This is a genomic window from Agrobacterium vaccinii, from assembly GCF_021310995.1.
Taxonomy (GTDB): Bacteria; Pseudomonadota; Alphaproteobacteria; order Rhizobiales; family Rhizobiaceae; genus Agrobacterium; species Agrobacterium vaccinii.
Window position 1 is genome coordinate 57,672 of the sequence record NZ_CP054151.1, and the last position, 57,671, is coordinate 115,342.

At 57.2% G+C, this 57,671-nt stretch carries 51 protein-coding genes (2 of these 51 cut by a window edge); 33 read left to right on the plus strand and 18 right to left on the minus strand.

Annotation, left to right across the window (positions count from 1 at the left end; all coding sequences use genetic code 11):
• A protein-coding gene (locus HRR99_RS15435) for an ABC transporter permease (RefSeq protein ID WP_233123607.1) crosses the window boundary here: on the minus strand, window positions 1–1,680 show its 5' portion. The gene continues 729 nt to the left of window position 1, outside the view; only the first 1,680 of its 2,409 coding nucleotides appear in the window; its start codon is at window positions 1,678–1,680; its stop codon lies off the left edge, out of view.
• Entirely contained in the window at window positions 1,677–2,336 is a 660-nt protein-coding gene (locus HRR99_RS15440; protein ID WP_233123608.1) for an ABC transporter ATP-binding protein, read from the minus strand. The genes HRR99_RS15435 and HRR99_RS15440 overlap by 4 nt, the downstream gene beginning before the upstream one ends.
• Window positions 2,337–3,171: 835 nt before the next feature.
• Between HRR99_RS15440 and HRR99_RS15445 the strand changes: the two genes are divergently transcribed.
• Complete coding sequence (locus HRR99_RS15445; protein ID WP_111839625.1) at window positions 3,172–3,906, plus strand: FadR/GntR family transcriptional regulator; 735 nt, start codon at window positions 3,172–3,174, stop codon at window positions 3,904–3,906.
• On the opposite strand, the gene HRR99_RS15450 is transcribed toward HRR99_RS15445, so the two are convergent.
• Window positions 3,903–4,691, minus strand: a complete 789-nt coding sequence (locus tag HRR99_RS15450; protein ID WP_233123609.1) for a DUF7402 domain-containing protein — start codon at window positions 4,689–4,691, stop codon at window positions 3,903–3,905. The genes HRR99_RS15445 and HRR99_RS15450 overlap by 4 nt on opposite strands.
• Window positions 4,692–4,703: 12 nt before the next feature.
• Complete coding sequence (locus tag HRR99_RS15455) at window positions 4,704–6,482, minus strand: heparinase II/III domain-containing protein (protein WP_233124932.1); 1,779 nt, start codon at window positions 6,480–6,482, stop codon at window positions 4,704–4,706.
• A gap of 222 nt (window positions 6,483–6,704) precedes the next feature.
• Here HRR99_RS15455 and HRR99_RS15460 point away from each other — a divergent pair, with 222 nt between their 5' ends.
• The 8 genes from HRR99_RS15460 (at window position 6,705) to HRR99_RS15495 (ending at window position 16,382) form a co-directional block, all read left to right on the plus strand.
• A complete protein-coding gene (locus HRR99_RS15460; protein WP_233123610.1) occupies window positions 6,705–7,649 on the plus strand; it encodes a carbohydrate ABC transporter permease in 945 nt (314 codons plus the stop codon).
• Between the two features lie 4 nt (window positions 7,650–7,653).
• Window positions 7,654–8,490 carry a carbohydrate ABC transporter permease gene (locus HRR99_RS15465; RefSeq protein WP_045231938.1) on the plus strand — a complete coding sequence of 279 codons (837 nt, stop codon included), beginning with the start codon at window positions 7,654–7,656 and terminating at the stop codon, window positions 8,488–8,490.
• Between the two features lie 4 nt (window positions 8,491–8,494).
• Window positions 8,495–9,667, plus strand: a complete 1,173-nt coding sequence (locus HRR99_RS15470) for a glycoside hydrolase family 88 protein (protein ID WP_233123611.1) — start codon at window positions 8,495–8,497, stop codon at window positions 9,665–9,667.
• A 15-nt stretch (window positions 9,668–9,682) separates the two neighbouring features.
• Entirely contained in the window at window positions 9,683–10,792 is a 1,110-nt protein-coding gene (locus HRR99_RS15475) for an ABC transporter ATP-binding protein (RefSeq protein ID WP_233123612.1), read from the plus strand.
• Window positions 10,793–10,810: 18 nt separating this feature from the next.
• On the plus strand, window positions 10,811–11,494 hold the full coding sequence (locus HRR99_RS15480; RefSeq protein WP_422387360.1) for a DUF624 domain-containing protein: 684 nt from the start codon (window positions 10,811–10,813) through the stop codon (window positions 11,492–11,494).
• A 43-nt stretch (window positions 11,495–11,537) separates the two neighbouring features.
• Entirely contained in the window at window positions 11,538–12,818 is a 1,281-nt protein-coding gene (locus tag HRR99_RS15485; protein WP_233123614.1) for an ABC transporter substrate-binding protein, read from the plus strand.
• 64 nt (window positions 12,819–12,882) lie between these two features.
• A complete protein-coding gene (locus HRR99_RS15490) occupies window positions 12,883–14,748 on the plus strand; it encodes a DUF2264 domain-containing protein (RefSeq protein WP_233123615.1) in 1,866 nt (621 codons plus the stop codon).
• A gap of 5 nt (window positions 14,749–14,753) precedes the next feature.
• Complete coding sequence (locus HRR99_RS15495) at window positions 14,754–16,382, plus strand: acyltransferase (protein WP_233123616.1); 1,629 nt, start codon at window positions 14,754–14,756, stop codon at window positions 16,380–16,382.
• On the opposite strand, the gene HRR99_RS15500 is transcribed toward HRR99_RS15495, so the two are convergent.
• Window positions 16,369–17,943, minus strand: coding sequence for an LTA synthase family protein (locus tag HRR99_RS15500; protein WP_233124933.1), 1,575 nt, complete (start codon window positions 17,941–17,943; stop codon window positions 16,369–16,371). The genes HRR99_RS15495 and HRR99_RS15500 overlap by 14 nt on opposite strands.
• A 116-nt stretch (window positions 17,944–18,059) precedes the next feature.
• Between HRR99_RS15500 and HRR99_RS15505 the strand changes: the two genes are divergently transcribed.
• The gene (locus tag HRR99_RS15505; protein ID WP_277877908.1) at window positions 18,060–18,977 is read left to right on the plus strand and encodes a lysylphosphatidylglycerol synthase transmembrane domain-containing protein; all 918 of its coding nucleotides are present in this window, start codon (window positions 18,060–18,062) and stop codon (window positions 18,975–18,977) included.
• A gap of 52 nt (window positions 18,978–19,029) precedes the next feature.
• Here HRR99_RS15505 and HRR99_RS15510 read toward each other — a convergent pair whose 3' ends face one another.
• Together HRR99_RS15510 and ribA are read right to left on the minus strand one after the other, a co-directional pair.
• Complete coding sequence (locus tag HRR99_RS15510; protein ID WP_233123618.1) at window positions 19,030–19,794, minus strand: CDP-alcohol phosphatidyltransferase family protein; 765 nt, start codon at window positions 19,792–19,794, stop codon at window positions 19,030–19,032.
• A gap of 21 nt (window positions 19,795–19,815) precedes the next feature.
• The gene (gene ribA / locus HRR99_RS15515) at window positions 19,816–20,922 is read right to left on the minus strand and encodes a GTP cyclohydrolase II RibA (RefSeq protein WP_233123619.1); all 1,107 of its coding nucleotides are present in this window, start codon (window positions 20,920–20,922) and stop codon (window positions 19,816–19,818) included.
• A gap of 366 nt (window positions 20,923–21,288) precedes the next feature.
• Here ribA and HRR99_RS15520 point away from each other — a divergent pair, with 366 nt between their 5' ends.
• The 4 genes from HRR99_RS15520 to HRR99_RS15535 are packed head-to-tail and all read left to right on the plus strand — an operon-like array spanning window position 21,289 to window position 24,326.
• Window positions 21,289–22,077, plus strand: coding sequence for a zinc-dependent alcohol dehydrogenase (locus HRR99_RS15520; protein ID WP_233123620.1), 789 nt, complete (start codon window positions 21,289–21,291; stop codon window positions 22,075–22,077).
• 13 nt (window positions 22,078–22,090) lie between these two features.
• Window positions 22,091–22,489: a 6-pyruvoyl trahydropterin synthase family protein gene (locus HRR99_RS15525; protein ID WP_233123621.1), complete on the plus strand. Its 399-nt coding sequence runs from the start codon at window positions 22,091–22,093 to the stop codon at window positions 22,487–22,489.
• Window positions 22,486–23,532, plus strand: coding sequence for a glycosyltransferase family 4 protein (locus HRR99_RS15530; protein ID WP_233123622.1), 1,047 nt, complete (start codon window positions 22,486–22,488; stop codon window positions 23,530–23,532). Before HRR99_RS15525 ends, HRR99_RS15530 begins: the two co-directional genes overlap by 4 nt.
• Window positions 23,529–24,326 carry a class I SAM-dependent methyltransferase gene (locus HRR99_RS15535; protein WP_233123623.1) on the plus strand — a complete coding sequence of 266 codons (798 nt, stop codon included), beginning with the start codon at window positions 23,529–23,531 and terminating at the stop codon, window positions 24,324–24,326. Before HRR99_RS15530 ends, HRR99_RS15535 begins: the two co-directional genes overlap by 4 nt.
• Here HRR99_RS15535 and HRR99_RS15540 read toward each other — a convergent pair.
• From HRR99_RS15540 to HRR99_RS15550, 3 genes are all read right to left on the minus strand, one after another.
• Window positions 24,255–25,088 (minus strand): RibD family protein, encoded by an 834-nt coding sequence (locus HRR99_RS15540; RefSeq protein WP_233123624.1) that lies wholly within the window; start codon window positions 25,086–25,088, stop codon window positions 24,255–24,257. The two genes, HRR99_RS15535 and HRR99_RS15540, sit on opposite strands and share 72 nt — an antisense overlap.
• Before the next feature lie 12 nt (window positions 25,089–25,100).
• Window positions 25,101–25,634 (minus strand): cytochrome b, encoded by a 534-nt coding sequence (locus HRR99_RS15545; protein WP_112500207.1) that lies wholly within the window; start codon window positions 25,632–25,634, stop codon window positions 25,101–25,103.
• 182 nt (window positions 25,635–25,816) lie between these two features.
• A complete protein-coding gene (locus HRR99_RS15550) occupies window positions 25,817–26,089 on the minus strand; it encodes a PepSY domain-containing protein (RefSeq protein ID WP_112500206.1) in 273 nt (90 codons plus the stop codon).
• A gap of 142 nt (window positions 26,090–26,231) precedes the next feature.
• Here HRR99_RS15550 and HRR99_RS15555 point away from each other — a divergent pair, with 142 nt between their 5' ends.
• Genes HRR99_RS15555 through HRR99_RS15565 form a run of 3 tightly spaced genes read left to right on the plus strand, consistent with a single transcriptional unit; the run spans window position 26,232 to window position 28,567 of the window.
• A complete protein-coding gene (locus HRR99_RS15555) occupies window positions 26,232–26,543 on the plus strand; it encodes a PepSY domain-containing protein (protein ID WP_112500205.1) in 312 nt (103 codons plus the stop codon).
• 6 nt (window positions 26,544–26,549) lie between these two features.
• Window positions 26,550–27,209: a response regulator transcription factor gene (locus HRR99_RS15560; protein ID WP_112500204.1), complete on the plus strand. Its 660-nt coding sequence runs from the start codon at window positions 26,550–26,552 to the stop codon at window positions 27,207–27,209.
• Window positions 27,206–28,567, plus strand: a complete 1,362-nt coding sequence (locus HRR99_RS15565; RefSeq protein WP_233123625.1) for a sensor histidine kinase — start codon at window positions 27,206–27,208, stop codon at window positions 28,565–28,567. Before HRR99_RS15560 ends, HRR99_RS15565 begins: the two co-directional genes overlap by 4 nt.
• Before the next feature lie 49 nt (window positions 28,568–28,616).
• Here HRR99_RS15565 and HRR99_RS15570 read toward each other — a convergent pair whose 3' ends face one another.
• Both HRR99_RS15570 and HRR99_RS15575 read right to left on the minus strand, forming a co-directional pair.
• Entirely contained in the window at window positions 28,617–30,188 is a 1,572-nt protein-coding gene (locus tag HRR99_RS15570; protein ID WP_112500202.1) for a SulP family inorganic anion transporter, read from the minus strand.
• A 5-nt stretch (window positions 30,189–30,193) separates the two neighbouring features.
• Window positions 30,194–30,898 (minus strand): carbonic anhydrase, encoded by a 705-nt coding sequence (locus HRR99_RS15575; RefSeq protein ID WP_111839295.1) that lies wholly within the window; start codon window positions 30,896–30,898, stop codon window positions 30,194–30,196.
• A 530-nt stretch (window positions 30,899–31,428) separates the two neighbouring features.
• Between HRR99_RS15575 and HRR99_RS15580 the strand changes: the two genes are divergently transcribed.
• Both HRR99_RS15580 and HRR99_RS15585 read left to right on the plus strand, forming a co-directional pair.
• Complete coding sequence (locus HRR99_RS15580; RefSeq protein WP_233123626.1) at window positions 31,429–31,815, plus strand: DUF6180 family protein; 387 nt, start codon at window positions 31,429–31,431, stop codon at window positions 31,813–31,815.
• Between the two features lie 8 nt (window positions 31,816–31,823).
• Entirely contained in the window at window positions 31,824–32,300 is a 477-nt protein-coding gene (locus HRR99_RS15585; RefSeq protein WP_422387333.1) for a heme-degrading domain-containing protein, read from the plus strand.
• A gap of 94 nt (window positions 32,301–32,394) precedes the next feature.
• On the opposite strand, the gene HRR99_RS15590 is transcribed toward HRR99_RS15585, so the two are convergent.
• A complete protein-coding gene (locus HRR99_RS15590) occupies window positions 32,395–35,229 on the minus strand; it encodes a CHAT domain-containing protein (RefSeq protein WP_233123627.1) in 2,835 nt (944 codons plus the stop codon).
• Window positions 35,230–35,840: 611 nt separating this feature from the next.
• Window positions 35,841–36,206: a hypothetical protein gene (locus tag HRR99_RS15595; protein WP_233123628.1), complete on the minus strand. Its 366-nt coding sequence runs from the start codon at window positions 36,204–36,206 to the stop codon at window positions 35,841–35,843.
• Window positions 36,207–36,501: 295 nt separating this feature from the next.
• On the opposite strand from HRR99_RS15595, the gene HRR99_RS15600 reads away from it, so the two are divergent.
• Window positions 36,502–38,538, plus strand: a complete 2,037-nt coding sequence (locus HRR99_RS15600; RefSeq protein ID WP_233123629.1) for an ankyrin repeat domain-containing protein — start codon at window positions 36,502–36,504, stop codon at window positions 38,536–38,538.
• A gap of 228 nt (window positions 38,539–38,766) precedes the next feature.
• Here the strand turns inward: HRR99_RS15600 and HRR99_RS15605 are convergent, their stop codons facing one another.
• A complete protein-coding gene (locus tag HRR99_RS15605) occupies window positions 38,767–39,459 on the minus strand; it encodes a FadR/GntR family transcriptional regulator (protein WP_233123630.1) in 693 nt (230 codons plus the stop codon).
• A 156-nt stretch (window positions 39,460–39,615) separates the two neighbouring features.
• Between HRR99_RS15605 and HRR99_RS15610 the strand changes: the two genes are divergently transcribed.
• The 5 genes from HRR99_RS15610 to hydA all read left to right on the plus strand — a co-directional run bounded on the left by HRR99_RS15610 (window position 39,616) and on the right by hydA (window position 44,646).
• Entirely contained in the window at window positions 39,616–40,413 is a 798-nt protein-coding gene (locus HRR99_RS15610; RefSeq protein ID WP_233123631.1) for an ABC transporter substrate-binding protein, read from the plus strand.
• Window positions 40,414–40,477: 64 nt separating this feature from the next.
• The gene (locus HRR99_RS15615; RefSeq protein WP_233123632.1) at window positions 40,478–41,149 is read left to right on the plus strand and encodes an amino acid ABC transporter permease; all 672 of its coding nucleotides are present in this window, start codon (window positions 40,478–40,480) and stop codon (window positions 41,147–41,149) included.
• On the plus strand, window positions 41,149–41,898 hold the full coding sequence (locus HRR99_RS15620; protein ID WP_233123633.1) for an amino acid ABC transporter ATP-binding protein: 750 nt from the start codon (window positions 41,149–41,151) through the stop codon (window positions 41,896–41,898). Before HRR99_RS15615 ends, HRR99_RS15620 begins: the two co-directional genes overlap by 1 nt.
• Window positions 41,899–41,926: 28 nt before the next feature.
• Window positions 41,927–43,192, plus strand: a complete 1,266-nt coding sequence (locus HRR99_RS15625) for a cysteine desulfurase-like protein (RefSeq protein ID WP_233123634.1) — start codon at window positions 41,927–41,929, stop codon at window positions 43,190–43,192.
• A gap of 29 nt (window positions 43,193–43,221) precedes the next feature.
• Window positions 43,222–44,646, plus strand: a complete 1,425-nt coding sequence (hydA, locus tag HRR99_RS15630) for a dihydropyrimidinase (protein WP_233124934.1) — start codon at window positions 43,222–43,224, stop codon at window positions 44,644–44,646.
• Window positions 44,647–44,677: 31 nt separating this feature from the next.
• On the opposite strand, the gene HRR99_RS15635 is transcribed toward hydA, so the two are convergent.
• Genes HRR99_RS15635 through HRR99_RS15645 form a run of 3 tightly spaced genes read right to left on the minus strand, consistent with a single transcriptional unit; the run spans window position 44,678 to window position 48,200 of the window.
• Window positions 44,678–45,928 carry an amidohydrolase family protein gene (locus HRR99_RS15635; protein ID WP_233123635.1) on the minus strand — a complete coding sequence of 417 codons (1,251 nt, stop codon included), beginning with the start codon at window positions 45,926–45,928 and terminating at the stop codon, window positions 44,678–44,680.
• An 8-nt stretch (window positions 45,929–45,936) separates the two neighbouring features.
• Complete coding sequence (locus tag HRR99_RS15640; protein WP_233123636.1) at window positions 45,937–47,502, minus strand: gamma-glutamyltransferase family protein; 1,566 nt, start codon at window positions 47,500–47,502, stop codon at window positions 45,937–45,939.
• Between the two features lie 8 nt (window positions 47,503–47,510).
• Window positions 47,511–48,200, minus strand: a complete 690-nt coding sequence (locus HRR99_RS15645) for a GntR family transcriptional regulator (protein WP_233123637.1) — start codon at window positions 48,198–48,200, stop codon at window positions 47,511–47,513.
• A gap of 237 nt (window positions 48,201–48,437) precedes the next feature.
• Here HRR99_RS15645 and HRR99_RS15650 point away from each other — a divergent pair, with 237 nt between their 5' ends.
• From HRR99_RS15650 to HRR99_RS15685, 8 genes are all read left to right on the plus strand, one after another.
• On the plus strand, window positions 48,438–49,994 hold the full coding sequence (locus tag HRR99_RS15650) for an ABC transporter substrate-binding protein (protein WP_422387334.1): 1,557 nt from the start codon (window positions 48,438–48,440) through the stop codon (window positions 49,992–49,994).
• Window positions 49,995–50,064: 70 nt separating this feature from the next.
• Entirely contained in the window at window positions 50,065–51,030 is a 966-nt protein-coding gene (locus HRR99_RS15655) for an ABC transporter permease (RefSeq protein WP_233123638.1), read from the plus strand.
• A gap of 13 nt (window positions 51,031–51,043) precedes the next feature.
• Window positions 51,044–51,997, plus strand: a complete 954-nt coding sequence (locus tag HRR99_RS15660) for an ABC transporter permease (RefSeq protein ID WP_233123639.1) — start codon at window positions 51,044–51,046, stop codon at window positions 51,995–51,997.
• A 9-nt stretch (window positions 51,998–52,006) separates the two neighbouring features.
• Window positions 52,007–53,200: an amidohydrolase family protein gene (locus tag HRR99_RS15665; protein WP_233123640.1), complete on the plus strand. Its 1,194-nt coding sequence runs from the start codon at window positions 52,007–52,009 to the stop codon at window positions 53,198–53,200.
• Complete coding sequence (locus tag HRR99_RS15670) at window positions 53,197–54,693, plus strand: amidohydrolase family protein (RefSeq protein ID WP_233123641.1); 1,497 nt, start codon at window positions 53,197–53,199, stop codon at window positions 54,691–54,693. The genes HRR99_RS15665 and HRR99_RS15670 overlap by 4 nt, the downstream gene beginning before the upstream one ends.
• On the plus strand, window positions 54,690–55,676 hold the full coding sequence (locus HRR99_RS15675; RefSeq protein ID WP_233123642.1) for an ABC transporter ATP-binding protein: 987 nt from the start codon (window positions 54,690–54,692) through the stop codon (window positions 55,674–55,676). The genes HRR99_RS15670 and HRR99_RS15675 overlap by 4 nt, the downstream gene beginning before the upstream one ends.
• The gene (locus tag HRR99_RS15680) at window positions 55,673–56,638 is read left to right on the plus strand and encodes an ABC transporter ATP-binding protein (protein ID WP_112500186.1); all 966 of its coding nucleotides are present in this window, start codon (window positions 55,673–55,675) and stop codon (window positions 56,636–56,638) included. Before HRR99_RS15675 ends, HRR99_RS15680 begins: the two co-directional genes overlap by 4 nt.
• Before the next feature lie 59 nt (window positions 56,639–56,697).
• On the plus strand, window positions 56,698–57,671 hold the 5' portion of the coding sequence (locus tag HRR99_RS15685) for an amidohydrolase family protein (RefSeq protein WP_233123643.1). 220 nt of this gene lie beyond the right edge of the window; 974 of the gene's 1,194 nt are visible here — the first part of the coding sequence; it begins with the start codon at window positions 56,698–56,700; its stop codon lies off the right edge, out of view.

Consider the following 57,671-nt stretch of genomic DNA (forward strand, 5'->3'; position numbering starts at 1 on the left):
AGCACCAGTGCCCGCAGCAATCTTGTCCCAGGCATCTGCATCCGCCACGATCAAGGGCCAGTGGGCACGGTAGGTTGGGTCGTCAGCCACACCGAAGATTTGCATTTGCTCTCCCAGCACATCGCGCTCCACGCTCCAGATTGGGAGCACCGCTGCGGCGTGCTGTGAGAGCCATTCGCGGAGGCGTCTGGCTTGCTCCACGTCCTGTGCGGTCACGTAGAGTTCCGCTGCCAGGCGCTGATCCAGCCAACCAAGGAATGTTAGCCGGAAGCTTGAGACCATTGTTCCGACGCCGATATTTGCTGATAGTGCGAGCAGAAGTGCCATCAGCGCGAGCGACAGGCCCGGTAGTTGCAGTCTTGTGTCCGCCCAGAACCATTGCGTCAAAGCCCCGCGGGAAAAGCGTTCTGCCAGAGAAAGGCCGATGGCGAGCATACCGGGGAGCAGAAACGCGCTCCCTAACAACAAGCAGCCCAGCACTGTAAACCCCACGACAAGCCCGGACCCGCCAGCGGCCAAGATGACCCCGAGAGCCAGCAACGCTGCCGCCGCTGTGACCTGATAGGTGAGTGTTCTTGCCGAAGCTCTTGCCCAGGCTCTGGGCTGAGCGGACATCGGAATGGGCAATGTCCAGACCCGCCACAGGCTCTGCGCTGAGGAGATCGTCGTCCCGCCAAACGCTATCGCCAGCCCTGTCGCCCACCACTCTGGTCGTATCGTCAAGGAGCCTGACACGCTTGCGCCGTAGAGACCGCGCAGGGTTGCCGCCACGCCCGGCATCAGAGCGGAGGCGATGAAATAGCCCATGATGACGCCGATCAGGCCGGAGATGAGCGCCAACCCGGCCAGTTCGATGACCAGCATGATTGTGAGCGCTGGCAGCGAGACACCGAGGGACCGTAATGTCCGAAACGTTCCACGCCGCTGTTCAAACGTCAATCCGGTTGCCGAATAGACTATGAAAAGGCCGACGACGAAAGATAGGAAACCGAACGCGGTGAGGTTGAGATGGAAACTGTCCGTGAGGCGAGCGACGTCCGGTTGATCGTTGTTTTCCCGCAGCGTCAGTTCCGGCGCGATGTTTTCAACGGGTGCCAATCCCGGCTTTTGCGCGCCAGCGACGACGAGCCGGGTGATCTTGCCATGAGTCTCCAGCAGACGGTCGGCGACCGAGATATCTACGAAGGCCGCTTCATCCGGCACGCTATCGGAGATATTGATATCCATATCCGTTTTGCCGCGCAGCTTTTCTGCCGTTGCAGCTGAGACGACAAGTTGGCCAGGGGGCGAGAGGAACGTCAGAAGATCGGACCCATCAGAAACCGGCGCCACCTGCCCTTCCTTCGGCATGCTGAGCGGATCGATGCCAATCAACCTGATGCGTGCTTGGCCGAACCGGTGAATACCTTCGATGACGGGAGAAACGTTCCAACCTGTACGGCGCAGATTGCCGTAGGACCGGATCGAAATGCCGGTGCCATCCTTGGATACGACTTGGTCCAAAGCGCCTTGTTCAAGAACGGATGCGGCTCGGGCATAGCTGGCGCTTGCCTCAGCATTGATGGCCTGCACCCCCGACCAAAGCGCTGTTGCCAGCGCTATACCCATCACCAGTGTCAGCAATTGCAGTGGCTTACGCCGCCAGTGGGACAGCAGGGCCATGAATGCAACAAACCTCATCCGGCAATCCGCCCGCTACACAGGACGACTTTCCGATCCAGCCGATCCGCCAATCTGGATGAATGGGTAACGAGGAGAAGCGCAGAGCCTGCGTTGCGTGCAAGCGTAAGCATCAAATCCAGCACGGTATCGCCGGTGGCCTCGTCGAGATTGCCGGTGGGCTCGTCTGCTAGAATAAGAGGAGGCCTGACCGCAAGCGTCCGCCCAATCGCCACACGCTGCTGCTGCCCACCAGACAGTTGCTCTGGATACCGGGCAAGGTAAGCACTCAAGCCCAATTCTTCCGTGAGTGCGGCTTCCCATGCCGGGTCGTGTCGACCCGCAAGTCTCGCGTGAAAGGAAATATTCGCCGCGACATTCAACGACGGGATCAGGTTGAATTGCTGAAACACGAGGCCGACTTGCGTTCTGCGATATCTTGCACGCCCTCCATCGTCAAAAGACGAAATATCCTGCCCGCCTACGACCACCGAGCCACCGTCTGGATGATCGAGCCCTCCCACTAGGTGAAGGAGCGTGCTCTTGCCGCTGCCAGACTCACCCGTCAGCGCCACGCTTTCGCCTGCCAACACATCAAGATCGATACCTTTCAATATCTCGATTGTCCCTTCAGTGGTCGTATAGGATTTGCGAACGCCGGAAAGGGAAAGAATCATAATGGCCTCAAGGCGGTTGATGAATGCCTAAGGTAACATATCTGAACCTCTTTGGAGAAACCTGTTCTTGACGCGAGACTACGCGTGTTACTCGATCACTCCACTATCTCGCCGGACCGATCTGGTAAGAAAGAACAAAGGACTGGTCCCGCGTCAGAATGCTGACTAGCACGCGAAGGCGGATCGGTAAGCGCTGAAGGGCGAAGACTCAACGCGAAACCACGTGCTGGCACATACCAGGAAAACCGGTTTCTATGGGCCACGGGGGCACATTATACGACCAACTGAACAAACCGGTTCAGCGGCTGTTGTTATCCAACGACCCGATACAACATGATTTCCGGTATAAAAAGGACCCATACACTCCGAATGCCGCTTTGCCCGTGTTCATCAAGCGACCTAAAAAAATAGATCGGTTTCACAACGCTTGGTGCGAAGAAAATAACCTCAGCAAAACGAATGATAGAGCCACCGAAGTGGCATCGGGCTTGGTGGACTGGTACGTCTTATCCTCAGCGCACGAAGCTGGATAATCACCTGAGCTACCGGTATCCGAAACGATAGAAACGCTGCCGGGGCGGCTTAGCCGGCTGAGCGCGGCATCTATAGGTTGGGGCTGGGACGACACGTAGCGTCTATTAATGACGTCGAACTTGCCAACTGTAACGGCACCACTCTCCGCTTCCTAGGGATAGCCAACACAGTTTTTGAGATCATATTAAGTTCGTTTCCACAAATATCCAGTAAATTGGTATGATCATTGAACTTTCCTGAAATTCATCATACATATTTGTAGGAGCTTACTCTTCGCTCGATTTTCAATGATGGTGACCGCGTGCCCCAAAAGCAGAAACGTAGCAAATCCTCCGGGTCTCTTGTCACCAAAGTCAGCGTGAGTCTCAGAGACGCCATTGCATCCGGTCAATACGGCCCTGGAGACCGCTTGCCCAGCGAGATTCAAATGACGGAAACGCATGGCGTCAGCCGTACCGTTGTTAGAGAAGCGGTCACGGCGTTGCGTTGCGACGGGTTGGTGGAGGTCCGTCAGGGGGCCGGAATTTTTGTTCTCAAGAAGGAAAGAGACGGCGCTCCGGTAAAGATAGACAAAGCGAGACTGTCTTCGGATCTCGAAGTGTTGGAAATTCGCACCCCGCTGGAAATCGAGGCAGCGGGGCTTGCGGCACTTCGCAGGTCGCCGTCTCAGGAAGAGGCGATTTTCGAGTGCCACGCCAAAGTGCTGGACTGTCTCGAGAACAACCAGTCCATCCGCGAGGCGGATCTGGCGCTGCATTTTGCGATTGCGGCGGCGACCAACAATCCGCTGTTCACGCAATTTCTGGAACTGCATGGACCCGCGGCCATTCCGCAATCCCGCTTCGTTCCCAAGCAGCAGGAGGTTGACCAGACCGCCTATCGACGCCTGATCCACAGGGAGCATGAGGCCATCATCGTTGCGATTTCAGACCGGGACGAACAGGCGGCAAAGCTGGCCATGCAGGAGCATCTGCGCGGCAGCCAGCTTCGCTACCGCGAGATGATGCGCGATCTGCGCGGGATTGCTGCTAACTAGGCGACGTCTGCGCCCCACACCTCGAATTGGGTGAGCGCTGGAAACGGCGATGGATCATCTGCCTTTTTCAGGTCATGCAAGCGCACCCATTCGACCGTGCGCGGCGGCATGGCGAAGGCTTGAGCGGCACCGGATTTGACCAAGGGGACCGTCAGCACGTGGCCATCTGAAAAGGTCATGCTGGCCTCGTTCCACCAGGCATCATGGGGGAAATCTGCCCTGAGATACAGCGTGACCTGATCAACCCGCACCGGACGCCCGAACGTCAGAGTGAGCGTTGCTGCCGGATCCTGATTGATGCCCCAGCTTGTATAGGGCCAGAAGCCGTGATCGGTATTTGCCTTTTCACCATCGATGGCATTGCGGGCGGCAAAGACCGCCTCGCCGCGCGTTTCCACATTGGCTTTCGCATGGGGAAAGAGCGTTGTGTTGTCGTGGTGATCGAAGGGGTTAAAGGCGAGGTTTCGGCGGGTCAAAGCCTCATCTGGGTGAACCCGACAGACGGATATGCGGTGGAGGTTTCCAAGGAAAGCCTGTGGCGGATAGGTCTTGCGCGTTAGGCCGGAGGGAACAGGAAGCGAGAACTCAGTGCCCGCCAGGAAGACACGGGCGGGCGGCATGCCGGCATCGAGGCTGAGATCGACATGGCCTGATTCTGCCGCTTCGATGACGATCCTGTCACTTTGCGCATACTCACTGCGATAGACCAGAAAGACCTCGTCGTCGCAACTGGCTTTTGACAGGACCATGCCTGCCGCGTTGACGACTTTCAATGTGAGCTTCATCGGCATTCTCCCTTAGCGGATGACGAGGCGAAGGCGTTTGCCTTTGAGCGGAATGAGGGTGCGGTAGATGGTGTCTGGCCATGACTGGCGCAAGCGCGGATCAGCGATCTCGATCGTTTCGATCGTTGGCACCGCCGCGCCTTCGATATCGATGGAACCGAGGTCACCCAGAACCATCATGTTGCCAGCAATGCGGGGCTTTTCGACCGTCATGAGCGACAGAACGGCATCTCGCTCGCCTTCGTGCTCATCGATGATCTCGACATACTGGCCGCGGACCAGTCTGACGGTCCTGAGGTAGCTTTGCACACCGGCCTCCGGCGGATAGGCACCGTCGAGATCAAGAGAGATTTCGGCATGCTGTTCGGTGAAATCGACACGGAAATCGCGGGCGGCGAAAGCCTCGCCATCCTTCTGCATCACGCCAACGAAACTCGGCAAGTTGTGGAAGGCCGATTGCATGGTCCAGATGTCATAACGCTGCGGCGAGAAGGTCTTGGCAGTGTAGGTTTCCACGCCGACATCGATGAGGAAGGGACGGCCACGTTTGTACAGCGTGATGCTGCCGACATCATTGTGGTTATGGCTTTCGCCATTGTTGCCACCCTTAACGGCCAAATCGAAGACAGCATCGCGGGCGATGGCGAGTTCTATGCCGGGGTAGAACATATCGACTTTGGCGGGTGGCGGGAGAGCAGCCTCGGACAGTTCCTGCTCTGACAGAACCGCTTGCACGCGATACCAGAGGTTCCATTCGTCCTGCATCAAGCGCTTGGACGAACGCTGCCAGCGATCTATGGCGAAGGCCTGAAGCGCAGGGGATGCGATGGTTTTGCCGACGAGATATTCACGCAGACCGCTAGTCTCGAACCGCGCTGGGGCATCTGCGAAGTTGAAGAACTGGTCATCGGCGACATGCATATGCCGAATGAATTCGGCCATGTTGCGGAGCTTGTCTTCGCTCAAAAGCGCGGCTGTCACGCCGGGGGCCGCTTCTTCTAGAACCGCTAGTCCTGTGAACAGGCACAGTGTCGCATGCCCGTAATAGAGTGCGCCCTCTTCACAGGCCCCGTCCTCCGCGTAGTCTTTTTGGAAGGCATCGAGGCTTTTCAGGGCCTGTTCGGCAACGGCGCGGCGGGTGGGCTGATCGGTGGGCTGCAAAAATGTGGATAGGAGGACGTTCTGCGTGATCCACGCCGTCCAGTTGTTCATCCGCTCATCGCCACTGCCCATCCACCAGAAATGGCGCGAGAGGTAGGGCCGGGTGATGCGCTGGTCGATTTCGCTCGATATTCGCGCCAAGAGGGTGGCGTCCAGTTGGGAGGCGAGCAGGAACGAGACGAGCGCCAGATTGGCCGCTGTTTCCGCCGCGAAGAGATCGATCACTGGGTTCTGCGGGTCGGGAAGCGGGGTGCGAGGACCGCCACGGACATGAGAATTGTGCGCGGGCAACTGCCAGCCGCTTTCTTCGCAGATGAGCCACAGGCCGTCGACGATTTCAGCGAGGAAACGTCCATCACCCTCGATACATTCTCCCAGAATCAGCGCGTTCAGCTTGAGGCGGCGCGCAAAATAGAGTGCTTCGAAGCGCGAGCGGTTGCCGTTTTGAGTGTACTCCATGTAGTCGCTGGCGAGGATGGTGGACCACGGCTCATTGAGCGCCTTCACGGCAGCATCGATCAGCTCTGCGCGGCTGGCCTGCGATGCGGAGCGGCGGATGCGTTCAGCCGTGACATCGGCTGCAAAATCACCCAGCCTATTCGGCAAGAGCGGTATCAACTCTGCAAACACGCCCTGACCTCCCGCGCGTTCGATCTTCGATAGCAAGGCTCCTATCATACGTCTTTTTGAATCTCCAGAGAATTTGTCTGACTTTAAGTGAAGTTGTTTGACCAATGCGGATTTTGTGCTATCAAAACGGCAGGAGGCATCAGGTGAAAATCTGATGGCAGGAGAGAGTGCAACAGTGTGCGCCGGTCATGATGACGGCGGGCCGACAATGGGAGGAATGCCGTGGCCATTGCGACCGCGACTGACACACAGGCAGCCCCATACCGCAAGAAGAAGGTCCGGATCGTTTCCAAGAGACGACGCCGGATCGAAAATGCGCTGATCGCCTATTCCTTCATCGCCCCGAACTTTCTCGGCTTCGCCATCTTCACGCTCGGCCCTATTCTCTTCGCCTTTGCGCTCGCGTTCATGCATTGGGATGGCTCCAATGCCATGAGCTTTGCGGGGCTGGATAATTTCTGGCGCCTGTTCGAAGACAAGGCGTTCATTTCAGCCTTCTGGAATACGATCGTCTATACCGTCGTTTCCGTGCCTGCGACGCTGGCGTGCGCGCTGGGACTGGCGGTGCTCCTCAACCAGAAAATTCTCGGGCGCGACTTCTTCCGCACGGCGATGTTCTTTCCCTACGTCGCGTCGCTGGTGGCAGTGGCCGTCGTCTGGAACATGATTTTCAACCCCGAAATGGGGCCGGTCAACATGCTGCTCTATACGCTGGGCATGGACCCTGCCGATATGCCCGGCTGGGCAGCGGACCGGCATTGGGCGATGGTGACAGTCATTCTCTTCGGCATCTGGAAGAGCATGGGTTACTACATGGTGATCTATCTCGCCGGGCTTCAGGGCATCAATTCCGAGCTTTACGAGGCGGCAGGGCTGGATGGCGCCAATGCCTGGCAGAAGTTTATCCACGTCACGCTGCCGCAACTGGCGCCGACGACGTTTTTCGTCACCGTCATGCTGACGATCCAATCCTTCAAAGTGTTCGATCAGGTCTACATGATAACGCAGGGCGGGCCCGGCACATCCACGCTGGTTCTGGTCTATCACATCTACAACGAAGCCTTCATTTCCTGGGATCTCGGTTATTCCAGCATGATTGCGCTCGTTCTGTTCTTCCTCGTGCTGGCCGTGACCGTCGTCCAGTTCAAACGGCAGCGGGAGGACTGAGACGATGCGAATCATGGGCCGGAAAGTCACCGTGGGAACGATTGCCGTCTACGCCACGGTCATCGCGATCACCATCGTCATGCTGCTACCGTTTGCGTGGATGCTCTCGGCATCGCTCAAGCTCAGCCGCGATGTTTTTGCCTTCCCCATCGAATGGATACCGGCGCAGCCGCGTTGGGAAAACTACACCGAGATATGGACGAAAATCCCGCTGGCGCTGTTCATCTACAACACGTCGAAGCTGACAATCATCGTCACGATCATGCAGTTGCTGACATCGAGTTTCGCTGCCTATGCCTTTGCCAAGCTGCACTTTCCCTACAAGAACACGCTGTTCCTGGGCTACATCGCTACCATCGCCATGCCGTGGCAGGTTTATATGGTGCCGCAATTCCTGCTGATGCGGGAATTCGGCCTCAACAACACCCATCTGGCGCTGATCCTGCTGCAAGCCTTTACCGCCTTCGGCGTGTTTCTGATGCGGCAGTTCTATATGTCGATACCCAACGAGTTGTGCGAGGCGGCGCGCATCGACGGCATGAACGAATACCAGATCTGGGCGAAGATCATGCTGCCTCTCTCCAAGCCAGCGCTGTCGACGCTGACGATCTTCACCTTCGTCACGACCTGGAACGACTTTCTCGGGCCGATGATCTATCTGACGAAAACCGAACTGAAGACCATCCAGATCGGGCTTCGCATGTTCATTTCGCAATATTCGGCAGAATACGGGTTGATCATGGCCGCGTCCGTGGTGGCGCTGATCCCGGTTCTCATCGTTTTCCTGGCGCTGCAACGTTTCTTCGTCGAAGGCGTCGCTTCCTCAGGGATCAAGGGTTGATGCCATGCTGAATTTTACCAACACCCAACCGAACCCGATTACCTCTGCCGAAGTCGATGCGGCGATGGCAAAGGCCGTTGAACAGGTGCGGCGCAACCTGCCGGTGTTTACCTACAAGGCACAGAACCATTCCAGCGTTGGCAATTTTTATCCGGCCGTTGCCAACGACCAATGGACCGCCGGGTTCTGGCCGGGGCAGATATGGCTGGCCTTCGAGCATACGGGCGACAAGGTGTTTCAGCATGCGGCGCAGATACAGGTGCAGAGCTTTTTGCACCGGATCGAAAACCGCATCGAGACGGACCATCACGATATGGGCTTTCTCTATTCGCCCTCCTGTATCGCCGCCTGGAAGCTGGTGGGGGATGAGGACGGCAAGCGTGCGGCGCTGATGGCAGCCGACCAGTTGATGGAGCGGTTCCAGCCCATCGGCCAGTTCATCCAGGCATGGGGGCGCAAGGGCAACCCGAATGAATATCGCTACATCATCGACTGCCTGCTGAACCTGCCGCTGCTCTACTGGGCAGCTGAACAGACGGGGCGCGAGGACTACCGCGATGTTGCGCTGGCCCATGCCCGCACCACGCTTGCCCATTCGGTACGGCCCGACGATTCCACCTATCACACGTTCTATATGGACCCGGATACCGGCGCACCGGTACGGGGTGTGACGAAGCAGGGTTATAGCGACGAGAGCTACTGGGCGCGTGGCCAGGCCTGGGGCATTGCGGGAATGGCGTTTTCCTACCGCTACGAGCGCCTGTCCGCCTACCGCGATGCCTTCGAGCGACTGCTGGCCTTCTATCTGAAACGCCTACCGTCCGATCTCGTGCCCTATTGGGACCTTGTCTTCACGGAAAAAGACGGCGAGCCACGCGACAGTTCGGCAGCGTCCATCGTTGCTTGCGGCCTGTTGGAAATGGCCGATCTGGAAGAGGCTGAGAAGGCGCAGCAGTATCGCGATCTGGCCCGACGCATGGTGAAAAGTCTTGTCGATAGCTACTCGGTCAAGGACCCCGGCATCTCAAATGGGCAGCTTCTGCACGGCACCTATTCGAAGAAAACGCAGCACAACACCTGCCGCGGCGAAGGCGTTGATGAGTGCGTGTCCTGGGGCGATTATTATTATCTGGAAGCACTGACGCGATTGTCGCGCAACTGGGCCTCCTACTGGTGAGCGCGTGAGGGACATATGGCAAGCATTTCGCTGAAAAAACTCAACAAGACTTTTGGTGCGCTCAAGGTCGTCCACGATATCGATCTGGAGATTGCCGACAAGGAATTCATCATTCTGGTCGGCCCGTCCGGCTGCGGTAAATCCACCACGTTGCGGATGATTGCCGGGCTGGAGGAAATTTCCGGCGGCGAGCTTTGCATCGGCGAGGACGTGATGAATGACGTGCCATCCAAGGACCGTGACATCGCCATGGTGTTCCAGAACTATGCGCTCTATCCGCATATGACGGTCTATAAAAACATGGCGTTCGGGCTGCAACTGAGAAAGGCACCGCGCGACTTCATCGATGAAAAAGTGAAGGAAGCCGCCAATATTCTCGACATCACACATCTGTTGAACCGCAAACCGAAGGCGCTGTCCGGTGGGCAGCGGCAACGTGTGGCGCTGGGCCGCGCCATGGTGCGCAACCCAGAGGTCTTTCTTCTCGATGAGCCGCTATCCAACCTCGATGCCAAGCTGCGCGGCACGATGCGGGCTGAGATCAGCAAGCTCCACAAGCGGCTGGATGCGACCTTCATCTATGTGACGCATGACCAGATCGAAGCGATGACGATGGCCGACCGCATCGTGGTGATGAAGGATGGCCACATTCAGCAGGTGGATACGCCACAACAGCTTTACGACCGGCCTATTAATATGTTCGTTGCCGGTTTCATCGGCGCCCCGCAAATGAACATGCTGCCGGTAACCTTGAAGCGCGACGGTGAGCGTTTCACGGCTGTCTTCGATGGCAAGCCGATGCCCTTGCCCGCCAGCATCGATATTGAGCGGCTGCGCCCTTACGAAAACAAGGAGGTCATTCTCGGCATTCGGCCTGAGAATTTTCACGAGTTTGCACCTGCTGATATCGACGCAGCCAACACCGTGCCATTCAATGCCACGCTGGAGCTGGCCGAGCCAATGGGATCGGAGGTTCACCTCAATCTCGTCGCAAACGGCAAGGCACTGATCGCGCGCGTCTCGCCGCGCTTCAAGGGCAGACTGGGCGACGATATCACCCTCATTGCCGACCTGACTGGCGCGCAGGTGTTCGACCCGGAAACCGAACGCTCCATTCTCTACTAACCCGCTGGGAGGCGCATGATGCAATGGCTTGAAGGACTTTGGACAAGGGAGGGAGCCGGGATCGAAAAGGATGCCCCGCGCGCCACCGGCCTTGCCCTGTTCTTCGATATCCTGAAACGCGAATGGTGGGAGTTGGTGAAGCTCAACCTGTTGTTCCTGATTGCCAGCTTGCCAGTGGTGACAATCCCTGCCGCGACATTCGCCATGGCGCGGGTGTCCCGCTCCATCGTCTCGGATGAAAACACCTATCTGCTGCGCGACTTTCTAGAGGCGTTTCAGCGCTATGCGGTGCGTGGCACGGTTCTGATGCTGACCAGTGCAGCGCTAATGGCCGCCAGCACCTATGCCGTTATCACCTACGCAAAAGCGGTGCCGGATGGGCTGATCTATAGCCTGCCGTTGGCGATCAGCGTCGTGATGACGCTGTTTGTCAGTCTCGTCTCCGCCTATGCCATCGTGCTGACGGTGACGCGCGATCTACCGCTTATCAGCTTGTTTCGGCAATCGGCATTAATGGCGCTGGTGAAGCCGCTTCCGATGCTGGCAGCACTGGCTTTCGTCGCAGCGCTGTGGCTTGCGCATATCCTGTTTTATCCGGTGTCGGTGTTCATGCCTGCCACCATTAATTTTTCGCTGGGCATCTTCGCTATCTGCTTTGCAGCAAGGCATATCGAGGTCTTTGACCTCAAAGGGACGCGCTGACCGACACTATCAATAAACCACACAGTCCGGGAGGAAACCGACTATGGAATTCAACACGACACGACGTGCATTCGCACTGGCCACCGCAGGCATCGGCTTTGCCATTGGTATGGGAGGGGCGGCATTTGCGCAGAGCGATGCGCCGGTGACGCTCAAATGGGCGCTGTGGGATCTCGACAAGGGCGCCTACTTCAAGCCGCTGATGGATGCTTATAAAGCCAAGCATCCCAATGTCAGTTTCGAGCCTGTCGATCTGGGTTCGCAGGACTACACGCAGATGATTTCAACGCAACTGACGGGCGGTTCGAAAGACATCGATATCGTTACCATCAAGGATGTGCCTGGCTATGCCAACCTCGTGCGTGCTGGCAACATCACCGATCTCAGCAGCTATATGAAAGACCAGAAGATCGACCCGGCGGGTTATGGCGGGCTGATCGAGGAACTGAGCGTGGATGGCAAGATTTTTGCTTTGCCGTTCCGCTCGGATTTCTGGATCGTCTATTACAACAAGGACGTCTTCGACAAGGCGGGCGTCCCCTATCCAACCAATGACATGACATGGGCGCAGTTCGATGAAATCGCCACCAAGCTCAAGGGCGGCATGGGCCAGAACCGCGTCTATGGCGCGCTGCTGCACACATGGCGCTCCACGGTCCAACTACCCGGCATTCAGGACGGCAAGCAGACGCTGGTCGATGGCAAATACGAGTTTCTAAAGCCATGGTATGAGCGGGCGCTTGCCCTGCAAAAGAGCGGCGCAATCCCGTCCTATGCATCGCTGAAAACCTCCAACACTCATTATTCCGCGCTGTTCTTCAACGGCACCATCGGGATGATGCCGATGGGAACGTGGTTCATGGGCACGCAGATCGCCAAAGTGAAATCTGGCGAATCCAAGAGCGCCAATTGGGGTATCGTCAAGTTTCCGCACCCCGATGGCGTCGAAGCGGGTACGACGGCAGCGCAGATTTCCGGCCTGTCGGTCAATTCCAATTCCGCACACAAGGAAGCGGCGCTTGATTTCATCAAGTTCGTGACCGGGCCGGAGGGTGCGGCCATCGTCGCCTCGACCGGCACCTTCCCGGCGTTGCGATCGGACACGGTTGCGCAGACGATTGCCGCACTTCCCGGCTTTCCGCAGGACCAGAACAGCAAGGATGCGCTGAAAGCTGGCAAGGCCTATCTGGAAATGGCCGTCAACCCGAATGCTGCCCGCATCGAGGTGGTTCTGAACCGCGTCCACGATGCGCTGATGACCGACAACATCTCCATCGATGACGGCATCAAGGACATGGACGACGGTGTCAAAGCCATTAAGTAAGCATCAGGCGGTCGCAGGTCTCTTGCGACCGCCGTTTTTATGATCTGTTTTTGGATAACATGCCGTGCATCACGATAACGCCAAGGCTAACCCGCTTTTCAACAATCCACTTTTGACGAGAGACGATCTCGCAAAGGCTGTGATGGATCTGTTCAACCCGCTTTTACCGTATTTTTCCGAAGGTGGGGCGCGGGTCCGGCTGAGTGCCACGGGCGCGATCTTCGATTATCCGGCAGCGGAACTGGAAGGCTTTGCGCGCCCGCTTTGGGGAATCGTACCGTTGTCAGCGGGCGGATATGACTTCCCGTATTGGGAACTGTACCGGCGCGGTCTGGCGAACGGCACCAACCCGGATCATGCCGAATATTGGGGCGATGTTTCAGACCGCAACCAGCGGCTTGTGGAGCTGGCCGCGATCGGTTTTGCGCTGGCCATGGTGCCTGAGCACATCTGGGAGCCCTTGAGGGATGCGGACAAAGAAGTCGTTGCCGCCTATCTGCTGGCAGCGCGCGAACGGGAATTCGTCGATAATAACTGGAAGTTCTTCCGCGTTCTGATCGATCTCGGTCTGGAGCGCGTGGGCGTTGCTTTCGACAAAACCAAGACGCACGCCTATCTCGATGAACTCGAGGCCTTCGACATTGGCGATGGCTGGTACCGCGACGGACCGGTGCGGCGGGTCGATCACTACGTGCCCTTCGCCATGCATTTCTACGGGCTAATCTATACGGTGTTGGCCAAGGGCGATGATGCGCGCAAAACCCGGCTGCTCCAGCGCTCCAAACGCTTCGCCAGCGATATCCGCCACTGGTTTGGCCCGGATGGCGCTTCGCTCGCCTTCGGGCGCAGCCAGACCTATCGTTTCGCGGCGGGCGGTTTCTGGGGCGGGCTCGCCTTTGCAGATCTGGAAGCTCTGCCGTGGTCTCAGGTCAAAGGCTATTACATGCGTCACATCAGATGGTGGGCGAAGCTACCGATTTGTGACCGCGACGGCGTCTTGTCCATCGGTTACGGCTATCCCAACCTGTTGATGAGCGAGAGTTACAACTCGCCCTGCTCGCCCTATTGGGCGCTGAAGTTCTTCCTGCCTTTGGCACTGCCGGGCGACCATCCGTTCTGGGTTGCGGAAGAAGCAGAGCCAGAAACATTTGCCGAGCCGGTGCCCTTGCCGAAACCCGGCATGGTCGCTTTCCACACGCCCGGCAATGTCGTGGTTCTCTCCTCGGGCCAGCAGCATGACAAAATGCGCGGCGCGCAGGAGAAATATTCAAAATTCGTCTATTCGACGCGCTACGCCTTCAACATCGAGGCAGACGACCGGCATTTTGCAGCGGCCAGTTTCGACGGAATGCTGGGGCTATCGGATGACGGCGTGCATTTTCGCACGCGTGAGACGATGGAGGAGGCTTTGATTGCCGGGGAATGCCTCTACTCGCGCTGGCGGCCATGGGCGGATGTCGATATCGAGACGTGGCTCGTGCCGCGCAACCCTTGGCACATAAGGCTGCATCGCATCCGCACCCCACGTCCTCTGCAAATATCCGAAGGTGGATTTGCCATCGAACGAGCCGATTTTAATCGTGACCGGACGGAAGAGGGCGAAGGCGGTGCTGTCTGTTACGGGCAGGCCGATACAAGCGCCATCTTCGATCTATCGACTGGCACCCGGCGGGTCGGTCTATGCCACCAAGCCATCGCCAACACCAATCTCATACATGCCAGAACGCTTGTTCCGCAGTTACGAGGCACGATCGCGACAGGCGAGACGCATCTTATCACGGCCTGCATGGCTCTCCCCGCCGACACGGCAGCGGAAGCGGCATTGGCCGAATTGCCGGTTACTGCTGATCTGTCTGCGTTGGAAGAGACGTTCAGGCGCGATGGACGGCGGGTTGCGGCCTTTGCTCTGAACGAAAATCGCGAAGGCTGACGCAGATGAATTCCCAACGGTCGGATCGGCTGAATATCGTTACCTGGGAACGGACACAGGAAGATATCGACAGCCCTGACCATCAGGCCCGTCTAGAAAGTTTGAAGCACTGCGCCAATGCTCAATTCGGGCCAGGCGTTTACATCGCCGACAAAGCTGAGGTGTATACGGACAGGTTGATAATGGGTGCGCAGTCGTGGATTGCCGGTCATGCAATCGTGCGCGGTGACATTGAACTCGGCGACAACGTATCGATCAACCCTTATGCCTGTATTTCAGGGAAGGTGAAGATCGGTAACGGCGTGCGTATCGCATCTCATGTCAGCATCGTCGGCTTCAATCACGGCTTCGATGATATCGAGACCCCTATCTACCGCCAGCCGCTGACCTCGCTCGGCATAGAGATTGGCGACGATGTCTGGATGGGTGCCAATGCGGTTGTTTTGGACGGCGTGAAGATAGGACGCGGAGCGATCATTGCAGCGGGCGCGGTGGTGGCAAAGGACATTCCAGCCATGGCCATCGCAGGTGGCGTTCCCGCCCGGGTTTTGAGATATCGCGGCGAGCAGACGCACGCGACAAAACTGCCGGAAACCGAGCGTCTATTGCGGGAAATCGGAGTAGAGATAGCGGGCGACTGGCGCACCGTCATTCGCTCACATGAAAAGGGCGGCGTCTATCGTTCACCCGATGCATCCGGCAATGACGTCGAAAGCGTGAGGCATCTGTGCGACGCAATCGAGATCGCGGCAGCATTCGGAGAGGAAGCTACGGCCTTCGACGCCAGAAAAACCGTAGCTGACTTTCAGGCGATGCAGGATAGCAAAACGGGGCTGTTTTTCGACGCCAACCACAGCCATTCCTCGCCGCCGGAACAAGACCAGAATGTTCTCTACAATATTCTGGCGGTCGGATATGCGCTGGAATGTTTCGAGGCTGCGCCCAAGCACCCTATCGCGTTCGTGGAGAATATGACTGCCGACGACCTTATTCGCCTTCTGGACAATCTGCCATGGCAAAGCCGCGCTTGGCACTGTGGTGCCACGGTCGACGCCGTCGCCACGGCGCACCATTTCAACAGGCGATATTTCACATCCAGCGACAACCTTGCCGTTCTCTTCGGATGGCTGGCGCTAAATGTCGATAAAACGACAGGGCTGTGGGGTGAGCCAACGACCACGCAGGGTCTGCTGCAACCGGTCAACGGCTTCTACCGGCTGACCCGAGGTTCCTACGCCCAATTCGGTCTGCCCGTTCCCTATCCGCAGGCGGCAATCGATTCCGTTATTGCAAACTACCGCGCATATGGAGCGTTTCAGGGCAAGGATTACAACGCCTGCAACCTGCTCGACACGATCCATCCTCTTCTTCTCTGCCTGAAACAGACCAATCACAGACAAGAGGAGGCAAAAAATATTGCCCGCGAAACTGTGAGACGGATCAGGGAGCGTTGGCAAAAAGGCAGGGGATTTGCTTTTGCGGAAGGACACTCTCCTGGGTTACAGGGCACAGAAATGTGGATGTCAGTCCTTTGGCTGGCCGCGAAGCTGCTGGGCGAAGACCAATTTCTGCCATTCAAACCGATGGGCGTTCATCGCGTTGAAATCGTCGGCGCGAACCCTACCGCCCGCTGAGTGCATCGATTAACAGTTCACGCAGTTCGTTCATCGGCCACTCGCGCGTCGCGTTCATGGGTGTCATACTCGCGGTAAAGCCTTCTCTTTGAAATCGGTTGAGGAGCTGCATATCGTCCGTGACGATGTGCACCGGTACGGCTCTTGATGCGGCTGGGCCAGTGATGATGGATGCGGGCTGGTGATCCCCGAGAATAATATAGACAGTGCCACGCCCCTGTCGCGCCATGAAGTCGCCCAGCGTGGCGAGCGAGTAATCGATGGTCTGGATATACTGGCTGCGCACGCGGTCTGGATCGGCCCAGACGACAGCAGGAGGATCGCCGCTGGTTGCTTGGTCGTTGAAAACCGATCCATCGCCAATCTGATCCCAGTCGATAAGCTTTGACACTGGCGTCCAAGGCGCGTGGCTTGAGATAAGTGCGATTTCCGCCATCACGTTTTGTTCACGGGCGTGGGCAGGTTTTACCGCAAGGCGATCAAAGGCGGACATTGTGTACTGGTCCGGCATCGTGACCCAGTTGAAGGGCTTGCCGCGATATTCGAGACCCGACGCTGGAAGTATCTGATCATAGCCGAAATAGTCAGACTCCGGCCAATCCATGGTAATGGCTGGCATGACAGCGACGCTATGCCAGCCAGCTTGAGAGAACAGTCGGTTCAAGCTCGGTTGCTGGCTGATCATCAAGCGGTCGTACCGCGCCTGACTATCGACCCAAAGGCCTGATAGCAATGTGCCGTGCGCCAGCCAGCTTAGCCCACCAACGGTGGGAGAGGTGATCCAGCCGCTTGCCGCATGGAGTCCTGCCGCTTCGATCTGTTTATCGATTGCGGACAACCTAGGGAGCGTCACGCCTGAGTATCGCGGGTCGTCGACTGCTGATCGCCCGTAGGATTCCACGAAGATCAGGACGACATCCTTGCCCTTCACCGCCTGAAAGAGGTCCTTTCCATGGCGAGGGCCAAGTCCGCTTGCGAGCTGCTGCTCGAAAACCTGCATATCCGCGGCAGAACGAACGATAAGAGCAAGTCTTGCCGAAAGATAAGTTGGCGTTTCAAACTCGACCTGCGGCTTGCCGAGAAGAAGGGCCAATCCGCCGATGACAAGGATGGCTGCGAAAGCGCCGAGCAGCATCTGCCGTAAGCGTCCTCGCGCCTGCGCCATCCACCGCAGCGACATGAGAAAGACTGCCGCTACTGCCACGATGAGGATTATTCCGCCTGCCAGTGCGGCCACGGCGGCGGGCGTGCCCAATGTGCGTGATATGAGGTTCCAGCCGTCACTCAGCATCTTGATGTCGAGATATGGATTGAACTGCCGCTGGAATGCGCTCTGCACGCCGATATCGGAAAGCTTCAGGAAGAGAACGAGAAAGACAACAGCGCCGGAAAAAAGGATAACGACACGCCTCAACCATCCCCGCAATATCAGTGCCAGAATCGCGATGAGAGGCCATTCCAGCGGTAGGCGCGCAAAGGCCCCGTAGCCCAGTGCGTCGGGATGATCAGGCAGGGTGAAGGCAAGGAAAGCAGCGACAGAGAAAAGGAGTGCTCCGACCATCGCTTTCAAGTTAATGTGTTCTCCACCTGTCCCGAATTTTCCCATCAAACCAAACTGCTCCTGTTTATCGCACGTAAAATCTGATGGAAGCCGACATACTGTAAAGGCCGCAACGCTTGAACATACTGCGAATATTCGTGTCCGTCATGATGTTGGCAATCCTTGCCATGATTGTGGTTCGCACCGAGCTGACCGCGCTTCAGCAATCCCTCGCGCGCGTTTCGTGGGCGGCCATCATTTCTTGTATCGCGCTGGTACAGGTGCAGATCATCCTTTCCGCCCTGCGATGGCGCTTCACCTCGCAGCGTCTAGGGCAGGACATCGCGCCGCTGAAAGCGATCCGTGAATATTACGTCGCGAGCCTTCTCAACCAGACGCTTCCGGGAGGAATGAGCGGTGATGCCGTGCGCGCGTGGAGAATGCGGGGTGATGAACCGGGCGGATGGAAGCAGCCTGCCAAAGCCGTTCTCTTTGAGCGACTTTCCGGGCAGATTGCGCTCTTCGTTCTGGCGTTGGTGGGGCTTGCCATATGGCCCATCGTCACCGGTGCCAATTTCGGCCAACATACGCGGCATTACCTTGTTTTCGGCGCAACAGTGATTGCGGCGGCTGTGATTGTGCTGCTTTTGAAGAAGCGACGTGGTGAGGCCAGAAGCGCTCTGCGCGAGAGCCTTCTGGATGTTTTCGTCAGGCGCAAGGCCTGGCTTTTTCACACCGTCACGAGCATCGGCATTCTCTCTGCTTACATCGGCGTATTCTTCATTGCGGCACAGGCAGCTGATTCCGGGCTGCCGTGGATCGCGTGTTTTACGATCATTCCGTTCTGTCTCGTGGCGATGCTGATCCCGACCGGATTTGGCGGCTGGGGTACTCGTGAAGCTGCGGCCATGGTACTCTGGCCCATGCTGGGGGCGGCGTCGGTCGATGGACTTGCTGCAAGCATTACGTATGGAGGGCTCTCGCTTGCCGGTGCAGCACCCGGAGCCATCTTCCTCGCCACAGCGGTATTGCGAAAGCGGCCAAGCCACGCCTGAGGCAGGCATCACGAGTGCGCGATCTGTCAAGACAGCAAGTCGGCTGCGACGGTCACGCTGCCATCCGCTTGCGTAGCAGATAAACGATGTCGATGGCAAATGAGATCACCAGCATTGCAAGAGCGGCGGCGGCGAGATAGGCCGAAACCGGCGCCGTGACAGCCGGAACCAGAACAAAACACAGTATTGCCCCCTGCACGACGCAAACGAATTTGCGCCGCAGCGAAGGTGGAAGATCACCAGAGAGAAACGGAGCCACCCAGCCTGCTGCCACAAAGAGGTATCGCATCAAGCCGATCATAAGAACCCACGCGCCAGCCTTATCGAGCATGGCGGCTGCTGCCGAGAGGATCAGGATGAGGAACGCATCCACCTCCATATCGAAACGAGCGCCTAACTCGGATTCCTGACGGTATCGGCGGGCAAGATACCCATCGATACCATCCAACGCCAGCGCGACGACCACGACACCGACCAATATCCAGAGAACCGTATCCGCCGTGTGCAGGCTTTCAAAACACAGCACCATCGCGCCTGTGAGGCTTACGAGCGAGGCCCGAAAGGCGGTCACGATATTGGCGTAGCCGAACCTGCGGTGTGGATATTTCGGGAGAAGATACACCACGAAGCCGAAGATGACCGACAGGGAAATCACGGCAGAGGCGACGAAATCCCAACCCAAGGACATTTCTGTGCGAACGAGCAGCGCAACAATGATCGTGCCCAGCATCAGACAGGCGAGATGTGCCAGCGTGTTTTGAAAAAGGGGCCTTCGGTCCCTGAGACTATTGGGCGTACCGCCATCGATCAGTGTCATTCATTCACCCGCCCACATATGTCACTCAGCCGCAACAAGTGCCTTCAAATCCATGAGATGCCCGGCACGAAGGGTCTTTGTGCGAAGATAGTTCTCGTTTTCCGCCGTCACCGTTCCCGTCACCGGAGCACGCGCATCCACTTCGATACCCCCTGCCCTGATCGCACTGATCTTTGTCGGATTGTTGGTGTAAATGGCGACCTTTGAAATATTCAAATGCTGCAGCATTGCGATGGCCGCCTCGTAGTGTCGGTGGTCCGCTTCTAGACCGAGTTCAGCGTCTGCATCGATCGTATCTAGGCCAAGATGCTGATATCCATAGGCACGCATTTTCGCGCCGATACCCGTGCCGCGTCCCTCCTGATCGAGATAAAGGAGAACACCACCGCCCGCTTGTTTCAGCAGCACCAGTCCATTGCGAAGCTGATCGCCGCAATCGCATTTCAGCGAACCGCAAAGATCGCCGGTGATGCAGGAAGAGTGGATGCGGATAGGCACGGTGCGCGATACGTCCGGTTTGCCGACGACAATGGCAATCTGGTCCTTTTGCGCAAGTCCACCCCGGAAAACGACGAATTCGGAGTCCCCCAAATCCTTGAGGGGAACGCGCGTGCGGACGACCTTCTCGAAGCGCTGACGTGCAACATCTGTGCCCTTCAAGCGATCTGCGGATAATTCGCAGCACCCATCAAAGCTGCCGTGCGAGCTCGAGACGTCGGCAATCACCATGGCTGGGAGAAGAAGCGCGATGCGCGCCAGTTCTGCGGTTTGCGATGCGAGCGCGTCAGCCTCCATCCACCTTTCAGGCCTTTCAGCACCGAGCACGTAGGATAGTGTGGAGGCCTGCTCAAAATTCACGCCGGAGAGTGGCGTCACGATATCTCCGTTGCCGACGATGCCGAGCCGCGTGGCGCGGGGAGCCGTTAGCAACAATGAGTGCCGGTTCTCAGTCGCCATGGCAAACTGGTCATAGAGCGAGGGCGCGACAGCATCCAGCGCCAAAACGGCAAGCTTTCTCTCATTGGAAGACAGAAGAACCGGGCGACCATAACGAAGCTCCGAAACGGCGCGTTCGACTTCAATTTCAGGCGTGGTGAATTGAAAAGGTGACTGGCTAATAGGCGACATATGGCATGCTCTCCCTAGACGTTTTTATTTTTTACGGAGAAGATCGTTCTTGGATTTCTCGGGGGGCAGAAATTTATTTCGGCATTGTGCACGGAACAAAACGCGCCTCTCAGCGATACGCTCCATTGAATAAGCATTTGTGGGATCACGCTTTTGGCATCTTCTATCGGCACCGCAGCGCAGAATCGGCAACGAACAAGTCGCGCGCTATGGATTGCGCGCGCAAATCATTGCGAGATAAGAGACGATAGCCTCAGACAGCTTGATGACAACGAGGTAATCGTCCGCAGTCTCTACAGCGGTATCAGTCGCGGAACGGAATCCCTCGTCTTCAACGGCGCGGTCCCATCAAGTGAATTTGCGCGGATGCGCGGCCCTCATATGGAAGGCGATTTTTCGTTTCCTGTGAAGTACGGCTATTCCTCCGTTGGGGTCATCGAGGTCGGGCCAGCGGAGTTGATCGGCAAAAACGTCTTTTGCCTTCATCCCCATCAGGATAACTTCATCACGACGAAAGACATGGTTTCCGTGCTGCCGGAAAATCTTCCGTCAGGCCGCGCCGTGCTGGCGGCCAATATGGAAACTGCGCTCAATATCGTCTGGGATGCTCTCATCCAACCCGGCGACCGTGTCGCGGTGTTTGGCGGTGGTGTTGTCGGGACTTTGATTGCCAATCTGATCGGACGGATTGCGGGGACAGAGAGCGTTCTCGTTGACAGCAACCCCGAGCGCCGCGCGCACGTGCAAGCGATGGGCATCAGCTTCGCAGAGGCGGGTAAGCTAGATGGCGAATTCGACGTGCTCATCAATGCGTCAGCGTCCGGCGCCGCCCTCGCAGATGCCATTCAGCATGGGGGCATCGAAGCGCGGATTGTCGAAGCAAGCTGGTACGGCGACAAACCGGTTACCATATCGCTAGGCGGTGCGTTTCATTCCAAGCGGCTTTCTCTCATCAGTTCGCAGGTAGGGTCCATTCCTGCGACGCGCAAGGCACGCTGGAGTTTTGCGCGGCGAATGGCGAAGGCTCTTGATCTGCTACACGACGACCGCCTCGACAACCTCATTTCCGGCGAGACGGCCTTTGCTGATCTGGCAGAGGACTATCCACGTATTTTGTCATCACAAGACACGCTTTGCCATCGCATCCACTACTAACGAAAGAGAGACCATGTTCGCAGTCGAAGTCAGAGACCACATCATGATTGCCCATAGCCTTCCACGCCCGGTTTTCGGCCCGGCACAGGGAATGCACGGCGCAACCTTCGTCGTGGATGCGGCCTTCTTCACCAAAGACGTCGATGAGGACGGACTGGCCGTTGACATAGGCGCAGCCACCACTGTCCTCTCGGAGGTTTTAAAGCCTTTGAACTATAAGAATCTGGATGAACTCAGCATCTTCACAGGCAAGATCAGCACGACGGAAGTCATCGCGAAACATGTCTTCGATGAGCTTGCTTCTGCGGTTGCCGCAAAGCGCCTCGGTCCCGGAAGCCACCGAATTTGCCGTCTGAAAATAACGCTGCATGAGTCTCACGCGGCACGCGGCTGGTATGAGGCTGATCTTTGAAAAAGCGCCTCACGTTTGCATACCCCGGAAATCTTGAGCTCAAGACAGGAGGATATGGCTACGACCGGGAAATCATAAAGGGTTTGCGTGATCTCGGTTGGGACATAGACCTTCTCGCGCTTGGGGACGGATTTCCTTCACCTTCCGCGCAAACGCTGCAGGAAGCTGGAGATCGCCTTTCAGCACTTGAGGACAGTAAACTGGTGATGGTCGACGGCCTAGCTTTCGGCATTATGGATGATTGGGCGAAACAGGAGTCCGAGCGCCTCAGGATCATAGCCCTCGTTCACCATCCGCTAGTACTTGAGACTGGATTGAGCGAAGAGCAACAGGTGCGCTTACACGTCAGCGAAACAGCAGCGCTGGCTGCAACGCGCCATGTCGTGGTGACATCTACGATGACGGCGGGCGAGTTGGCTAGGAAATTCAATGTGTCGCCTGATAAAATCACGGTGGCAGTTCCAGGCACAATTAAGCCGCCTGTTGAGAATAAGCAGCGGAACGAGACCCCGCAAATCCTTTCAGTTGGATCCCTTACCAAGCGCAAAGGATATGACATCCTGATTGCAGCGCTTGAACAAGTCGCCGATCTTCCATGGCAAGCAACGATCATTGGGAGTCCGCATCTGGACCCACCCACAGCCCATGCCCTGGCAGAGCAAATCAATACGCTGAAGCTTTCGGATCGCATCATTCTGGCTGGGGAGTCTGACGACCTCGTCCCCGCTTACGCAAACGCAGACATCTTCGCGCTTGCCAGCCGCTATGAGGGTTATGGCATGGTCTTTGCTGAAGCCCTGTCGCATGGTCTGCCGATTGTAGCCTGCAAAGCGGGCGCGGTGCCGGATGTCGTGCCTGACGATGCGGGCTTTCTGGTGCCGGTGGACGACGTGGACGCGATGGCGGCCGCACTCAGGGCGCTGCTGAGCGATCCCCTGGAACGCAGACGTCGTGCAGAGGCTGCTGCGCGCGCTGGTGCGCTGTTGCCAAGCTGGGCTGACACATCGGAAATCATTTCGAACGCATTGAAAGAGTTTGCATGAGCGGCTTCGACAAGAACTGGCTGACACTTCGGGAAGCAGCGGACCGAGACGCCAGATCGAAAGTCCTGCTTGATACGGTCAACACGTATCTCGGTCCGCATCCGCTACCTCACATCATCATGGATATCGGATGCGGCACGGGATCGACTTATCGAACGCTGTCTCCTGCTTTGCCGGGGGCCGTATGGAAGCTGCTTGATTACGAGACAGCCCTTTTAGACGAGGCGAAGCGTCAAATCGGAGACAGTGAAAACATCGAGTTTCACTGTCAGGACCTAAACCAGTTGGACGAGACACTGTTTAACGGCGTCGCTCTGGTGACAGCATCGGCGCTCTTCGATCTCTGTTCGGAGGAGTTCTGTAACCGGTTCGTCGATCATCTCGCACGACGCAAGATCGGACTCTACGCCGCTATCAACTACGATGGCATCATGGAGTGGTCGCTCAAGCACCCGTTGGATAAGCAGATCGTGAAAGATTTCAATCGTCACCAGCAGTCCGATAAAGGTTTTGGTCCGGCGCTGGGCCCAGATGCCTCAGATCGTCTTACTGCTTTGTGCGAAGCGCGCGGCTTCATCGTGGAAACGGCAAAAAGCCCGTGGCGACTTGGGCCTGAGACAGCCGAATTGCAGAAAGAGTTTCTCTTAGGATTCCGCCAGCCTATTCAGGAAATCGGAAACATCAGCAGCGCAGACTTCAAAGAATGGCTCGACTTCCGCCTATCAAACATTGGCAAAAAGGGCAGCGTCTGCATCGTCGGCCATACGGATTTCCTTGCTCTCCCGGACGCTTGAATTCACCTCCGATTTCAAGCGGCAGTCGAACAGCACATCACTGCCGAGCGCATAAACGTCGGCGGTGGGACGGTGGGCATTGCAGAGCTTGGCAATCGGCGGCAAGGATATGCCGCACGGGCCAGATCCAATGATCAAGGGTGAAATGGCAACGTGGAGGCGGTCCACGAGATTTCCGTCGATGAAGCGGGCGATCGTTCTTGCTCCACCTTCCACCAAAATTCGCTTCAAGCCGCGCTGCGCGAGAGCGTCGAGAATATGAGAAGGGTCCAGCCCCACAGGTCCTCGCTTCAGCGTCACTACATCGCCACGGTGTGAAGTCTGCGGCGCGTCATGCCCTCGGATGACTATGACGGGCGCGCCGCCATCATGAAACAGACCCTCATTTCCTGTTAGTTCACCGCGACAATCGATGATGACACGGGTTGGGCTTGGGCCACTGACCTCACGCACAGACAGGCGTGGATTGTCGTTCTTGATCGTGCCGATCCCCACGATGACGGCATCGACCAGAGCGCGACAGCGATGGAGATGCGCAAGTCCATCGGGCCCGGATATGTCCCGCGCGTCTCCGCTCGGTGTAGCGATGCGGCCATCCAGGGACTGACCGACCTGTGCCAGAACAAAACCTCCTGTTGCCGAGGCGATAGGGCCGTAGAGCGTAAGGGCAGCATCCGCCTCTTTTCTCCTCACCACATCCTTGCCGTCACGAATGGAAAGAAGCCGTGCCCAGATTCTGTCAGTCATGTGAAGATTGCGCATCGACGTTCCTGTCTAGAGAATACGGTAGAGCGTGGTGTCCCGACGGATCAGATGATGGAAGATCACTGCCAGCATGTGTAACGCAAAAAGCCCCAAAACGATCCACGCGCTCCATTCATGGATGGCGGACAGTGTCGGAGCGATCTGCGGAGATTTACCGAGGGGACTCCAGACCGGCACCACCCCGAACCATTCCAACGGAAAGCCGTGAGCGTTGGTTGCCAGAAATCCCGACACCGGCATGACGATGAGAAAGACGTAGATCAAGCCATGGACCGTATGTGCGGCGATGCGTTCCAGCGCCGGACCTTGGATCGGAGGAGCGGGTGTGTACAACCGGGCACCGACCCGCAGTAACATGACCCAGAGCACGAGGAAGCCCAGGCTTTCATGGACGAGATAAAAATCGAGCTTCACCTCTTCCTTTACAAAGCCGATCATCAACCCCATCGGCCATGTCAGGAAAACGAGCAGTGCGACGATCCAGTGCAGAACGCGTGAGAACCGGCTGTATTTCGCCACTTGATAGGTTTGATCGTGGGCCATGCTCTTCCTCCTCCGATACGAAGATACTCTCTGAAGAGCAATGAGCAACCAGTCGGTTCAAATCTCCAACATGCTTTGAACATAATCGGTTTTGTTGGCTTCGTGCGTGTTGATTGGAAGGTATGGCAACAGAGGGTTTGGACAAGGGATTCTTTCCCTTGTCCACTGAGCCTCCACAAGGCTCAATCTGCGTCGATATGAACCTGTTCGCCCGTCTGTGGATGAAATGATATTTCGACTTCCCGTCCGTCCTTGTTGCGGGCCTCGACCTCATAGCATCCGTCATCGATATCGATCTCTCGCACGTCGATATCGAGAGGTGCAATTTTTGCCCTCAGGTCGGCTTCGCTCATCCAATCGGCGATCGGCACATTTCCACAACGACGGTCGTCATCTGCGTGCGCCGTGGTTGCAAAAGCAGTGAGTGCGATAGCGGTTGCTGCGAGAATTTTCATGGGATGTTCCTCTATTAGGGCTTCGCTGTGTTGATCCAGGCGTCTTGCTCATGGATTGATCGCACAGTACGAATGTCCCGCTGAGGAACCGCTGACACGGTCTGTCAGCGAAATTTCAGCCAGAGCCTGCTATAGACTGACAATGAACAGCGTCGTTTCCACATTTGCGTTTCTGATGATCGCTTTTGCCTTCGCACTACCTGCACATGCGGATGATAGCGAGTTGGACAGGCTACGTGATGCTGTTCAACGGGGGGAGGTCATGCCGCTTTCCGAACTTCAAGCCCATGTGCACCGCGTGGCTCCGGGTGAGATCGTCAAGGTCGAACTGGAAGAGGATGACGGCAAGTTCATCTACGAGTTCAAGGTCCTCCAGGCAAACGGCCGTCTGGTCGAGATTGAAATGGACGCGCGGGACGCCCGCGTCCTTGACGTAGATAATGACGACGATTGAGCCCGGATGCGTATTCTACTTATCGAAGACGACCCACTGATTACCCGAGACGTCAAACGTCATCTCGAAACCAACGGTTATGTGGTTGAGCACGAGAAAGATGGCGAGGCAGGCTGGTTTCGCGGCGACAGCGAGGAGTTTGCGGCGGCTGTACTTGATCTTGGCCTGCCCGAACTAGACGGCCTATCCGTGCTCAAGCGATGGCGCCAAAGCGAGAGGGAATTGCCCGTTCTTATTCTGACCGCTCGTGGCAGTTGGCAGGAGCGTGTCGAGGGAATTGATGCTGGTGCGGATGATTACCTCGCAAAACCCTTCCAAATGCCGGAGCTCCTTGCCCGTTTGCGTGCTATTATCCGGCGATCTCAGGGAAAGGCCGCGCCTATCCTTCGCGCCGGTCGCCTCGGCATTGATCCCCGCACAAAAGTCGCATCACTGAACGACGTGCCGGTCGAACTGACTCCGCTCGAATATCGGTGCCTGAATTATTTGATGGCGCACGGGGAACGCCACGTCTCGCAAATGGAACTGACGGAACAACTCTACGCGCAGGACTTCGAGCGCGAAAGCAATTCGGTTGAAGTCCTGATCGGGCGGTTACGCAAGAAATTTGGCAAGGACATCATTTCAACCCGGCGAGGCTACGGCTACCGGATCGGAGAAGCATGAACACATCGCACCGGAAGCGGCCTTTGTCCATCCGCAGTCGCTTCCTGATCGTCTCACTCATTACCGTTCCGTGTGCCCTGACCTTGGCTGGGGTGTTCATGGTCTCCGTGTTCTCCACCAATGTCGAGCACAGGCTGGACGCGGATTTGACGGGCCATATCAACAACATCGCCGCGACCCTGCAAGTATCGCAGCAAGGCCAACTGCAACGCCCGAACGGTTTCATCGACAAGCGATTTACCGATGCCTATAGCGGGCTTTATTGGCAAATCGGCGACGCCACGTCGAACAACAGGTTTCGTTCCCAGTCACTGTGGGACTTTACTCTGGATGTGCCAGTCGATTTGGCGTCGGATGGTGCGGTTCATCGCTTTGTGTTGGCAGGCCCGGAAGGAACGACGCTTGCAGCCCAGTTGCGCCAGATCATGGTACCGACAGTTAATGGTCTCACGACGCTCAACGTCACTGTTGCAGCAGACAAAAAGCCATTGGAAGACGCCGGGTACCAATTCGCAGCAGATCTCGCCCCCTATCTAGCCGGGCTTGCGATCTTCCTGATTGCTGCATCCTTCGTTCAGGTCATATTCGGCCTGAGGCCAATCTCATCGCTGACATCTGCGCTCAACACCATCCGCGAACGTCGGACAGGGAGATTGGACGACGTTCTGCCCATAGAGTTCCAGCCCGTCGAACAGGCCGTCAATCGCCTGCTCGATGCTCAGGCTCAATCGCTCGAAAAAGCGCGCCAGAGGGCTGGCGATCTGGCACATGGTTTGAAGACACCGCTGACAATACTCGGCAATGATGCACTCACCCTCAGGGAAAAGGGTGAAGTCGAGATGGCGGACGAGGTAGATGGGCTATTGGCTTACATGAAAGGCCATGTCGACGCAGAATTGACGCGCAGCCGGATCGCGACGAATGCTGGCATGCGCCAATCCGACGCCAATCTTCAGGAGATTACCGACCAGATCGTCCGCACCCTTCAGAGAACGCCGAAGGGCGACGCTTTGACCTGGCGGATCGATATCCCCACTTCGGTGGTCCTTCCGCTTGATCCCCACGATCTGCGAGAGCTGGTCGGGAATGTGATCGAGAATGCGGTCAAGTGGGCCAGTTCGGAGATTGTCATTGCCTATGCCGACAACAGTCTTGGTATCAGCGACGATGGCCCCGGCGTCGATCTCGATAAGATCGGCTCCCTGACAGAGCGTGGTGTGCGGCTGGATGCGAAGGTGCCCGGAACCGGCTTCGGCCTGTCCATCGTCAGAGAAATTTGCGACGTCTATGGGCTTGCTCTGTCCATCGACAACCGCAGAACGTCAGGGCTGCACGTTCGTATCGGGTTCGGTACGTAGTTGCCGGAAGGGCAAGGCCGTGCCCTGCCCTTCCGCTTTACAAATTCGCTCAGGCAACCTCTGCGTAGAAACGCTTGAACTGAGGAGCAACGCTTGAATGACGTTCCGATCCGCCGACCGTCACTTCGATCTTTCTTCCGCTGCGCTTTTCTCTTTTCAGCCATTCACTGATGGTTTCAGCGCAGGTGTGATCGAGATACTGGAGGTCCTGGGCCTTGAGTTCCACCTTGTGACCCGGCGGAACACTCTCGAAGGCCGACAGGATCGACGGCACATTCGTGCATGTTGCCGCACCTGCCAGATTGAGCACCACGGCATCCTCGCTGTCCTGACGGTCGATGCGAAAACGGCGGCGTAGATGCGGAATGATCTGCGCGAGAGACAGAGCAAGCCCCACGGTGACACCCACCAGCAGATCCTGCACCACGACCATGGTGACCGTTACAGTCCAGATCGCAACAGGCATCCAGCCGTAATGGCCAAAAAGCGTCCGCACATGCTGCAGGCTGACGAGACGCCAACCGGTTACGAGCAGAACGGCCGCAAGTGCCGTCAGGGGAACGATTGCCAGCAATTGCGGCGCCAGCGCTATCAGGCACAGGATCCATGTGCCGTGCATGATTGTCGAAAGCCGCGTCTTGGCACCCGCCTGCACGTTTGCAGAAGAGCGCACGATGACGCCGGTGATTGGCAGACCGCCCAGCATGCCGCACAGACCATTACCGATGCCCTGAGCAAACAGTTCCTTGTTGAAGCGTGCGGGTCGCCCGTCATGCATTCGATCCACCGCGGCCGCGGACAGAAGCGTCTCCGCACTTGCAATGACCGCAATCACGATAGCGGCAATCAGAAGGCCGGGCTCCTGCAATCGTGCAAACTCTTCCACGCCCGGTATTGTCACCGCATCGAAGAGAGACGCCGGAAGCTCGACACGACGGATCGACAGATCAAGCATTGCGGCAAGAAGGGTGGCGACAAACACCCCGATCAATGCGCCGGGCACAAGCTTCATGGAATGCGGACGCAGTTTTTCCCATCCAAGCATGAATGCAAGTGTGACCAGTCCTATCAGCAACGCGCTGAGGTGGCTGGTCATGCCGTCCTGCCAGAGATGCCCGACAGTCTCATCGATAGCCACCACGTTTTCTATCGCGCCAGCGGCAGGCTTGGCATCCATGAGCACGTGGATCTGACCGAGGATGATCAGAATGCCGATACCCGCCAGCATGCCGTGGACAACGGCAGGCGAAATGGCACGAAACCAGGACCCGATCCGCAGAAAGCCCGCCAGGATTTGCAGAATACCGGCAAGCACCAGCACGGGACCCAGAGCGGCAATGCCGTATTGGTCGACAAAGCCGAACACAATGACGGCAAGTCCGGCAGCGGGTCCGGAGACCTGGAGGGGAGACCCGGCAAGGGTACCGACCACGATGCCGCCGATGATGCCGGATATCAGACCCATGGCAACAGGCACGCCGGACGCTATCGCAATGCCAAGGCACAAGGGAACTGCGACGAGGAAGACAACGATCGATGCCGCAAAATCCGCAATCGTCGTTGCAAACGGTTTGGTGAGCGGGCGACTTTCGTCGCTCTCAGTCCACGCTTTGTTGCTCATTGTTCTCACCCCGCCATTGCAAGGTTTGCGGGTTCGGGAACGACATGAGGCTCCGCACGACCACTGACGGCAACGGGAATCGGCTCGCTATCGGCGACATCCCGGAAGCGCGAGCTCTGGCCGTCATAGGCCAGCACGCTGCCGCAATCGATGTCGAAAAACCAGCCATGCAGTGTCATTTCATTGCGCGCGAGGCTTGCGGCGACCGATGGGTGCGTCTGAAGGTGCGCGAGCTGGATGACGACATTTTCCATGGCAACCGCACGCACGCGCTGCTCCTCATCGATATCAGGGGGATAGGCCTGGCAGACGATGGAGTGGGCGGCGTGTCCGTGGCGAAGCCAAGCGGCCACATTTGGCATGCTGCCAAGGCGCTCCGGGTGGCAGAGCCCCTTCATCGCGCCGCAATCGGAATGTCCGCAGACGATGATGTCACGAACGTTCAAGGCAACGACCGCATATTCAATCGCCGATGAAACCCCGCCATTGGCTGTCTGGAAAGGTGGCACGATATTTCCGGCATTGCGGCACACAAAAAGATCACCTGCATTGGCCTGGGTGATCGTTTCCGGCATGACCCGGCTGTCTGCGCAGGAAATGATCAGCGCCTGCGGTTGCTGGCCCTCTTTCGCCAGACGGCGGTAGAGCGATGCCTGATGCGGAAAAACGTCATCCCGAAAGCTGCTGAGACCCCTAAGCAAATCGTCCATTGCTTGTATCCTTCCTCTGTTCAGACGAGGCCCTGTGACGGCCCCCGCCTCACTGAAGCGATTATTCGCACCGCACAAACTAGGGAGGGGAAAATGACAAGTAGCTGACGATAAGAACCCGAAGAAATTTCGAGCTGACTTAAAACGACCAAAAGATTCAATAACATACAATCCTAAAATAAATTTCTTTTCATAGCTTTGGATGAATTTCCTGGTTAATCTTGTCAGAGGACGTATGAGATTTCACCCCCTACCATTTGCAGAGGCTGCGCGTGTGCAACGCACACGAAAGCCAACGAACTGGGGCCGTTGAAACGAAACATCGTTGCTATAGCCGTTTAATTGTCCTTCGCCCCCACTAAGCTAATAACCAAAAAGTGCCCGCTGACACCGCTTGCGCAAACCGGTCTCACGCTCAATAAAAGACTGTAAAGATACCGGTTCAACGAAACACTCTGACCTCACTCATGACAGGCTTGTTCAGCGATGATAACTCTCCGTATTAGGCACATCGTGCAGGAGGAATCTCGATGAAAGACGCTTTACTCGTACTGACTATTTCCACGGTGACTATTTTGGGAGCAAGCGTGCCGGTCCTTGCACGAAGCAACGACTTCAACCTCACGTATTACGTGGAGCGGACGCCGGAAGCTGCACTGGACATTAAAACCTGCGGCGCGGCTGTGGAAAATGCAGCCGCCAAGGCAGGCTACGAGGCAAATGTCCAAAACTTTCCGGGACAGCTCGTCCTTGTTAGCGGAGGAAAGGAAGGTCAAGGTGTCTTCACCGTTCAATGTATTGAAGTCGAGAAAATGACCGTGAGTGTGGTTCAGGGGATCGATTACCGCAATCAGAAAGCCGCTCTTGGACAATTCGCTGATGACGTTCAAGCCGCCATCATCGCAGCAAAGAAGTAAATTGGAACATGACTGTGACCCAAGCGACCCCGACCATCGACAGCGTGATTGCCGAAGAAGCATTGCTTCATATCCCGACGTTCCATTATGACTTCGCCTGGACGCTTGGGAGCATGATCCGACAAAAAGCGGCAGAGAAACAGTACCCCGTCGCAATCGAAGTCAGGCACGGAAACGACGTCGTGTTCGCCACGCTTCTGCCAGGGGCGACGATCGACAACTTTGGCTGGACCAAACGCAAATGCGCGGTCGTCCATCGCTTTCATCGCAGCTCCCTCAGGGTCAGGCTGGAAGCCGCCTCTAGGGGCTACGATTTCAACGCGAAGTTCGGGTTGCCGATCACGGAGTACGTCGCCAGTGGCGGTGGGTTTCCATTGATCCTGACGGGAGGCACGCTTGTGGGTTCGGTGGCTGTGAGCGGACTTCCGGACGTCCAGGATCACACGCTCATTACTGAAACTCTCAAGGAAATGCTGGGCCTTTGAGGACCTCAGCCTTTTGGTCGATATTCGCCCTCAATCTCATTCATCCGCGTCCCTAGACGTCCATAACGGTTGGAGACATGCCGCCGCATAAACATTATCCCTCGAAAAGCACGAATGCCGCCCAGAGCGACGGATCCTCGGCCTTGTTGATCTCGCCTTTCATGGCTGCGATCCGCGTCTTGCGAAGCGCAGCAGCATAATCGAGTTTTTCCTTGGACAGCACCCGATAATAGTAGGCCATGAAATTGGCTGTGCCTTCATCGTTGACATCCCACAGCGCAAGCAAAGAACGCCTCGCACCGGCGATGGCCAGTGCGGTCGGCAGACCTCGGACATTTCCGAGACGGCTGGGATCACCCTGTGCGGTCTGGCATGCTGAGAGCACGACGAGATCGACCGAGGACAAATCCCAGGTCATCAGTTCACGCGCGTAGAGCGTCCCGTCTTTGTCGCTGATGCCGGGCTTTTTCGCGTTTTGCGCCCCGGCAACAATCAGACCGCTGCGCCACAGGGCGTCAACGGCATCTGGACCATTTTCCTCGTTGAAAAAGCCATGGGTGGCGAGATGGACAATCGATGCATCGGTAGACGCCCGGCGGATGGATGCCTCGTCGCCCTTGCGGCCTCTCAGCGACTGCACCGCCATCCCGGCTTCCCCTAGATTGTCTGCGACATCGCGCATCTCGTCGCGCGTGAATGGAAGCGGCGTTTCGTTTCGATAGCTCAAATCGCCTACGATGAGCGCGCTTTCGCCCGCCGCCGGTCTGTCGCGCTTCTCGGCGAAGAAAATCGCGTCGGCTCTTGTCAGAAAGTGCAGCTGGAACGCCTCGTCGAGATATCGTCCATCAGGTGCCTTCATGACTGAAAACGGGATGCTGTAAAGTGCCGCATCCAGCACGATGTACAGCTGCTTTTTGCCAGCAATCACACTCTCCAGCGGGCCGAAGAGCCCGGCATAGAGCTTGGCAAAGCGCTGTTCCACATCTTCTTCCGCACCGGCCTGCGCCATGATGGCCGATAGTGACCCAAGGTTGACGATGGTGGGTACATGGTCCCGTTGCCGTATGATGGCCTCGAGCCGTGCATCGTCACTTTTGTCATCACCATTGCGGGTGCGACGTGAATTCACGAAGAAATCGATCATCACTGAATCCGGGGCCAGCGTATCCTCAATGGTATCAGGTGTACCGCCCTGCACCAGCGAGGCCGGCAGCTGTTCGCGTGACGCTTTCAGCTCCGCAAGCATCTTGCTGATATCGCTGTCCACATCGCCAGATGACAGAAGTTCCTGCTGCTGCCCCATCAGCCGCACGACCTTTTCAGTCAAGCGTTTGAGGTTTGGATCGGTGATTGTTTCGGCAGCCATGCGCAGACGGGTCCGCTCCCCGCTTTCCATCGACTTCCAGCGTGTGACGGCATTCGCATAGGCAGAGGCGGCCTGCGGATTGGACTGCGCAAACTCGCCGAATGCCAGCAGCATGTCATCGGCAAGGCGTCGCGTGGTTTCCGCGACATATCGGTTACCGGAAGAGCCGACCTCCCGCAGCATCCATGAAAACATCTTTTCATCGAGCTGTTCAAACGACTCCAAAGTCTTGGTATCGTTACGCCGTAGATGCGCCGTTGCCACCTCCAGTGCGGCATCGAACGTGATCGGATGCAGTTCGCCGAAGGCTTTGCCGGAGATGTCGTAGGCCTCTTCGCGAAGGGCAAGGGCCTGGTTCGTGTCGTCACGCATCTCGAACTGCTCTGCGGCCAGTTGGGCAGTCTTGACCCGCATCAAGTCGGGAGCACTCCGCCAATCCTTGATGGCAGCCATTGCTGCCAAAGACGCGTTGTCCAGCCGGGCGTTCCGGCTGAAATAGGCGTCTGCATAGGCCTTCCACTTTTCGCCCTGGGCTGCATGTTCCGACGTCGGGTCGGCGAGCGCTTCACCGATCTGACGCTGCTCCTCAAAGGCCTTGAGGGCGCCCTCCTTGTCACCCAAAGCGAGGAGGTCCAAACCAAGATTGGAGGCGCTGACGAGTGCTTGAATACTGGCCCGACCATAATGCGCGATACGCACCTTGAGAAGGAATTCATCGATACCGCGCGCGACCTCTGGATGATCGACCATGCGCAGCGCCTCCGCAAAATTGTTCGCGGTGCGCCAGGTCAGCGGAGCGTTTTCACCAAGGGAGGCAAGAGCGGTCGTATAGACCTCCTCCTGAATATTGAGGCCTGATGCAACGGCGCCGTTGGCGACAAGCAAGGAAGCAAGGTTGTCCCCACCGGCGATCGCTTGTTCGGATGTCTTGCCGAATTGCCTGTCTAGCAACTCGCGCGCCATGCGGGCTGCGTCAATCGACGTATCGATGTCGTCGCCGGATTTGGTGAGGAAGCGGGAATATTCGAACCACAGGGTAGCAAGTTCCCGGCTCTCCTTCTTTGCGGCAGTCGTACCGAGGCCTTCTGTGAAAAAAGCTTTGGCCGTTTCGGTCTGCCCACTATCAGCAAAGGATTGCCCCGCCCGCCTGTATTCATCAAGGGTAAGGCCGTGATTTTTTCCCGCTGCGGCATATTTCAGGGCCGCTTGAAGCCGTGGAAGGCCCGTGTCGATGTCACCCGTCTGAAGAAAGCTGTACGCGCCGAAAATACGAGCCATTGTCTCAAAGACACTTCCCTTACCGGCAAGAGCTGCGGCCCTGGTGATATAGCCTTCCATCAACCGCGTTTGAGTGGCGCGATCACCAGTTGCGCCTACCGCGTTGAGGAGAAGGTTGTAGAAAACAGCCAGCTCTTCGCGGTCGAGTTCCTTGTCCAAATACTCTTGAACAGCAAGACCATCGCGAGCGGCACGGTCCCAGTTTCCCACCATGGCGTCGAGCTTGAGCGCTTGAAGCCCGAAGCGCCCGGCCAAGAAACTTTGACCGCCCTTCCGAAAGTCCAAACTTGTCTTCCATGCCAAAGCTCTGGCTGCGTCGGCATCAGTTTCCGAAAGTTGATTGACTCGCTGGCCGATCTCACGCGCGCGGGTCTCCGCCGTGCGGTCTTGTGCCGCAAAGACGTGGCACGAGAGAAAAAACAGGATCACAAGCGCAGCGCTGCCTACCCATAATGGCCCAGCCAACCCTGCGGTCTTCGTTAAACGCAGTACCTTCATCAAGCTTTGCCTCGCTGAACGATCGAGATAATCCAGGCAATCACATTCGCCAAAGCGATGACAATGCTCGCGCCGATGAAAATCCGCGCCGTATCGAGAGCTCCCTGGTTCGTCAGGATAAATCCGAAAGTTCTGTCAACGCACCAGTCCCCGCAGTTTGGTCGGGCAAGGTATGATGCGACGTTAACGAGGCTGAACAGACACCATGTCAGAAGCGCCTGATAAAGCACAATCGAAACGATCAAAAGCTTCCATTTCCAATCCATCTCAATATCCCTGACGCCCGCATTAAATTTCTACAGTAAAAGCCAAAAATGCAACTCTCTTGGAACGTGAGTACCGCGACGATCTTTGCAAGTCGGACTTCATCAGTCGCAAGCCGAAAGCGCTCGTTGACGCTAACCCATAATGAGGAGTTCGACGCAATCTGACCCTTGATCACGACCGATTCCGAATTCTCTGTAGCCACTGGAACGAATGGCATATTCATCGAACTGCCGTGGCGCCGATAAACGTAGGCGGTTAAAGGCATCGCTATCGGATTTGATGAAAATCTTTCTATCGATCAAGCTTTTCACCGCTTGCTCGGAAACGCCGCACCAGCGTGAGACGATAGCGTTGTCCATGGACCCCATATCCTTGGAGCTTTCCAGATTTGCAGCAGCGAAAACCTGTCGAAAGTCTTCATCATCCATGTCACGTAACACCGCGGCCTTGTCAGGCGGTGTCCTTTTGATCTGAATTTCTCCGATCTGTTGAAGCACGATTGCCCCTATCGAAAACAGCGCCACGGCGAGGCAGCCGATGCCAATTAAAAAGTTTTTCAACTTGCGTAACCCAGTTTCGGCATTTGCTGCTCTGGTGACGTCGAGGTTTCCAACACATCCTTATCTATTTCAGATGACACGAAAGCTTCGAATTGTTAAGCCTTTGGTTGTGCTTTCAGAGCAGTTGTTTTTCGCTAAACGCATCTTTTCGCAGCTGCAAAACGGGAGTTGAGCCAGGCACATGGTTTTGAATTCAAACATGACGCGACGCCGTCTGCTTGGTACGACAGGCATGCTTTTGGCATCGGCAACATGGGTTCATGCAAACTCTTTGGAGAAACAAGCTTTGCTGAAGCTTTGGGATGAATGGAAAGCCGACTGGCGGTGGATGGAGAGACGGACAACCGACCTTAGATGGAAGGTGACGCCTCTTCGGATCGGACCGCCAGCGTCAGAGTTGCAGGTTCGTGTCCTTGAGAGCCGGTTTGGTTTTCCTGTACCGTCTCAATTACGGGCTGTTCTGACGCAGCTATCAGGCGAAGTGGAATTTGGCTGGTACGTTCCTTCCCATCTTCATTCCATGGAGAGAGACGAGATGCCGACGATGAGCTTCAATCGCGGGGCGATCTGGAGCCTATCCCACATCGAGCAGATGGCTATTCCGATCTTTTTGGAATGGAAAAAGGATCTCGCGTCACAGGACCTGTCGGAAGCACCTAACAAACCGGAGATGTGGGAGCATCAGTTTCCATTCTACAATCTCATCAACGGTGACTGGCTGACGATCGATACGTCCGACGCGGACCCTGAAAAGCAGCCGGTTCGCTATTTTTCCCATGATCTGGAGATGATCCACGGGCTGGCATTGGCTCCGAATTTCTTCACCTTCATGACGCAGATGTCGAAGCTTGGTCTCGCGGGCACGGAATGGGCGTCATGGATGCGCTTCAGCCGAGGTCAGGTGAACGACACGTTTTATCTGGATGCAGACACACCCGGTGCGAAGGGATGGCTGGCTTGGATAAGGCGCGACACGAATGGCACCGAGCCGGACGAACCGCCGATTGTCGTGGTCGAAGAGACAGTCGCAGATGTAGCCTTGCTCAAGGCGGCGCGGGCGAACTCCCTCTTAGGCGTCAATGCCGCACTTCTGGCAGGCGCAAAACCGGATTGCGTGCCCGCCAGTCAAAGGCTGATGGAGGAGATGGTTTGGGGCGAAGAGTTCTACACGGCGATATCTTACGCGATACGTAACGACAATACGGCAATGATCGAACGCCTGCTGCAAGTGGGCGCGACGCTGAATACCCGACTGTTGCCATTGAATGTTGCGGTTAAAGAAGGTTCTCTTGCAACCGTTCGCTGGCTTATCGAGCATGGTGCTAGAGTAAATGGGTGGAAAAACCAGCGATACTGGCCCTTGCACGATCTTGTCGTGACACGCAGCGTGGTCGCGTCCATGACGCTAGAGGAATATCACGACACGCTTCGCAAGAGCTACAGCGTCAGCGGTTCGTCGCTGGATTCAGAGATTGAGAAGCAACTTAAATGGCATATCAGCCGGGCGGATTACATCCAGATGCTGGAAGCCCTGCTCGCCGCTGGTGCGGACCCCGATGCGCGGTGGGACAACGGATTGACGATGCTCGCCTGGGGCGGTGACGTTACTGCCAAGGTGTTGCTCGCGCATGGAGCCGATCCCAACATACGAGACACAAGAGGCGCCACGCCTCTCCATTTCGCCCGCACTGGAGAAAAAGTGCGCTTGCTGGTCGGCGCCGGTGCCGATATCAACGCGCTTGAGGTCTCGCCGGACGTTGAGAACAGCTCAGGATATACGCCTCTTCAATCTGCGTTGCTGTCTCAGAAGCTGAGCGGAGACAGCCCCATAACCGCGCTGCTCGAACTCGGCGCAGACCCGAAACGTCTCAGCGCCGACGGTCGCACAACGCTCGCCTATTGTTTCGATGAAGTCAGTTTCAAAATGATTTCCGCCAGAGGTGTCGATCCGATGACGCTTCAACCGGGGAAACAAACGCTTCTTCACAATCTGACGAGCCACCACTGGCTCCCTCGCCAAACCTTCCCGAACGAAGTGGCCTTCATGGATTTTCTGATCGGGCTGGGCATAGATATCAACGCGCGCGACGACAAAGGGCGCACAATGCTTCACTACGCTGCGGAAAGAGAAGACTACGACGGTTCCAAGCCAAATTACGAAAGCGTTATCGCCCGCGGAGCTGACAAGAACATCGCGGACAACGACGGAAAACGTCCATTCGATCTGGTGGCGGGGTCTCTTGTGGATATCCGAGCGGTGCTGAAGTAAGTATTCGCGGCTGTTGCACTCGGATCTGCGGCAATGATCCACATCGTTTAATCAGCATGTCGGCATTCTGTTGCGCCTTGGAAAGACTTGAATAGCGTTATTCTAAGGTCATCCTTTGGTGACAGCTGGGAAGCTCTGTTCTCAATGTCGGAGACTTTGGATACGAAAGTTGAGATCACGAGGCCTCTGAAGCACGGGCGACAAATCGAGCTCTAAGATTGCGCGCACCTATGGCTGCAAGCCCGCGCACCGTGCGGTATTGCGGATATGCGCCTCCATCTCGCTGCGCGCCAAACCGGCGTTATTGGTTTTAAGCGCCGCGATGATGCGACGGTGTTCTGCAATGGATTGCCGCATTCGTTCCGGGTCCGTGATGGGGATCGGCTGGCGCTGCGTCTCGGTAACCTGATCCCGAACGGTCTGGTAGAGCGCTTTGAGCATGGTGTTGGAACAGGCAGACACGATGGTGCCGTGAAACTCAAGATCGGCATCGACATTGGCAAGCAAATCCTGGTTCGCCCAGCAATCCTCCATGGTCTTGGTCGCCTTTTCCATCTTTTCCAGCTGTGTCTGGGACAGTCGCCCAGCGGAGAGACGCGCGATCTCGCCCTCCAGCAAGATGCGGGTTTGGAAAACGTCGAAGACGGAATAGCTTTCCGAATAACGCCACGGTGCCATGCCCGATTGGCCGGCCGCTCCATCACCAGAAGCCACGAATGTCCCGCGTCCGGCTTCCGTTTTCAAAAGGCCTAGCGTTTCCAGGGTCAGCAGTGCTTCGCGTAACGACGCCCGGCTGATGCCGAATTTCTGGGAGAACTCGCGCTGGGACGGGATTTTCTCGCCTGCCTTCAATTGCCCGGCCTGAATCATGGCCTGGATTTCGCGGGCAACCGATTGTGGCACAAGCGTTTTGTTGAGCATTCGATCCCTGTTTCCCTGAAAGCCGCCCCGGCCCTTCCGATATATTTTTTAAGTAACATCTTGCAAAGCATAAAAGCGCGTGCTTCTTTGGTCGGACTGGTCTGACCAGTTAGACCAACGTAGATTGGCTTAAAACATAAAACAAGGGGTTCTCGAATGCATCACGTTTCGCGCATCAAAAGCACACTTCTCGCAGGGATCGTCTCGGCGCTCGGCGTGTTCAACGTTCAGGCCGCCGATCTGACGGTCGGTGCCAATATCGGCAACGTCCCATGGGAATTCGAAGACGCCAGCGGCAAGGTCACCGGCTTTGAAGTCGATCTCGTCAACGAAATCGCCAAGCGTCTCGGCAAGTCGGTCGAGTTCGTCAATACGCCATTCAATGGTCTGTTTCCTGCCGTCCAGTCCGGTCGCATCAACATGGCCATCTCGTCGATCACCATCACCGAAAAGCGCTTGGCATCCGTTACCTTTGCCCAGCCTTATTACGACAGTGACCAGTCTTTGACGGTGACAGCCGCTTCCGGCATCACGGGCCTCAAGGGCATGAGCGGCAAGGTCGTCGGCGTCGATACGGGATCGACGGGCGATATGTGGGCCGAAGCTCATAAGGCCGAATACAAGCTTGGCGAAATCCGCAAGTTCGAAGGCTTACAGCCCGCCATGCTCGATCTCGTGGCTGGCCGCGTCGATGGCTATATTTCCGACATTCCGGCCCTGCTCTATTACGTCAAGGATAAGCCAGAGCTGAAGGTGGTCGAGCGTATTCCGACGGGTGAAAAATACTCGATCATGTTCAACAAGGGCGATCCGCTCGCCACCGAAGTCAATAAGGTCATCACCACGCTAAAGGGCGAAGGCTTCATCGCCAAGCTGCACGAGACATGGTTCGGCGCAAAGGCAGAGGATACGACCTCGACGGTTGCCGTTCTCGACATGCCAAAGGCCAAGTAAGGCTTGAACCGCATCAGGCGGGACCAATCGCGTCCCGCCTGATCGCCAAGGGAGCCTCTCCGGCATGAACCTCATCAATACCTTCTTCAACGTTTCCGTGTTTCTCAACAGCCTGCCGCAGTTGCTTTGGGGCCTGGTCGTCACGATCCAGATCGGCATCACCAGCATTCTCTGCGGCCTGATCGGTGGTCTGTTTCTGGCGGTGGCACGTCTTTACGCGCCAGCTTTCTTCAAGCTGCTGATCCGCGGCTACATCGATATTTTTCGGTCGATCCCGCTGCTCGTGCTGCTGATCGTCGTCTACTATGCACTGCCTTTCGTTGGCATCCGGTTGTCGCCATTCCTGTCTGCGGTCACCGCGCTGTCGCTAGTGTCCGCCGCTTACACCGCCGAAATCTTTCGTGCTGGCATCGAAGCTGTTCCCCACGGGCAATTCGAGGCATCCGCTGCCCTTGGCCTCTCCAATCGCAACACGATGGTCGATATCATTTTGCCGCAGGCGATCCGCATCGTAATTCCGCCGCTGACCAATAATTGCATCAACGTCATGAAGGACACGGCGCTTGCTTCGGTCGTTGCAATGCCGGACCTATTAAAACAGGCAACGCAAGCGCAGGCGCTGAATGCAAACCCGACGCCGCTGATCGGAGCCGCCCTTATCTATATCGCTCTGCTCTGGCCGATGGTCGCCGTTGTCGCACGTCTTGAAAAACACTTCAGCCGGGGGAAGCGTTGATGGAAAAGACCGCATCCCCCCTCATTTCCATCCGTGGGCTGACCAAGGCCTATGGCACTTTCACCGTGTTGCACGGCATTGATCTCGATGTCGCCGAAGGCGAAGTCGTATGCGTTATCGGCCCTTCCGGGTCCGGCAAATCGACGCTTATTCGCTGCATCAACCATCTAGAAGCCTTTGCCCCTGAAAGCACCATCACGGTGGATGGCATTCGCGTTGCGCCCGGTCCGGCCCTTGCGAAGGTGCGCGCCGAAGTCGGCATGGTGTTCCAGTCCTTCAATTTGTTTCCGCACATGACGGTTCTGAGAAACGTCATGATTGCGCCCATGCGGGTGCGAAAGACGCCGGAAGAGGAAGCCGAACGCAAGGCGCGAGAGCTTCTAGCCCGCGTCGGCATTTCGGAACAGGCGGAGAAATTTCCCGGCCAGCTCTCCGGCGGCCAGCAGCAGCGTGTGGCGATCGCACGGGCGCTTGCCATGGAGCCGCGTGTTCTGCTGTTCGATGAGCCGACATCCGCGCTCGATCCGGAAATGGTTGGAGAGGTGCTGGATGTCATGCGCAAGCTGGCTGGCACCGGTGTGACCATGGTGATCGTCACGCATGAGATGGGTTTCGCCTGCCAAGTCGCAGACCGCGTCATCTTCATGGATGGCGGAAAGCTGGTCGAATCCGGCACGCCAGCGGAGATTTTCGATAATCCACAAGAGGCCAGAACGCGCGGCTTCCTTCGCGCCGTCCTCAACCATTGAATAAAAGACCATTCGGGAGACACCAGGGATGACCACCACTTCACCGCTCAACCTCGATTATGTGCGCAGCCAGTTTCCGGGCCTGTCACGCGGCTGGACTTTCTTCGACAATGCCGGCGGATCGCAAATCCTCAAGGGCGCGCTGGAGCGTATAAACACGTTTCTGATCGAAAAAAACGTGCAGATCGGTGGCTCATACGAGGTGTCCCAAAGTGCAGCCAATGCGCTCTATGAGGCCCGAACTGCGGCCATGCATCTGGTCAATGCGTCGCGTCCTGAAGAGATCGTCTTCGGCAGTTCCACCACGGCATTGCTGCAAAATCTTGCTCGCGCCATGCAGAGCCAACTGTCTGCGGGAGACGAAATCATCGTCACCGTTAGCGATCACGAATCCAACATCGGTCCTTGGGACAGATTGCAGGATGCGGGCATCACGCTCAAATTCTGGCCGCTGAATAAGGAAACACTGACGCTCGATCTGGCCGACCTCGCACCCTTGATGAGTGAACGCACCAGGCTGGTCTGCGTCACCCATGTCTCCAACATTCTCGGCTCGATCAATCCTATCAGAGAGATCGCCGATTTCGTGCATGCGCGTGGCGCGAAGATCTGCGTCGATGCCGTGGCCTATGCCCCGCACCGTGCGGTCGATGTGCAGGCGTTCGATGCCGATTATTATGTCTTCAGTCTCTACAAGACCTATGGTCCGCATTATGCGCTGATGTATGGCAAATACGACCTGCTGCTCGAACTCGACACGCTCTACCATTATTTCTACGGCAAGGACAAAGTGCCGGGCAAGCTGGAACCGGGCAACCCAAACTACGAGCTGGCCTATTCCACCTGCGGCATCGTCGATTACCTGACTGCCCTTGGCGAGCAGGCAGGTGAGACCGGGACGGTGCGCCAGAAAATCGAGGCGGCCTTCGCAGCCATCACCGCGCAGGAAAACCTTCTGACGGAACGGCTGCTGAGCTACCTGCGCTCCCGCAACGATTGCCGGATCGTAGGGCAGGTTTCCAACCATGATGAGACACGCGTTCCGACGATTGCCTTCCGCTTCGATGGCCGCGAGGCTGGCGATCTCTGCAAGGCGATGGACGGCGAAAAGATTGCAATGCGGTTTGGTGATTTTCATTCCCGTCGCCTTGCCGAATATCTCAACCTGACCGACCATGGCGGCATGCTGCGTGTCTCGATGGTGCATTACAACACGTTGGAAGAGGTCGATCGCTTCACGGCGGCGCTTGACCGTATTCTGGCTGGCGATGCCGGATTTGCGAAAGCAAGCTAAGCTATGAACGAAAATAAGGACATGGAATGATGCGTTTCGATACGGTGATCAGGCACGGAACCGTGGTGACGGCAAGCGATACTTTCGTCAGTGATGTCGGCATCAAGGATGGTCGCATCGTAGCGCTTGCCGCTGAACTGACCGATGCCGACGAGTTGATCGATGCCACAGGCCTCTTCGTTTTGCCCGGCGGCATCGACAGTCATGTCCATCTCGACCAGCCCTCCGGCGATGGCATCGTCATGGCCGATGATTTTGACAGCGGCACCCGCTCTGCCGCCATTGGCGGCAACAGCACGGTTCTGGCTTTCTGCATGCAGGAAAAGGGACAGTCGCTGCGAGAGGCATTGAAAATCTATCATGCCAAGGCCGAAGGCAAATGCCATGTCGACGTGTCCTTCCATCTTGTCATAACCGATCCGACGGCAGAAGTGCTGGGACAGGAACTGCCTGCGCTGGTAGAGGATGGCTACACCTCGCTGAAGGTCTTCATGACCTATGAAGGCCTGCGGCTTCGCGACGACGAAATCCTTGCCACGCTGGATACGGCACGGCGCACCGGTGCGCTCGTGATGGTCCATTGCGAAAACGAAGACGCCATCCGCTATCTCATCGGTCGCCATGAGGAAGACGGCAAATTCGAACCGAAATACCATGCCACGACGCGTCCCATCGCCGCCGAACGTGAGGCGACGCACCGGGCGCTATCATTGGCTGAAATCGTCGATGTGCCCATCGTCATCGTCCACGTGTCCAACCGCGAGGCGATGGAAGAAATCCGTAGGGCGCGCCAGCGCGGTCAGAAAATTGCTGGTGAAACCTGCCCACAATATCTGATGCTGACCGCCGATGATCTCGACCAGAGCGAGATGGAAGGTGCCAAATATGTCTGCTCCCCGCCGCCGCGTGATAAGGCGAGTCAGGACGCTTGCTGGGAAGGGTTGGAACAGGGCGTATTCGACCTGTTCTCCTCCGATCACTGCCCGTTCCGCTTCGATGATCCCGAGGGAAAGCTGAACGAGAAAGGCAAGCGGAATTTCCGTTGGATTCCGAACGGCATACCCGGCGTTGCCACGCGTTTGCCGATCCTGTTTTCCGAAGGTGTGATGAAAGGCCGTATCGACATCAACCAGTTCGTTGCCGTGACCTCCACCAACCATGCCAAACTCTATGGCCTCTATCCGCGCAAAGGCACGATCGCCGTTGGGGCGGATGCGGATATCGCTTTGTGGGACCCCGACAAACGCGTGACCATAACCAACGACATGCTGCACCATGGCGCAGATTATACGCCCTACGAGGGGCTGGATATCAGAGGGTGGCCGGTGCGCCTGTTGTTGCGCGGCAAGACAATTGTGGAGGACGGACATTTCGCCGGGTCGTCCCCACATGGAAACTATCTGCCGCGCGAAAAGTCATCGCTTACGAGGCAACGTTCTGAGGCATTGAGCTGAGCATCAAACCAGACATCTGATTACCCGGCATTCAGTCAATGCCGGGTATGGAGGCCATTTCTTCGAATATTTGCGGCCGTGATCGGACAAATGTTTTCCGTCCGGCTTTCCAGCCAGCCAGGGTTTGCGCTCCAGATCGTATGGCGCTGCGGTGGTTCGGGGCGTCAAGGATGACGATGTCGGCCACAGCGCCCAAAGCCAAACCATAATCTGCTCTCATAATCTTCGCGGCATGCGCGCTGACCATCTGAAAAACCGCGTCTATATCTTCATCGCGGGAAAGCTGCATGACATTGGCATAGAGATTGGCCATCCGTCCCAGTGAGGCATCTCCGAATGGGGTGAAGGGGTTCAGGACATTGTTGGTCGCGATTGCAGCCTGCACTCCCTCTTTCAGCAAAAGATGTGCCGGTGTAACGCCGCGCGGGATGTTGAACTGCTGATCGCGCCCCATCAAAAACAAATCTGTTGCGGGCAAAACTGTCATAGCAATACCGGCAGCGGCGATTTTGTGCGCGATCATCGAACGTGCCGCCGCATCAAGCGCGGAGAGATTGGTGACGTGGCCAATCGTCACGCGCCCACCATAGGCATTAGCCCGGGTTGCGTCGATGACGGCTGGCAAATCAGTTCTTGCAGGATCGAGGCTGAAATCCAGATGGAAATCCACATCGACATCATGCTTTCGGGCCAGCGCGAATATCTGCCGGATATGCTCCTCCGGTCGCGGGTCGGTATAGGGACAGCCACCGATAAGATCGGCTCCTGTGTGTAGCGCCTCGTCCAGCATCTCCTCCGTTTCGGGTTCCTGCGTCAGCCCTTCCTGCGCGAAGGCGCAAATCTGGATGTCGATTGCGAAGGAAAAATGCTCGCGAACGCGCTTTATGGCTGCAAATGAGCGCATGCCAGCGCGTGGATCGATCTCCACAAAGGTGCGCATGCGTGTTGTACCGTGTACGATGGCTTGCCGGACGATGGCGCAAGCCCGTTCGAAAACATCCTCTTCTGAGAATCCGGCCTTGGCTTTTGCCGTTTCGCGCACAGCTTCTTCCAGCGTACCGGCACAGATCGTGCAGCGCTCCAGAATACACGCTTTGTCGAGATGGATATGGCTATCGACAAAGCCGGGAAATGCGAAGTTGCCGTCAATATCTTCTTCAGTCACGGCATCGCAGCGGATGTTTGCGCCAATCGCCACGATGCGCCCGTCCTGTACCGCAATATCCACCGGTGCCGGCTGATCCGCCAGTTGCGCATTTCGGAAAACGAGATCAGCGAGCATGGCGGGCCTCAAATACCAATGGCGCAGCCATCGCTGCGGGGATCATGTGCGCCGTCAATCCAGCCGTCACCATTCAACCGGATCACCCCCGCCTGCCCGGCCAGCGCGCTCAGGGCAGGAATAGCGATGGTTTCGTGGCCCATGGCATGCAGTGTCTCGATAACCTCGTCGCCAACTGAAGCCTCGATCTTGAGATTGTCGCGCGTATCGGAGAAGGTTCGTCCGAGAAGAAACCGTGGCGCGGAAAGCGCGGACAACGGATCGAAGCCGTGGTCTATGAGGCGGCTTAGCAGCAACGTCAGCGTCTGCGGCTGCCCATCTGCACCTTGTGTGCCATAGAGAAGATGCGGTCTACCGTCCCGCAAGCCAATGCCGGGATTGAGCGTGTAAAATGGCAGCTTGCCGGGTGCCAAAACGTTGGGGCTCATCGGATCTGTGCTGAAGGCCGCACCCCGATTTTGCCAAAGAATGCCTGTGTCGCCCAGCAAAACCCCGCTTCCCCAGTCGTAATAGGTGCTTTGCAACACGCTGGCACAACGTCCCTCGTGATCGACAGCGGCAAGGTAAACTGTATCGCCAGTTTGATGGATGGCTGGCCAGGGGCTAGCGACCTTTTCGTCAATTACTGCTGCCTTGCGTGACAAAGCGGTCTCGCTCAACCAGTCACCGCACACCTGCGCCACGAAATCCGGGTCCGCAATGGCACCTCGATCAAGAAAGGCCTGCTTCACTGCCTCCACGCAGAGATGATAGAACTCTGCCGATGATACGTCCACATTCGCCATATCGAAGTTCGCCAGTACGCCCATGATCCCGAGAGTCGTGACGCCTTGGGATGGCGGCGGCGGTGCTAGAAGTTCGATGCCACGATAGACCAGGGAGATAGGATCAACGATCTGCGCTGCGGTCTTTTGCAGGTCGCTCAGACGGATCGGACTGCCAGCAGCTTCGAGACCGTTTGCGATGCGTTGAGCAAGCTCGCCCTCGTAGAATTCCCGGTGGCTGTAAAGAGCGATCCGCTCCAGAACGGAAGCCAGTTGCGGTTGCCGCTGAATGCCTTCAGTGACGAAATGGGCTTCGAAACCCGGCCAATTTGGGATTTCTGTTCCGCGAAAAGAATGCCAGTGGTTTTGCGACTGGCTGACCGGAAAACCCTCTGCCGCCAACTCAATCGCGTCCGCTAGCAGCGCGGCCAGGCTCTCCGTTCCTTGCCAGTTTGTGGACGAGTATCGCAACGCCTCGCCCCAACTATCGACCAGCGCTGCCGTTGTCAGCGCCGACAGCGGGCCGCGTTGCGGGATGGCGTCAAGCGCGGGCAGATGTTCGGCAGCCTGACCGATTCCCATGATCGTTTTTCGCCGACCTTCACTGTCCGCCACGATCCATATCGCGTCTCCGCCCAGCCCGCAAAAATGCGGATAGAGAACGGTGAGCGCTGCACCGGCGGCAATCACGGCTTCGATCGCCGTGCCGCCACGCTGCAAGACCTTCGCACCGGCCTCACTCGCCGTGTGATGCGGCGTTGTGACCATGCCCTTTTTGGAGCGGGCCGCCTCGTTTCCCGACTGACGCATGCATACTCCTAATCGGATACGGAAATATAGCGGCTGAGAATCTCGGTAATATCGGGACCATCATCCTTCTCGTCTACTTTGGCCCTGTCTTCGACGGCGTGCAGGTGATGATCCATGATGCGGGTCGCGGTTTCGGCATCGAGGTTTTTCAGCGCCTCGATCAACTGGACGTGCTCGTCGATACCGCATTCGGCAGAATGCGGCCGCCCGAAACGGGCGAGAATGAGTGATGAGCGTGAGACGATCTGGCTGATGAAATCAATCAGCAGTTTGGAGCCCGTCAGTTCGGCAAGAAGAATGTGAAACTCGCCTGCAAGCCGGATAGACCTCGGGGAAGACGCCTGTAGAGCACGCTCTTCCTCGCGCACATGGCTGATGAGCGCATCGATACCGTCCCTTGGCATACGCTTGCACAGGCGGCCTATCACTTCCCGCTCAAGGCAGCGCCTCAGCGCAAAAACCTCTTCCGCTTCTTCCAATGTCGGCATCGCAACGGCCGCACCGCGATTTGGCTTGATCTCCACCAACCCATCGGATGCCAGCCGCAACAAGGCGTTACGAGCGCTTGTTCGGCTGACACCGAAAGTGTCACCAATGGAATCCTCCGGCAACTTTATGCCGGGCTTCAGCGCCTGCTCAAGAATGGCACGGCGCAACGAAGCGTAGATCGCGTCACTTCTGCTGAGATTTGTCGACATAACCTGCTCGTTATCTGATGCAATTTTGATCATATCTCGCACAATTATTGTACAAAATCCATCCCATTAAATTGCATGCAATTTCTTATTGCGTTTGTATTCATACTGAATTAGCCTCAGCTACAGTTTGCAGAAAAGAGCCGAAAAGCCGTTTGCAACAGCGGGTTTCAATAGCACTCACTCCAATTTAGCGGCCAAGTGTCGGATAAATTGAATGCAATCCGAGGGGATCTAAAAATGCAATTATCCAGAATTTTGATGGCGGGCGCAGCACTGCTGACACTCGCTATGCCCGCATCCGCGACAACTTTGAAATGGGGCGCGTCGCGCGATATCAGCTCGCTTGACCCATACTCCTACGGCGATAGTTTTGCTCTCGGTGTGCTCAATCACTCCTACGAAGGCTTGATGCGATATGACCGCAACTTGAAGCTCGAGCCCGCACTTGCGGTTTCGTATGAAATTGTCTCGCCCACCACTTGGCGCTTCAAACTCCGCGAGGGCGTAAAATTCCACAATGGAGCCGATTTCACGGCAGACGATGTACAGGCATCGCTGGTGCGTGCGACCAACCCCAAGTCACCGCTGCGTGGCAACATTCCGGCCTATAAGGGTTCGCGCGTCATCGATGCACATACCATCGAAATCGATGTATCGGCCAATTATCCGTTGCTGCTGAACGACCTGACGACGATCTATATCTTCGATGCGAGCTGGTTGAAGGATAACAATGCCGAGGCACCGACCGATGTCGGTTCCGGCACTGAGGGCTACGCCACCTACAATGAAAACGGCACCGGCCCCTTCAAAGTGGAAAGCCGCCAGCCGGATGCAAAAACAGTCTTCGTGAAATATGACGGCTGGTGGGACAAGCCTCAGCACAATATCGACCGCATCGAGCTCACGCCGATTGCCTCAAGCGCCACGCGCGTCGCAGCACTTTTGTCCGGCGATATCGACTTTACGGATCAGGCACCGGTGCAGGACTTGCCGCGGCTTGAAGCGGCCTCCGGGCAGGTCAAGCTTCTCGAAGGAACCGACCTTCGCACCGTCATGATCGGCTTCAGCCAGCGTGACCAGTTACTTTCGGGTGCACCCAACCCGATGAAGGACCTGCGCGTTCGCCAGGCCATGCAACTGGCCATCGACCTCAATCTGATCCAGAAACGCGTCATGCGCGGCAAATCCCGCAATGCCGGTGCGCTCGTGGCACCACAGATACCGGGATATGATGCAGCCCTCGACGTACCGGTCAAAGCCGATCCCGAGAAGGCAAAGGCACTTCTCAAGGAGGCAGGCGCTGAAGGTTTTGAGTTCGAATTCAACTGCGCAGACACGTTGGTCAATGAAGAGCAGATGTGCCAGGCCGTTGCGTCCATGTGGTCGCGTGTTGGTCTCAAGCCAAAGCTCGACCAAGGTCCGCGCGCCGTCCAGACACCAAAGCGGTCTGCCGGAAAGGTTGATGTCTACACTCTCGGCTGGGCCACACTGCCCATGCTGGATGCCTACAGCCTGACATCGCAGGTTCTCCACACCAAGGAAGGTTCATTCGGGATTTTCAACTGGGGCGGCTGGTCCGACAAGGAATTCGACAAGGTAACGGAAGCATCGGCGGTTGAACTTGACACGACCAAGCGCCTTGCGCTGGAAGCACAATCGCTGAAGATCGCCAAGGATCACGCGCTGATGATCCCGCTCCATCAGCAGCCGCTGGCTTGGGCCACGAGCGCCAAGATTGCCGATTTCCCGCTGTTTTCGGATAACCTCCCGCGTTTGTGGCTGGTGAAGATGTAATCCGAGCCCCCGCCAAGATTTTCGGCGGGGGACCGTTCCTTTATGTGGGCCAGATCAAGGACACTTCACCATGCTCGCTTTCCTCATCAAGCGGATCGGCAACGCCGTTCTCGTGATGCTGACGGTCGCTTTCTTTGCCTTTCTCATCTTCCGTTTTCTGGGAGATCCCGTCGAGATGATGGTCAACGAAAGCGCGACCCAGGTTGATCGCGACGAATTGCGTGGACGCCTCGGCCTGAACGACGGTTTCCTCGTGCAATATGTTCGCTTTGTCGCCAACGCAGCGCAGGGTGAATTCGGCTTGTCCTGGCGCAATCAGCAGTCCGTGCTGGGTCTTATTGCCGAACGATTTCCTGCCACTTTCGAACTGGTCATCATCGCCACCGTTCTCTCGCTCGCCATCGGCATACCCCTGGGTGTTTTCACGGCCATCGGCCGGGGAAAATGGTGGGCGGAAAGCCTTCAGTTCAGCTCGATCATCGGCGTATCCCTGCCGAGTTTTCTGGTAGGAATTCTCCTGATCCTGATATTTTCCGTCACGCTTGGCTGGTTGCCGGGTTATGGGCGAGGCGACGTGGTGCGGATCGGCTGGTGGTCCACGGGGCTGCTGACACCTTCAGGCCGCGCCGCCGTCATCCTGCCGTCGCTGTCTTTGTCGCTTTTCCAGATTACTCTTGTCATGAGGCTGGTGCGGGCAGAAATGCTGGAGACGTTACGGGCGGATTTTATCAAGTTTGCCCGCGCACGTGGTGTCAAACGCCGCGCCCTGTGGTTTCGCCACGCGCTCAAGAACTGTCTGATGCCCGTCGTTACCTTGACTGCCATGCAGGTGGGCAATCTGATTGCTTTCGCCCTCGTCACGGAAACTGTTTTCCAGTGGCCGGGCATGGGAATGCTGTTCATGCAGGCGGTCACCTTCGTCGATATCCCCGTTATGGCAGCTTATCTGTGCATCGTTTCCTTTATCTTCGTAACGCTGAATACCTTCGTCGATATCGCCTATGCGGTCATCGACCCGCGTCTGCGCGCCGCGTGACAGGAGCATAACCATGACCGCCATCGAACCGACGCACACAACGACCAAACCAACACCATCGCGATTTGCACGGTTGCTGCAATCCGATCTGGGATGGAGCTTTATGCATCATCCATCCGCAATCATTGCCGCAATCATGCTTTTAGGTCTGATCGCATCCGCTTTTCTCGCTCCGCTGTTTACGGTGCAGAACCCCTACGATCTCGCCTCTCTCGATCTGCTGAACGCCGAGATACCACCGATCTGGATGGCTGATGGACAATGGCCCTATATTCTCGGCACCGACGTTCAGGGGCGTGATTTGTTGTCGGCCATCCTTTACGGGTCGCGAGCGTCCATCATCATCGGAGCTGCATCCGTGGCCGTGTCTCTGGTGGTTGGATCAACGCTCGGACTGATTGCCGGCTACCACGGCAAATGGGCAGACAGCCTGCTGATGCGGGCGGGCGATGTACTGCTGTCCATGCCAACGATGCTGATCGCGATTCTCGTATCGGCACTCGCCCGGCAGCTCCTGCCGCCCTATCTGCGTGAAGCAGGCGCATCCGGCGTCATCGTGTTTGCGATTTCGCTCTCCGCATGGGTCCAATATGCGCGGACCGTGCGGGCGCAGACGATGGTCGAGCGCAACAAGGAATATGTGCAGGCCGCAAGGCTCATCCGTGTGCCGACATGGCGCATCATGCTGAAACACATCCTGCCCAACACCACGACACCTCTGCTGGTCACCGCCACGCTGAACTTCGGCCTGGGCATCCTGATTGAGGCGACGTTGTCTTTTCTCGGCGTCGGTATGCCCCCGGAACAACCATCGCTGGGAACGCTGATCCGCATCGGCAATCAGTATCTGTTCTCCGGTCTGTGGTGGATCGTGCTTTTCCCGGGCCTTCAGCTCTGTCTGCTCGTTGTGTCCATCAACGTGCTCGGCGACTGGCTGCGCGACGCCCTTAACCCCAAATTACGCTGAGGCATTTTCATGACCGATCTTCTGATTACCAACGCAAGACCCATGGGTGGCGTGAAGGCCGATATCCTGATCAAGGACGGACGCATTTCTGCAATCGGTGAGAAGCTGGCAGCCGACGGCATTCCCGTCGAGGATGCCGGTGGGCGCATCGCCATTCCCGGTCTGGTCGATGCCCATACCCATCTCGACAAGTCGTTGCTGGGATATCCCTGGTACGTCAACACGGTTGGCCCACGCCTGATCGACAAGATCGACAACGAGCGCGCGGTAAAGCGTGAATATGGCCTCGACGCCCATGTTCAATCCATGCGCCAGTCGTTGCAGTCTGTGGGTTACGGCACGACGCTGATCCGCACCCATGTCGACATCGACACCGACCAGGGTTTGATCGCACTGGAAGGGGTCATGGAAACGCGGCGACAGCTTGCGGGCGTGGTCGAAATTGAAATTGTCGCCTTCCCGCAATCAGGACTGATGCGCAGACCCGGCACCGCCGAACTGCTGGGCAAGGCCATGGAAATGGGGGCCGATCTGGTTGGCGGCCTTGACCCTTGCGGCATGGATCGAGATCCGAAAGGACATCTCGATACGATCTTCGCCATTGCTGAAAAACATGGAAAAGGCATCGATATCCACCTCCACGAAGGCGGCGAACTGGGTGCATTTTCGATGGAGATGATCTTTGAGCGCATCCGCGCCATGGGCATGCAGGGCAAGGTCGCGGTCAGCCATGCTTTCTGCCTTGGCCTTCCGGACTGGAACGTATCACAAGCACTTATCGATACCTGCGCCGAGCTGGATGTGCCCATTTTCACGACGGCACCGCCATCGCGTGAAGTCCCGTCGCTCAAGCGCCTGCATGCTGCGGGTGTTCGCTTCGGTGCCGGGGTCGACGGTTTCCGCGACACATGGGGACCCTATGGTAACGGCGACATGCTGGAACGGGCCATGCTGCTGGGCATGAAGAACAATCTGCGCCGCGATGATGAGCTTGCAATGGCTCTCGATGTCTGCACCACCGGTGGCGCTTTGGCGATGGATCGGCCTGCGCACGCACTTGAGGTGGGCGGTCGTGGTGACGTCGTTCTTGTCGAAGGTGAAAGCGTCGGCGAAGCTATCGTTACACATCAGCCGCGCAAACTCGTCGTCACCGCCGGCAACATCGTTGCGCGCGACGGCGCAAGCCTGAGAGCACGACCATGACGAATGCTGACTGGTCCATGCTCCCTCTCGGCAAACGTCCGCCCGCTCGCTGGGCGCTGGCCGCACGTTACGTGATTGCCGATATGCACGAGGGCAGACGCCTCATCAACGGCGGTGAAGTGGTTATTGAGAATGACCGCATCATCTGGGTAGGGTCCCGTTTCGACGGCGAACTGGCCGCACGTTACGACATGGGTGAAGCCCTCATTGGTCCGGGTTTTGTCGATCTCGATGCCCTCTCCGATCTCGACACGACCGTGCTTGCGATGGACAACCAGCCGGGCTGGAAAAAGGGGCGCGTCTGGCCTTCAGATTACGCAGCAAGAGCCTATGAAATGTATACGCCGGAAGAACTGGCGTTCCAGAAGCGCTACGCTTTTGCCCAGTTACTCCTCAACGGCATCACCTCGGCGCTTCCCATCGCGTCGCTGTTCTATCGCGCGTGGGGCGAAACGGTTGCCGAATTCGAGGCCGCCGCCGTCGCCGCAGAAGAACTCGGCATCCGCGTCTGGCTTGGCCCGGCCTATCGCACAGGCGGCGTCATTCTTGACGAAGCGGGCGCTATGCAGCCGGTGTTTGACGAGGCACGCGGACTTCAAGAGCTTTCCGACGCTGCGGCTTTTGCCAAGAGGGTTCACGGCAACGGCAATGGACTGATATCGGGCATGTTCGCTCCAGACCGTGTCGAAACCTGCACGGAGGAACTGCTGCGTCAGACATTTGCCCATGCCGATGATCTGGATATGCCCGTGCGTTTGCACATGGCGCAGGGCGAAATGGAATTGCAAACCGTCCAGCGCCTGCACGGCACAACCGCTCCGCAATGGCTTGATGGTCTCGGCTTCCTCTCCTCCCGCCTGATCGCACCGCACGCGACAGTGGCGACCGACGACGATCTGCTGCGGTATGCGGCAAACGGCGTCACCGTCGCCCACTGTCCTCTCGTGTCTGCACGGCACGGCTCGTCGCTCAAATCCTTTTCCCGACTGAAAGCAAAAGGCATCCGCATCGGCATGGGGACAGATACGGCACCGCCCGACATGCTGTTGAACATGGCCGTTGGCATGATGGCAAACAGGATTGCGGAAGGGCGCGGTGATGCGGGATCGGCAGCCGAGTTCTATGACGCCGCGACCTTGGCAGGAGCCGACGCCCTGAAGCGCCCTGATCTCGGGCGCCTTGCGCCCGGTGCAAAGGCCGATATCGCCGTGTTCGATATGGCGGACCGGATGATCGCGCCGCGCATCGATCCCATCCAGACACTTGTCTATGGCGCAACTGGTCGCGTCACCCGCGCAACAATCGTCGATGGGCGGATTTCCATGCGTGACGGACAGGTGGCAGGGATCGATCTCGTCGCCGCACGATGCCAGGCACAGCAGCAATTTGACGGTCTGATCGCTCGTTATCCCGAGCGCACCTATGGCCATCCATTGGTGGAGGACATTTTTCCGCCCAGCTATCCTTTCGTTCAGAGTGAGGTGTCGTCATGAACTCTGCAAATGCCTCCCCCGCTCTTGAGGTCAAAGGCCTTTCTGTCGAATTCCCAACCCGCGGGGGCGTTTTGACGGCGTTGTCCGATGTGTCCCTCACGATTGCGCGGGGCGAAATCCTCGGTGTCGTGGGCGAGTCAGGTGCGGGAAAGTCGATGACCGGCATGGCCGTTCTCGGTCTTCTCGAACCGCCCGGCCGCGTCGCTTCCGGCGAAATCCATATCGGTGGCAAACGGACGGACAATCTGAACGATGACGAGATGGAAAACGTGCGGGGCCGCATGGTGGGCGCCATATTTCAAGACCCTTTGACCTCGCTCAATCCCCTGTTTTCCGTGGGTCAGCAACTGATCGAAACCATCCGGCTGCATTCAGACCGAAACCGAGCGCAGGCGCGTCTTCACGGCGTTCACCTGCTGCAACAGGTGGGCATTCCCGGTGCGGAAGAGCGCATCGACCATTATCCGCACCAGTTTTCCGGCGGCATGCGCCAACGCGTCGTCATCGCATTGGCACTTGCCGGAAATCCGCAACTGATCATCGCCGATGAACCGACGACGGCGCTTGATGTCTCGATACAGGCGCAGATTACCAGCCTGCTTCGCAAGCTGTGCCGGGAGCAAGGTGCTGGCGTCATGCTGGTGACCCACGACATGGGCGTCATCGCCGAGACGGCTGACCGCGTCGCGGTGATGTATGCGGGCCGCATTATCGAGATCGGCACCGTTGAAGATGTCATCTCCCGCCCGAAACATCCCTACACGCGCGGCCTGATGGGCTCTATCCCAGCGCTTGGTGCACGTGTCGAGCACCTGACCCAGATAGACGGTGCCATGCCACGACTGAATGCCATTCCGCCCGGCTGCGCCTTCAATCCACGCTGTCGTTCGGTCGGTCCACGCTGTCTCAAAATCCGCCCGGCGCTGATACCCCAGGCACATGGTGCCGTCGCCTGCCTGCTACATGACGGAGGTGTTGCATGAGAAGTTCCCAGAACGCCCTTGAAGTCGACCAGCTAACCCGGGTCTTCGATGTTTCGACGCCCTGGCTGAACAGGATGATCGAGCGCAAGCCGAAACGCTATCTGCATGCCGTGCAGGATGTCACCTTCATTGTCCAGAAAGGCAAGTGCCTGGCACTGGTCGGCGAGTCCGGCTGCGGGAAATCCACCGTGGCACGGCTCGTGACGCGGCTCTACGCCCCGACCGAGGGAGCCATCGTCTTCGCACCGGCCAGCGACGGTAAGCCGATGGAAGCGCAGATGATCTTTCAGGACCCGCATGCAAGCCTCAATCCGCGCTGGCGCGTCGGTGATATCATTGCCGAACCCATCCGAGAATTCGGCCTTCGTGACAGTGCCGAGGCCGTGACCGAGCGCGTGGCCGATCTGCTGAAGATCGTTGGCCTCTCACCCGATGACAGCAGGCGTTATCCGCATGAGTTTTCCGGTGGGCAGCGGCAGCGTATCTCGATTGCCCGCGCACTGGCAAGCGAGCCGGAATTCCTCGTCTGCGACGAACCGACGTCTGCTCTCGATGTCTCGGTGCAAGCGCAAATCCTCAATCTGATGCGCAAGCTTCAAGACGAACTTGGGCTGACCTACCTGTTTATCAGCCACAACCTGGCCGTCGTGCGTCACATGGCAGACCGGATTGCGGTGATGTATCTCGGGCGGATCGTGGAGGAGGCAGATACGGAAGCCCTGTTTGCCAATCCGCAGCACCCCTACACGAAGTTGCTGCTCGAGACGATACCGGATGTGGCTTCCCCCAATCGCGACCGGGCACTGATGGGCGGCGAACCGCCAAGCCCGCTCGATCCGCCGAAAGGCTGCGCCTTTCACCCCCGCTGTCCGCTTGCCTCAGATATTTGCAGCAAGGAAGCCCCGATTTCACGCGAGCGCCAAGGCGGCGGTGTTGTCGCCTGCCATATGGCCCCGCTTTAGCAGACACCCACATTTCGGCGTCAAACACGTCATAAATTGCATGAGGAGTTTTAATAAGCATGACAAAGACTGTCTTCACCAATGCCAGACTGGCAGACGGCGTGCTGCGTGATATCAGTGTAGAGAGTGGGCGGATCACATCCATCGAACCCGCAGGGTCGGATACCGTATCCCCTTCTGTCATCGACATTGCCGGAGATATGCTTGTACCGGGATTTGTCGAAGGACATATCCACCTGGACACAAGCTTCTACGGCGACACGTGGATACCGCATCGCCCCTGTACCAATGGTTTCGACGTGCATGAGCGAGTCGCATTTCAGGCGGAAAACATGGCTATCGCTGCACCGATGGACAAACGCGCCCGAGACCAACTCGATCTCTGCATCGGTAATGGAACGCTGCATATGCGCAGCCATGTAATGGTGGATGGCTCAGTCGGTTTGAAATCGCTGGAAACCATTCTGGCAGTCCGCGAGGACTACAAGGATCTGATCGACATTCAGTTGGTCGCTTTTCCCCAGAGCGGCATCCTTAAAAGTCCGGGCACGCCGGAACTGCTGGATGAAGCGATCAAACTCGGCGCAGACCTCGTCGGTGGTCTTGACCCCGCAAGCTTCGACCGCGACGTAAACGGCCATCTCGATGTGGTGTTCGGCGTTGCAGAAAAACACGGCGTGGACATAGACATTCACCTCCACGATGCCGGAAGCATGGGTGCTTTCACCATCGAGGAGATTTGCGCACGAACGGTCGCGCTCGGCATGCAGGGCCATGTCGCCATCAGCCACGCCTACGGACTTGGCGACTTGGCCCCTGATGCCGCCCGCAAGATTGCCGCGACGATCGCCAGAAGCGGCGTATCGATCATGACAAACGCGCCCGGCAACCACACTTTTCCGTCCGTTGCCCTGCTGCGCAGCGAAGGCGTTACCGTCTTCAGCGGCAGCGACAACATTCGCGATTCCTGGTGGCCCTATGGCAACGGCGACATGCTGCACCGCGCCGAAATCATCGGCTACCGCTCCGGCTT

Coding starts and splice junctions, on each gene's coding strand:
- HRR99_RS15655 (WP_233123638.1), top strand. CDS start 50,065: ATGCTCGCTTTCCTCATCAAGCGGATCGGCAACGCCGTTCTCGTGATG.
- HRR99_RS15670 (WP_233123641.1), top strand. CDS start 53,197: ATGACGAATGCTGACTGGTCCATGCTCCCTCTCGGCAAACGTCCGCCC.
- ribA (WP_233123619.1), bottom strand. CDS start 20,922: ATGTCGCCTATTAGCCAGTCACCTTTTCAATTCACCACGCCTGAAATT.
- HRR99_RS15665 (WP_233123640.1), top strand. CDS start 52,007: ATGACCGATCTTCTGATTACCAACGCAAGACCCATGGGTGGCGTGAAG.
- HRR99_RS15600 (WP_233123629.1), top strand. CDS start 36,502: ATGCTTTTGGCATCGGCAACATGGGTTCATGCAAACTCTTTGGAGAAA.
- HRR99_RS15560 (WP_112500204.1), top strand. CDS start 26,550: ATGCGTATTCTACTTATCGAAGACGACCCACTGATTACCCGAGACGTC.
- HRR99_RS15565 (WP_233123625.1), top strand. CDS start 27,206: ATGAACACATCGCACCGGAAGCGGCCTTTGTCCATCCGCAGTCGCTTC.
- HRR99_RS15585 (WP_422387333.1), top strand. CDS start 31,824: ATGACTGTGACCCAAGCGACCCCGACCATCGACAGCGTGATTGCCGAA.
- hydA (WP_233124934.1), top strand. CDS start 43,222: ATGCGTTTCGATACGGTGATCAGGCACGGAACCGTGGTGACGGCAAGC.
- HRR99_RS15640 (WP_233123636.1), bottom strand. CDS start 47,502: ATGCGTCAGTCGGGAAACGAGGCGGCCCGCTCCAAAAAGGGCATGGTC.
- HRR99_RS15570 (WP_112500202.1), bottom strand. CDS start 30,188: ATGAGCAACAAAGCGTGGACTGAGAGCGACGAAAGTCGCCCGCTCACC.
- HRR99_RS15605 (WP_233123630.1), bottom strand. CDS start 39,459: ATGCTCAACAAAACGCTTGTGCCACAATCGGTTGCCCGCGAAATCCAG.
- HRR99_RS15485 (WP_233123614.1), top strand. CDS start 11,538: ATGGAATTCAACACGACACGACGTGCATTCGCACTGGCCACCGCAGGC.
- HRR99_RS15650 (WP_422387334.1), top strand. CDS start 48,438: ATGCAATTATCCAGAATTTTGATGGCGGGCGCAGCACTGCTGACACTC.
- HRR99_RS15625 (WP_233123634.1), top strand. CDS start 41,927: ATGACCACCACTTCACCGCTCAACCTCGATTATGTGCGCAGCCAGTTT.
- HRR99_RS15610 (WP_233123631.1), top strand. CDS start 39,616: ATGCATCACGTTTCGCGCATCAAAAGCACACTTCTCGCAGGGATCGTC.
- HRR99_RS15520 (WP_233123620.1), top strand. CDS start 21,289: ATGCGCGGCCCTCATATGGAAGGCGATTTTTCGTTTCCTGTGAAGTAC.
- HRR99_RS15500 (WP_233124933.1), bottom strand. CDS start 17,943: ATGGTCGGAGCACTCCTTTTCTCTGTCGCTGCTTTCCTTGCCTTCACC.
- HRR99_RS15465 (WP_045231938.1), top strand. CDS start 7,654: ATGCGAATCATGGGCCGGAAAGTCACCGTGGGAACGATTGCCGTCTAC.
- HRR99_RS15635 (WP_233123635.1), bottom strand. CDS start 45,928: ATGCTCGCTGATCTCGTTTTCCGAAATGCGCAACTGGCGGATCAGCCG.
- HRR99_RS15475 (WP_233123612.1), top strand. CDS start 9,683: ATGGCAAGCATTTCGCTGAAAAAACTCAACAAGACTTTTGGTGCGCTC.
- HRR99_RS15535 (WP_233123623.1), top strand. CDS start 23,529: ATGAGCGGCTTCGACAAGAACTGGCTGACACTTCGGGAAGCAGCGGAC.
- HRR99_RS15470 (WP_233123611.1), top strand. CDS start 8,495: ATGCTGAATTTTACCAACACCCAACCGAACCCGATTACCTCTGCCGAA.
- HRR99_RS15660 (WP_233123639.1), top strand. CDS start 51,044: ATGACCGCCATCGAACCGACGCACACAACGACCAAACCAACACCATCG.
- HRR99_RS15575 (WP_111839295.1), bottom strand. CDS start 30,898: ATGGACGATTTGCTTAGGGGTCTCAGCAGCTTTCGGGATGACGTTTTT.
- HRR99_RS15495 (WP_233123616.1), top strand. CDS start 14,754: ATGAATTCCCAACGGTCGGATCGGCTGAATATCGTTACCTGGGAACGG.
- HRR99_RS15540 (WP_233123624.1), bottom strand. CDS start 25,088: ATGCGCAATCTTCACATGACTGACAGAATCTGGGCACGGCTTCTTTCC.
- HRR99_RS15615 (WP_233123632.1), top strand. CDS start 40,478: ATGAACCTCATCAATACCTTCTTCAACGTTTCCGTGTTTCTCAACAGC.
- HRR99_RS15525 (WP_233123621.1), top strand. CDS start 22,091: ATGTTCGCAGTCGAAGTCAGAGACCACATCATGATTGCCCATAGCCTT.
- HRR99_RS15550 (WP_112500206.1), bottom strand. CDS start 26,089: ATGAAAATTCTCGCAGCAACCGCTATCGCACTCACTGCTTTTGCAACC.
- HRR99_RS15450 (WP_233123609.1), bottom strand. CDS start 4,691: ATGAAGCTCACATTGAAAGTCGTCAACGCGGCAGGCATGGTCCTGTCA.
- HRR99_RS15510 (WP_233123618.1), bottom strand. CDS start 19,794: ATGACACTGATCGATGGCGGTACGCCCAATAGTCTCAGGGACCGAAGG.
- HRR99_RS15680 (WP_112500186.1), top strand. CDS start 55,673: ATGAGAAGTTCCCAGAACGCCCTTGAAGTCGACCAGCTAACCCGGGTC.
- HRR99_RS15675 (WP_233123642.1), top strand. CDS start 54,690: ATGAACTCTGCAAATGCCTCCCCCGCTCTTGAGGTCAAAGGCCTTTCT.
- HRR99_RS15555 (WP_112500205.1), top strand. CDS start 26,232: ATGAACAGCGTCGTTTCCACATTTGCGTTTCTGATGATCGCTTTTGCC.
- HRR99_RS15645 (WP_233123637.1), bottom strand. CDS start 48,200: ATGTCGACAAATCTCAGCAGAAGTGACGCGATCTACGCTTCGTTGCGC.
- HRR99_RS15440 (WP_233123608.1), bottom strand. CDS start 2,336: ATGATTCTTTCCCTTTCCGGCGTTCGCAAATCCTATACGACCACTGAA.
- HRR99_RS15580 (WP_233123626.1), top strand. CDS start 31,429: ATGAAAGACGCTTTACTCGTACTGACTATTTCCACGGTGACTATTTTG.
- HRR99_RS15545 (WP_112500207.1), bottom strand. CDS start 25,634: ATGGCCCACGATCAAACCTATCAAGTGGCGAAATACAGCCGGTTCTCA.
- HRR99_RS15480 (WP_422387360.1), top strand. CDS start 10,811: ATGCAATGGCTTGAAGGACTTTGGACAAGGGAGGGAGCCGGGATCGAA.
- HRR99_RS15620 (WP_233123633.1), top strand. CDS start 41,149: ATGGAAAAGACCGCATCCCCCCTCATTTCCATCCGTGGGCTGACCAAG.